The sequence below is a fragment of the Dyadobacter sp. CY356 genome (assembly GCF_021440195.1).
In the GTDB taxonomy this organism is placed as follows: domain Bacteria; phylum Bacteroidota; class Bacteroidia; order Cytophagales; family Spirosomataceae; genus Dyadobacter.
Window position 1 is genome coordinate 115,344 of sequence record NZ_JAJTSZ010000008.1, and the last position, 57,671, is coordinate 173,014.

General features: G+C 40.3%; 48 protein-coding genes (2 of these 48 cut by a window edge). 37 read left to right on the plus strand and 11 right to left on the minus strand.

Features of this window, described 5'->3' with window-relative positions; all coding sequences use genetic code 11:
- The 12 genes from LXL81_RS22775 to LXL81_RS22830 form a co-directional block, all read left to right on the plus strand.
- Positions 1 to 378, plus strand: partial view of a TldD/PmbA family protein gene (locus LXL81_RS22775; protein ID WP_234649181.1) — the final stretch only. The gene continues 1,266 nt to the left of window position 1, outside the view; 378 of the gene's 1,644 nt are visible here — the last part of the coding sequence; its start codon lies off the left edge, out of view; it ends in the stop codon at positions 376 to 378.
- 100 nt (positions 379 to 478) lie between these two features.
- A complete protein-coding gene (locus LXL81_RS22780; protein WP_234649183.1) occupies positions 479 to 1,831 on the plus strand; it encodes a TldD/PmbA family protein in 1,353 nt (450 codons plus the stop codon).
- Between the two features lie 63 nt (positions 1,832 to 1,894).
- Positions 1,895 to 3,535 (plus strand): TldD/PmbA family protein, encoded by a 1,641-nt coding sequence (locus tag LXL81_RS22785; RefSeq protein ID WP_234649185.1) that lies wholly within the window; start codon positions 1,895 to 1,897, stop codon positions 3,533 to 3,535.
- Positions 3,536 to 3,544: 9 nt separating this feature from the next.
- Positions 3,545 to 4,882 carry a TldD/PmbA family protein gene (locus tag LXL81_RS22790; RefSeq protein WP_234649187.1) on the plus strand — a complete coding sequence of 446 codons (1,338 nt, stop codon included), beginning with the start codon at positions 3,545 to 3,547 and terminating at the stop codon, positions 4,880 to 4,882.
- Between the two features lie 52 nt (positions 4,883 to 4,934).
- A complete protein-coding gene (locus LXL81_RS22795; protein ID WP_234649189.1) occupies positions 4,935 to 5,552 on the plus strand; it encodes a DUF4159 domain-containing protein in 618 nt (205 codons plus the stop codon).
- 3 nt (positions 5,553 to 5,555) lie between these two features.
- Positions 5,556 to 6,539 carry a MoxR family ATPase gene (locus tag LXL81_RS22800; protein WP_234649191.1) on the plus strand — a complete coding sequence of 328 codons (984 nt, stop codon included), beginning with the start codon at positions 5,556 to 5,558 and terminating at the stop codon, positions 6,537 to 6,539.
- Positions 6,540 to 6,624: 85 nt separating this feature from the next.
- A complete protein-coding gene (locus tag LXL81_RS22805) occupies positions 6,625 to 7,533 on the plus strand; it encodes a DUF58 domain-containing protein (RefSeq protein ID WP_234649193.1) in 909 nt (302 codons plus the stop codon).
- Positions 7,533 to 8,753 (plus strand): BatA domain-containing protein, encoded by a 1,221-nt coding sequence (locus LXL81_RS22810; protein WP_234649195.1) that lies wholly within the window; start codon positions 7,533 to 7,535, stop codon positions 8,751 to 8,753. The genes LXL81_RS22805 and LXL81_RS22810 overlap by 1 nt, the downstream gene beginning before the upstream one ends.
- Positions 8,746 to 10,962 (plus strand): DUF4175 family protein, encoded by a 2,217-nt coding sequence (locus tag LXL81_RS22815; RefSeq protein WP_234649197.1) that lies wholly within the window; start codon positions 8,746 to 8,748, stop codon positions 10,960 to 10,962. Before LXL81_RS22810 ends, LXL81_RS22815 begins: the two co-directional genes overlap by 8 nt.
- 29 nt (positions 10,963 to 10,991) lie before the next feature.
- Positions 10,992 to 12,665, plus strand: a complete 1,674-nt coding sequence (locus tag LXL81_RS22820; protein ID WP_234649199.1) for a hypothetical protein — start codon at positions 10,992 to 10,994, stop codon at positions 12,663 to 12,665.
- Positions 12,666 to 12,993: 328 nt separating this feature from the next.
- Positions 12,994 to 13,791: a HipA family kinase gene (locus LXL81_RS22825; protein ID WP_234649200.1), complete on the plus strand. Its 798-nt coding sequence runs from the start codon at positions 12,994 to 12,996 to the stop codon at positions 13,789 to 13,791.
- Complete coding sequence (locus LXL81_RS22830) at positions 13,769 to 14,152, plus strand: DUF3037 domain-containing protein (RefSeq protein ID WP_234649202.1); 384 nt, start codon at positions 13,769 to 13,771, stop codon at positions 14,150 to 14,152. Before LXL81_RS22825 ends, LXL81_RS22830 begins: the two co-directional genes overlap by 23 nt.
- A 95-nt stretch (positions 14,153 to 14,247) precedes the next feature.
- Here the strand turns inward: LXL81_RS22830 and LXL81_RS22835 are convergent, their stop codons facing one another.
- Positions 14,248 to 14,733: a thioredoxin fold domain-containing protein gene (locus LXL81_RS22835; protein ID WP_234649204.1), complete on the minus strand. Its 486-nt coding sequence runs from the start codon at positions 14,731 to 14,733 to the stop codon at positions 14,248 to 14,250.
- Positions 14,734 to 14,942: 209 nt separating this feature from the next.
- Between LXL81_RS22835 and LXL81_RS22840 the strand changes: the two genes are divergently transcribed.
- The 3 genes from LXL81_RS22840 to LXL81_RS22850 are packed head-to-tail and all read left to right on the plus strand — an operon-like array spanning position 14,943 to position 16,763.
- On the plus strand, positions 14,943 to 15,350 hold the full coding sequence (locus LXL81_RS22840; protein ID WP_234649205.1) for a hypothetical protein: 408 nt from the start codon (positions 14,943 to 14,945) through the stop codon (positions 15,348 to 15,350).
- 17 nt (positions 15,351 to 15,367) lie between these two features.
- Complete coding sequence (locus LXL81_RS22845) at positions 15,368 to 15,826, plus strand: hypothetical protein (protein WP_234649208.1); 459 nt, start codon at positions 15,368 to 15,370, stop codon at positions 15,824 to 15,826.
- Between the two features lie 40 nt (positions 15,827 to 15,866).
- On the plus strand, positions 15,867 to 16,763 hold the full coding sequence (locus LXL81_RS22850; RefSeq protein ID WP_234649210.1) for a helix-turn-helix domain-containing protein: 897 nt from the start codon (positions 15,867 to 15,869) through the stop codon (positions 16,761 to 16,763).
- A 70-nt stretch (positions 16,764 to 16,833) separates the two neighbouring features.
- On the opposite strand, the gene LXL81_RS22855 is transcribed toward LXL81_RS22850, so the two are convergent.
- Together LXL81_RS22855 and LXL81_RS22860 are read right to left on the minus strand one after the other, a co-directional pair.
- Entirely contained in the window at positions 16,834 to 18,549 is a 1,716-nt protein-coding gene (locus tag LXL81_RS22855) for a GMC oxidoreductase (RefSeq protein ID WP_234649212.1), read from the minus strand.
- Between the two features lie 11 nt (positions 18,550 to 18,560).
- A complete protein-coding gene (locus LXL81_RS22860) occupies positions 18,561 to 19,169 on the minus strand; it encodes a gluconate 2-dehydrogenase subunit 3 family protein (protein ID WP_234649214.1) in 609 nt (202 codons plus the stop codon).
- Positions 19,170 to 19,488: 319 nt separating this feature from the next.
- Between LXL81_RS22860 and ytxJ the strand changes: the two genes are divergently transcribed.
- Complete coding sequence (ytxJ, locus tag LXL81_RS22865; protein WP_234649216.1) at positions 19,489 to 19,839, plus strand: bacillithiol system redox-active protein YtxJ; 351 nt, start codon at positions 19,489 to 19,491, stop codon at positions 19,837 to 19,839.
- Between the two features lie 37 nt (positions 19,840 to 19,876).
- Positions 19,877 to 20,440, plus strand: coding sequence for a DUF4468 domain-containing protein (locus LXL81_RS22870; protein ID WP_234649218.1), 564 nt, complete (start codon positions 19,877 to 19,879; stop codon positions 20,438 to 20,440).
- Positions 20,441 to 20,467: 27 nt separating this feature from the next.
- On the opposite strand, the gene LXL81_RS22875 is transcribed toward LXL81_RS22870, so the two are convergent.
- Entirely contained in the window at positions 20,468 to 22,825 is a 2,358-nt protein-coding gene (locus LXL81_RS22875; protein ID WP_234649220.1) for a mechanosensitive ion channel family protein, read from the minus strand.
- A gap of 127 nt (positions 22,826 to 22,952) precedes the next feature.
- Complete coding sequence (locus LXL81_RS22880; RefSeq protein WP_234649224.1) at positions 22,953 to 25,373, minus strand: ABC transporter permease; 2,421 nt, start codon at positions 25,371 to 25,373, stop codon at positions 22,953 to 22,955.
- Positions 25,374 to 25,591: 218 nt separating this feature from the next.
- Between LXL81_RS22880 and LXL81_RS22885 the strand changes: the two genes are divergently transcribed.
- Positions 25,592 to 27,127 (plus strand): SulP family inorganic anion transporter, encoded by a 1,536-nt coding sequence (locus tag LXL81_RS22885; RefSeq protein WP_234649225.1) that lies wholly within the window; start codon positions 25,592 to 25,594, stop codon positions 27,125 to 27,127.
- 302 nt (positions 27,128 to 27,429) lie between these two features.
- The gene (locus LXL81_RS22890) at positions 27,430 to 28,461 is read left to right on the plus strand and encodes an aldo/keto reductase (protein WP_234649227.1); all 1,032 of its coding nucleotides are present in this window, start codon (positions 27,430 to 27,432) and stop codon (positions 28,459 to 28,461) included.
- 55 nt (positions 28,462 to 28,516) lie between these two features.
- Here LXL81_RS22890 and LXL81_RS22895 read toward each other — a convergent pair whose 3' ends face one another.
- Positions 28,517 to 29,548: a glycoside hydrolase family 43 protein gene (locus LXL81_RS22895; RefSeq protein WP_234649229.1), complete on the minus strand. Its 1,032-nt coding sequence runs from the start codon at positions 29,546 to 29,548 to the stop codon at positions 28,517 to 28,519.
- A 198-nt stretch (positions 29,549 to 29,746) separates the two neighbouring features.
- Here LXL81_RS22895 and LXL81_RS22900 point away from each other — a divergent pair, with 198 nt between their 5' ends.
- The 9 genes from LXL81_RS22900 to LXL81_RS22940 all read left to right on the plus strand — a co-directional run bounded on the left by LXL81_RS22900 (position 29,747) and on the right by LXL81_RS22940 (position 38,978).
- On the plus strand, positions 29,747 to 30,313 hold the full coding sequence (locus LXL81_RS22900) for a TetR/AcrR family transcriptional regulator (protein ID WP_234649231.1): 567 nt from the start codon (positions 29,747 to 29,749) through the stop codon (positions 30,311 to 30,313).
- A gap of 80 nt (positions 30,314 to 30,393) precedes the next feature.
- A complete protein-coding gene (locus tag LXL81_RS22905) occupies positions 30,394 to 31,146 on the plus strand; it encodes an SDR family oxidoreductase (protein WP_234649233.1) in 753 nt (250 codons plus the stop codon).
- Positions 31,147 to 31,344: 198 nt separating this feature from the next.
- On the plus strand, positions 31,345 to 32,079 hold the full coding sequence (locus LXL81_RS22910; protein ID WP_234649234.1) for a TlpA disulfide reductase family protein: 735 nt from the start codon (positions 31,345 to 31,347) through the stop codon (positions 32,077 to 32,079).
- Between the two features lie 87 nt (positions 32,080 to 32,166).
- Complete coding sequence (locus tag LXL81_RS22915; RefSeq protein ID WP_234649237.1) at positions 32,167 to 33,036, plus strand: AraC family transcriptional regulator; 870 nt, start codon at positions 32,167 to 32,169, stop codon at positions 33,034 to 33,036.
- 90 nt (positions 33,037 to 33,126) lie between these two features.
- Positions 33,127 to 34,134, plus strand: a complete 1,008-nt coding sequence (locus LXL81_RS22920) for an aldo/keto reductase (RefSeq protein ID WP_234649239.1) — start codon at positions 33,127 to 33,129, stop codon at positions 34,132 to 34,134.
- A gap of 146 nt (positions 34,135 to 34,280) precedes the next feature.
- On the plus strand, positions 34,281 to 35,441 hold the full coding sequence (locus tag LXL81_RS22925; RefSeq protein WP_234649241.1) for a DUF3095 family protein: 1,161 nt from the start codon (positions 34,281 to 34,283) through the stop codon (positions 35,439 to 35,441).
- Positions 35,442 to 35,592: 151 nt separating this feature from the next.
- A complete protein-coding gene (locus tag LXL81_RS22930) occupies positions 35,593 to 36,054 on the plus strand; it encodes a (2Fe-2S)-binding protein (protein WP_234649243.1) in 462 nt (153 codons plus the stop codon).
- 2 nt (positions 36,055 to 36,056) lie between these two features.
- Entirely contained in the window at positions 36,057 to 38,201 is a 2,145-nt protein-coding gene (locus LXL81_RS22935; protein WP_234649245.1) for a xanthine dehydrogenase family protein molybdopterin-binding subunit, read from the plus strand.
- A gap of 174 nt (positions 38,202 to 38,375) precedes the next feature.
- A complete protein-coding gene (locus tag LXL81_RS22940; RefSeq protein WP_234649247.1) occupies positions 38,376 to 38,978 on the plus strand; it encodes an NTP transferase domain-containing protein in 603 nt (200 codons plus the stop codon).
- 31 nt (positions 38,979 to 39,009) lie between these two features.
- Here LXL81_RS22940 and LXL81_RS22945 read toward each other — a convergent pair whose 3' ends face one another.
- Positions 39,010 to 40,239 (minus strand): XdhC family protein, encoded by a 1,230-nt coding sequence (locus LXL81_RS22945; protein ID WP_234649249.1) that lies wholly within the window; start codon positions 40,237 to 40,239, stop codon positions 39,010 to 39,012.
- Positions 40,240 to 40,259: 20 nt separating this feature from the next.
- On the minus strand, positions 40,260 to 41,417 hold the full coding sequence (locus LXL81_RS22950; RefSeq protein ID WP_234649251.1) for a cysteine desulfurase family protein: 1,158 nt from the start codon (positions 41,415 to 41,417) through the stop codon (positions 40,260 to 40,262).
- Between the two features lie 223 nt (positions 41,418 to 41,640).
- Between LXL81_RS22950 and LXL81_RS22955 the strand changes: the two genes are divergently transcribed.
- The gene (locus LXL81_RS22955) at positions 41,641 to 42,621 is read left to right on the plus strand and encodes a hypothetical protein (RefSeq protein ID WP_234649253.1); all 981 of its coding nucleotides are present in this window, start codon (positions 41,641 to 41,643) and stop codon (positions 42,619 to 42,621) included.
- Between the two features lie 19 nt (positions 42,622 to 42,640).
- Positions 42,641 to 43,282: a bifunctional 4-hydroxy-2-oxoglutarate aldolase/2-dehydro-3-deoxy-phosphogluconate aldolase gene (locus tag LXL81_RS22960; RefSeq protein ID WP_234649255.1), complete on the plus strand. Its 642-nt coding sequence runs from the start codon at positions 42,641 to 42,643 to the stop codon at positions 43,280 to 43,282.
- A 358-nt stretch (positions 43,283 to 43,640) separates the two neighbouring features.
- On the opposite strand, the gene LXL81_RS22965 is transcribed toward LXL81_RS22960, so the two are convergent.
- Entirely contained in the window at positions 43,641 to 44,597 is a 957-nt protein-coding gene (locus LXL81_RS22965; RefSeq protein ID WP_234649257.1) for an EamA family transporter, read from the minus strand.
- Between the two features lie 2 nt (positions 44,598 to 44,599).
- Positions 44,600 to 45,079 carry an Lrp/AsnC family transcriptional regulator gene (locus tag LXL81_RS22970; protein WP_234649259.1) on the minus strand — a complete coding sequence of 160 codons (480 nt, stop codon included), beginning with the start codon at positions 45,077 to 45,079 and terminating at the stop codon, positions 44,600 to 44,602.
- Positions 45,080 to 45,263: 184 nt separating this feature from the next.
- Between LXL81_RS22970 and LXL81_RS22975 the strand changes: the two genes are divergently transcribed.
- The 4 genes from LXL81_RS22975 (at position 45,264) to LXL81_RS22990 (ending at position 52,249) form a co-directional block, all read left to right on the plus strand.
- Entirely contained in the window at positions 45,264 to 46,445 is a 1,182-nt protein-coding gene (locus LXL81_RS22975) for a putative sensor domain DACNV-containing protein (RefSeq protein ID WP_234649261.1), read from the plus strand.
- Between the two features lie 201 nt (positions 46,446 to 46,646).
- The gene (locus LXL81_RS22980) at positions 46,647 to 47,210 is read left to right on the plus strand and encodes an RNA polymerase sigma factor (RefSeq protein WP_234649263.1); all 564 of its coding nucleotides are present in this window, start codon (positions 46,647 to 46,649) and stop codon (positions 47,208 to 47,210) included.
- A gap of 14 nt (positions 47,211 to 47,224) precedes the next feature.
- The gene (locus LXL81_RS22985) at positions 47,225 to 47,557 is read left to right on the plus strand and encodes a hypothetical protein (protein ID WP_234649265.1); all 333 of its coding nucleotides are present in this window, start codon (positions 47,225 to 47,227) and stop codon (positions 47,555 to 47,557) included.
- A 447-nt stretch (positions 47,558 to 48,004) separates the two neighbouring features.
- The gene (locus LXL81_RS22990) at positions 48,005 to 52,249 is read left to right on the plus strand and encodes a PAS domain S-box protein (protein WP_234649267.1); all 4,245 of its coding nucleotides are present in this window, start codon (positions 48,005 to 48,007) and stop codon (positions 52,247 to 52,249) included.
- A gap of 19 nt (positions 52,250 to 52,268) precedes the next feature.
- Here the strand turns inward: LXL81_RS22990 and LXL81_RS22995 are convergent, their stop codons facing one another.
- Positions 52,269 to 53,153: an AraC family transcriptional regulator gene (locus tag LXL81_RS22995; protein WP_234649269.1), complete on the minus strand. Its 885-nt coding sequence runs from the start codon at positions 53,151 to 53,153 to the stop codon at positions 52,269 to 52,271.
- Positions 53,154 to 53,480: 327 nt separating this feature from the next.
- On the opposite strand from LXL81_RS22995, the gene LXL81_RS23000 reads away from it, so the two are divergent.
- The 3 genes from LXL81_RS23000 to LXL81_RS23010 form a co-directional block, all read left to right on the plus strand.
- Positions 53,481 to 54,590, plus strand: coding sequence for a glycoside hydrolase family 26 protein (locus LXL81_RS23000; protein ID WP_234649270.1), 1,110 nt, complete (start codon positions 53,481 to 53,483; stop codon positions 54,588 to 54,590).
- Between the two features lie 92 nt (positions 54,591 to 54,682).
- Entirely contained in the window at positions 54,683 to 55,684 is a 1,002-nt protein-coding gene (locus tag LXL81_RS23005; protein WP_234649272.1) for a GTP-binding protein, read from the plus strand.
- 80 nt (positions 55,685 to 55,764) lie between these two features.
- On the plus strand, positions 55,765 to 57,671 hold the 5' portion of the coding sequence (locus tag LXL81_RS23010) for a CocE/NonD family hydrolase (protein ID WP_234649274.1). 40 nt of this gene lie beyond the right edge of the window; only the first 1,907 of its 1,947 coding nucleotides appear in the window; the start codon lies at positions 55,765 to 55,767; its stop codon lies off the right edge, out of view.

Genomic DNA, 57,671 nt, shown 5'->3' on the forward strand with positions numbered 1-57,671 from the left:
AACATTTCACTTCGTCCCGGAACTGAAAAACGCAGCGTTCTAGATATGATCAAGGGCGTTGAAAAAGGAATTTATATTATTGGAGCCGGTTCGTATTCGATTGATCAACAGCGATATAACTTCCAGTTTGGCGGACAGGTTTTCTATGAGATAAAGAAAGGTGAGATCGTGGGCATGCTGGATGATGTTGCCTATCAATCTAATACACAGGAATTCTGGAATTCCTGCTCACAAATTTGTGATAAAGATGACTACCGTACATTCGGTTCTTTTTTCGATGGAAAAGGACAGCCATCTCAAATCAGTGCTGTGGCTCATGGAAGTGCAACAACCCGGTTTGATGGTGTAAATGTGATTAATACGGGGAGAAAAATATGACCTTGATTTTCTGGATTTGAGGATTAGCTTGATTTTGAGTACTAGTTTTTTAAAGAGATTCCTGCCTAACTGACTGTTTATAAATTAAATTTTTTCTAACATGGCTGTCTTATCAAAAGAAGAAGCAAAACAAATAATTGACAAGGTGTTGGCTTTTTCGAAAGCTGACGAAACGAGTGCCAATTTGAATGGCAGCCGTACCGGAAATATTCGTTATGCCAGAAATTCGGTATCAACAAGCGGTGAAACAACCAATCTTTCGCTTTCTGTTACATCGGTTTTTGGTAAAAAATCCGGAACGGCTACGATCAATGAATTTGACGACAAGTCGTTAGAAAAAACGGTCAGGAGAGCAGAGGAAATTGCTCATCTGGCTCCTGACAATCCTGAGTATGTGGGTATGCTTGGACCGCAGAACTATTTGGATATAAAATCCTTCGCCGCCAGTACTGATGCAATCAATCCTGATTTCAGAGCGGAAGCAGCTTTCAAAAGTATTGACCCATGTGCGAAAAAAGATCTGACAGCAGCAGGATACTGGGAAGATAGCACCGGTTTCGCTGCGTTGGGAAACACCAAAGGTTTGTTCGGATATAACGCAGCTACCTCCGTTGACTTTTCTATCACTGTTAGAACCAATGATGGACTGGGCTCAGGTTACGCAGTTCGTGATGTAAATGATGTTTCCAAACTGGATGTTGCGCTGGCAACCGAAGTGGCTATTCAAAAGGCTCAGGCTTCTTCAAAAGCAAAGGCTCTGGAGCCTGGAAAATATACGGTTATTCTGGAACCGACGGCCGCTGTTGATCTGCTTCAAAATATGATGGGCAGTATGGACGCGCGAAATGCAGATGAGGGGAGAAGTTTTCTTGGAAAAAAAGGTGGTGGGACGCGTTTGGGTGAAAAACTTTTTGACGAACGTGTCAACATATATTCTGATCCGCAAAATCTGGAAATTCCGGGTTCTCCATTTGGGGGCGGTGGCGGACGTTTCGCTTTTGGTGGTGGCGGCAGTGATGGCCGCGCTCAGGAAAAGGTGGTTTGGGTTGAAAACGGTGTTGTTAAAAACATGTATTATTCCCGCTATTGGGCTGAGAAAAAAGGTGTGAAAGCAATTCCCCCTCCATCAGGATTTATTTTTGCCGGTGGAAATGAGTCACTGGCTGATCTAATCAAAGGGACCGAAAAGGGAATATTGGTAACGCGTCTCTGGTATATACGTGCGGTGGATCCTCAAACTTTGCTCTACACCGGACTGACACGTGACGGTACTTTTTATATCGAAAATGGTGTCATTAAATACCCTGTGAAAAACTTCCGTTTCAACGAAAGTCCGGTGATCATGCTGAACAATCTTGAAGCAGCAGGTAAGCCAATGCGCCAGGGTGGAAATCTTGTTCCGCCATTGAAAATCCGTGACTTTACTTTTACAAGCTTGTCCGACGCCGTTTAAAATAACGGAGGATTATAGTTTATTTATACAATCATTTATTGACCTAAAAAGGAGGGACTTAACTTGAACCGACGCGATTTTATTCAGATAGCCGGACTTAGCACCGGTGCTTTTATGTTACCAGGTTTTGCAGCCAATGTAAGAACGGTATCTCCCGAAGCTTTGATGGAACCTGGCCTTGACGTTGCCGTTAAAAAAAGATTGGCGGATGCAGCACTTAACGCTGCAAAATCAAAGGGTGCCACTTACGCCGATGTGCGTATTGGTCGGTATCTAAACCAGTTTGTAATTACCAGAGAAGACAAAGTTCAAAATATAGTTAATACAGAATCCTACGGTGTAGGTATTCGTGTGATTGCCAACGGGTGCTGGGGATTTGCCGCCGTTGCCGATGCAAAAAGTGATGCACAGATTGCCAAAGCGGCGGAAGATGCAGTTGCCATCGCAAAAGCGAATTCAAAATTAATGAAGCAGCCGGTAGAACTGGCTCCTCAAAAAGGTTTTGGTGAAGTAAGCTGGAAGGCACCTATCAAGAAAAACGCATTTGAAGTTCCTGTAAAAGAAAAGGTTGATCTATTGCTTGACGTAAACGCTGCGGCGATGAAAAACGGCGCGAATTACGTCAATTCAATCCTTTTTATGGTGAACGAACAGAAGTATTTCGCTTCGACAGACGGTTCTTATATTGATCAGGATATTCACCGTATATGGCCAAATTTTACTGTAACAGCCATCGATCCTGCATCCGGGAAATTTCAGACACGTAATTCGTTAAGTTCACCAATGGGCATGGGATATGACTATTTACAGGTCAATCCAAAAGATAAAGTGACAGGTGTGACAACCCGTTACAACATGGGTTATGATATGCTTGAAGATATCACGGCTGGTGCGCAGCAGGCAAAAATGAAACTGAGCGCCAAGTCTGTGGAAGCAGGAAAATACGATCTGATCCTTGATCCGTCACACCTTTGGCTGACGATTCACGAGTCGGTTGGTCACCCGCTTGAACTGGATCGTGTTCTTGGTTATGAGGCCAATTTTGCAGGGACATCTTTTGCGACACTGGACAAATGGCAATCGAAAAATTTCAAATATGGCAGCGATAAAGTTACGCTGATTGCTGACAAAACGCAGGTTGGTTCCCTGGGTGCTGTGGGTTGGGATGATGAAGGGGTTAATACCAAAAAGTGGGATCTGGTTAAGGATGGCGTTTTGGTAAATTACCAGGCAATCCGCGATCAGGCTAAAATTATCGGGGAAAAAGAATCACATGGCTGCTGTTATGCAGACAGCTGGAGTTCGGTTCAGTTTCAGCGTATGGCCAATGTTTCGCTGGCTTCCGGAAAAACACCATTGTCAGTTGAAGACATGATCAAAGATGTTAAAAAAGGAATTTATATTATCGGTGACGGATCATTCTCGATTGACCAGCAACGCTATAACTTCCAGTTTGGCGGTCAATTATTCTATGAAATCAAAGACGGGAAAATCGTTGGTATGCTGAAAGATGTGGCGTATCAATCTAATACACAGGAATTCTGGAATTCATGTGTTCAGGTTTGTGACGAACGCGACTATCGTTTGGGAGGCTCTTTCTTTGATGGAAAAGGTCAGCCATCTCAATCGAGCGCGGTTTCTCACGGAAGTTCAACGGCACGTTTTGCAGGTGTCAATGTTATCAATACAGCCAGAAAAATTTAATACTGAAATATGTCAGTGATATTAACAGAAGCAGAAGCGAAAGCACTGTTAGAGAAGGTTTTGAAATATTCAAAGGCAGATGAATGCGAGATTAATATTTCGGGTGAAAAAAGAGGGAATTTGCGGTATGCTCGTAACGAGGTTTCAACGAGCGGATCGCAAATCACGCAAAATCTGATTGTGCAATCCGCTTTTGGCAAAAAAGTTGGGGTGGCTACAACGAATGAGTTTAGCGATGATGCATTTGAAAAAGTAGTTCGCCAATCAGAAGAGCTCGCGAAACTTGCCCCGGAGAACCCGGAATATGTTGGTGTGTTAACGCCCCAGCAATATAAAAAATCATCCGGTTTTTTTGATAGCACCGCTGGTATTACGCCGGATTTTCGTGCTGATGCTGTGGCCAAAAGTCTGGAATTATCCCGGGCGCAAAACCTGGCAGCGGCTGGTTTTTGGGAAGATACGCATGGTTATTCAGCGATGCTGAATTCAAAAAAGCTTTTTGCCTATTACCCAAGTACAGATGTCAACTTTTCGCTGACAGTCAGAACGCCTGACGGGACAGGTTCTGGTTATGTGGCCAAAGGTTTCAGTGACGTATCCAAACTGGATACCGAAGCGGCGACAAAAATTGCTATTCAAAAATCAACAGGATCGGTTGGCGCAAAAGCCCTGGAACCAGGAAAATATACGGTAATTCTCGAACCTACGGCGGCGGCGGTTTTATTGGAAAATATCTTTTTCAATATGGATGCCCGCAGTGCTGATGAGGGTCGTTCTTTTTTGAGCAAACAAGGCGGTAAAACCAAACTCGGCGACAAAATTGTGGACGAAAGGGTCAACATTTATTCGGATCCTGCGCATCCTGAACTGCCATCGGCTCCCTGGGCCGGCGACGGTCAACCGATGGAACGGGTAAACTGGATCGAAAAAGGTGTGGTGAAAAACATGGCTTATTCGCGTTATTGGGCTCAAAAGAAAGGTGTCAAAGCCGTTCCTTTTCCAAATAATATGATTGTGGCAGGCGGTACCGCAACTTTGGAAGAAATGATCGCTTCTACAAAACAAGGTATTCTTGTTACAAAATTATGGTATATCCGTGAAGTGGATCCGCAGACATTGTTGCTTACGGGACTAACACGCGACGGTACTTTTTATATTGAAAACGGCAAAATCAAGCATCCGGTTAAAAACTTCCGTTTCAACGAAAGTCCTGTGATCATGCTCAACAACCTTGAAACATTAGGAAAACCTGAGCGTGTTGTGAGTACGGAATCAAACCAGAACTATATGATGCCGCCGATGAAAATCCGCGAATTTACATTTTCGTCATTATCTGACGCAGTATAAATTTTATTTTCTGCGGAAAATTTTTCCGCAGAAAATACCTTTTACCTAACCTATGAAACCTTTTTTCTTCACCCGTCTTCAATATACCTCAGGAAACTGGGATACCGATCAGCGCATGCCGTCAAACCTACTGCATTCGCTGGTGGAGTATACCACCATCCCTATTGATGAGAAGGAAAAGGTGGTGTTGCTGAGCAGTAACGATATTTTCAAAAGTCCGTTTTGTTATCTGAGCGGTCACAAACTGGTAGAGTTTTCGGCGCAGGAAAGAGATCATTTTAAACGTTATGTTCAGAATGGAGGATTTGTTTTTGTTGACGACTGTAACCACGATATAGATGGGTTATTTGCCAAGTCCTTTGAGCAGGAAATGTCCAGAACGTTCGGTCCCAAGGCCTTACAAAAGATACCCAACAATCATCCGATTTACAACAGCTTTTTTCATTTTGAAGATGGCCCGCCAACCACAGCCTTTGAATTAAATGGCTGGGGGGATGATCTTGTTCACGATTATCTGAAAGCAGTAACGATCAACGGACGCATTGGTGTGCTTTACAGCAATAAGGATTATGGCTGTGAGTGGGATTATGATTTTAGAAATAAACGTTTTTTGGCCGTCGATAATACCAGGTTCGGGGTCAATATTGTCATGTATGCTTTAACCGCTTAACGATTGGAAACTCAGGAACTAACCCATTATAAAGCCTTGGTGGCAAAACTGCCGCTTCTTAAAAAAGAGATTGGTAAAGTCATTGTAGGACAGGAAGATGCAATAAACGAAATCCTGATTTCTCTGCTTGCAGGAGGCCATTGTTTGCTGGAAGGTGTGCCGGGACTGGCAAAAACGCTGATGGTGAAAACGATGTCGGAAGCACTGCATATGAGTTTCAAGCGTGTACAGTTTACGCCGGATTTGATGCCGGGCGATATTGTAGGTACTGAAATACTGGAAGAGGATCATGATACCGGGAAGAAGTTTTTTAAATTCAATCAGGGGCCGATTTTTGCCAATGTTGTCCTGGCCGATGAAATAAACCGGACGCCGCCAAAAACACAGGCAGCACTTTTGGAGGCAATGCAGGAAAAAAGTGTGACCTATGCCGGGACGAATTATGCACTGCCAAATCCGTTTCTGATCATCGCCACACAAAATCCGATTGAACAATCGGGTACCTACCCATTGCCGGAAGCCCAGCTTGACCGTTTTCTTTTGTATATCAAACTGAGCTACCCAAGCGAACAGGAAGAACTTGATGTTTTGAAAAACACCACCGGATCAAAAGGTGTAGTGATCGACCGGGTGTTAAGTGATATGGACATTATTGAACTTCAAAAATTGACACGACAAGTTCATATCAGTGAAGATCAGATTGCTTTTATAAACCGGTTGGTTCGTGCTACAAGGCCAGACGGAAGTCCGTCTGATTTTGTTAAACAATGGTGCGACTGGGGTGCCGGGCCGCGTGCCGGACAAGCGCTCGTGCTTTGTGCAAAGGCCCGAGCTGTTTTGAACGAGCGATTTGCCGTAATTCCGGAGGATATTCACACACTGGCATTTCCAATTCTACGTCACCGGATCTCAATGAATTTCCGGGCAGAAGCGGAAAATATTACGTCAGATAATGTCATTGCAGATCTAATTAAAACATTGAAATAGGCTTTCGGCCCATCGGCTATCAGCAATCGGCATGTTATGTGCCGGAATTGAAAGCCGAAAGCCGACCGCCGAAAGCCGAAAAACTATGTCCCAAAAGCGCACCGGGCTTCTTGCTTCGGATCTGATCAAACTTGGAAATCTTCAGCTGGTTGGAAAACTGGTGAGTGAAGAACTGATGCTGGGTGTTCATGCCAGTAAACGTTCGGGAATGGGGACGGAGTTTGAGCAATACCGCCACTACGAACCCGGCGATGATCCGAAACGGATTGACTGGAAATTATTTGCCAGAACGGATAAACATCTTGTAAAAGAATCATCTGCTGAAAGTAACAGGCAAATCCGCTTTTTGGTGGATCTTTCCGGATCCATGAATTACGCTGAAAATGGTATGAGCCGGCTTGAATATGCAAAGTTGCTAATCGCTTCTCTGGCTTATCTGGGATACATACAGAATGATCAAATGAGTCTTTATTCGTTGCAAAATGGAAAAGTTAACAGTATCGCGAGTGGTGCTTCAAGTTCAGGAAAACAGGCTTTTAATAAGATATTATTCGGATTACAAAAAACGACAGCCTCAGGTGAATGGACATCAGATTTTGCTGCGAACGGAAAATTGCAGTTTCCTGAATTTGCGACTAAAAGTCAGGAGCAATTGATTTTTGTAACAGATTTTCTTCAGGTGGGTCAGGAGTGGCTTACATTAATAAAATCCATAGCCAGTCCGCGTCGTGAAATCGTTATTTTCCAGATTTTGGGAGATAATGAAGTGGATTTTAACCTGTCCGGTTTTTATCGTTTCAAGGATCTGGAAACCGGAAAAGAGATTGAATTACAGGCTGAGGCTGTGAGAGATAAGTTTAGAGAATCTTCCAAAGCGTATTTTGATATGCTCGAAGAAGAATTACGGATTCCGTATGTGAATCTGGTTCAGGCCAGATTGAGCGATCCGTTGGGAATGGTTTTGAAAGAATTTTTAACAAGGAGGAAAGGCTAATGAATTTTTTACAACCTTTCATGTTTTGGGGTGCACTGGCCATAGCCATACCGATCTTTATCCATTTCTGGCATCAGAAAAAAGGTAAAGAGCTGGATTGGGCAGCTATGCAATGGTTAATCGATAAAAGTCAGCAGCAAAGTCGCGGTTTCCGTTTGGACGACTTGCCGCTGTTAATCGTTCGCTGTTTGCTTATTCTGCTTTTGACCGTGTTATTAAGTCAGCCGGTAATAAAATGGTTTAAACAAATCGAACATGCTGAAAGAATCCACTTGGTTCAGCCATCTGCCAGTCTTGTCAATAACTATCGTTTTGAAATTGAAAGTGCTATAAAAAAAGGAGAAAAAGTATTCTGGATAAATCCAGAAAGTGAAGAAATCAAGGATCTGTCTTCCATTTCAAATCAGCAGAATAATGGTATTTTATATCTTCAGGATGTAATTAACAAAGTGAGTAAAACAGGAGTGAAGCTGGATCTTTATTTCCTTAGTGATCTGAAATTGCTAGACCTGCCAAAAATCTACATTCCTGAATCGTATACATTACATACTTTAACAGACTCATCTCAAAACTATCCGCACAAATATCTTGACTTAGAAGATGGTAAAAAGCTGTTTGTCAATAAAGGTCAGCTAACCGTTTCGGGTCCGGGCGTATCGGATAATTTGCCAAAACTTGAATCATCGCCAGTGCATACCGGTAAATTAAACATACTGGTTGACTACAAAAATAAAGCGGAACAACAAACCGTCGAGGCGGCGTTGGGTTCTTTATCCACGGTATATTCTCTGCCGATTAGTATAGACCTTAAAAGTGTCAGTGAAAAAAAATATGATCTTATATTAACCGATCAGATTGTTTCCAAAATCAATCCTGAAATACTTTATGTTTTGTCAGGAAAGTCAATGACAGGTAACCAAAACTTACTTTCAAACGTTATTCAATTGCAGGATTCACTTCGGATACAGACATCTGAAATGGTTAATTCAGGACAATTACCGGAATTTCTTGGCGAGTTGCTTATCTCACACTATAAATTGAATGAATCTCCAAAGCTGGTTAGTCCCAGACAATTGAATGCACAATTTGTGCAAACCAAGCCTTTGAAGGTAAATCAGGAAGGTAGTTTACGGCCATGGCTTTTAATTCTTTTTATAGCATTACTCATTCTTGAACGCTGGATGGCTTTAAAGAAAACGATACAGAAAAGTTATGTATGAGCTAAAAAAATTAATCAATTCAGTTACGACCCAACTTTACGCGAATGCATTTATTCGTTGTTTGTTGCTGGCGGTTTCAGCTTTTGTTCTAACCTCGGTGTTTAAACAGTCTTCTGTAATTGCTCCCGTTTTGGCTGCCCTTGCTGGCTTGGGAATTGGCGCATATATCACAAAATTATATCAAAATAAAAAACCACAGGCCATCAGTTTGATCCACAAAACGGTTGGTGAATCGGAGTACAGTTTGCATTTACTGGAAAAGGAAGAGCTGAATATTGCAGAACAATTGCAGCTGGACAGGCTAAGTCAAAATGTTTCAGCCAGTCATTTTCATTACCGGAATCTGTATGACGGAACGATGATGTACGGACTGATCTTTCTTTTGTCGCTGGTTTTTTATAATCTGTATCCGCACCTGAATTTCTCAACCGGAAGTCCAATCACGCTTTTAAATTCCACTAAAAATGTCGAAAAAGCGAATGTTCTCATTGCTCCGAGCTTTGAAACGGCTAATGTAACTATCAACCCGCCTGCATACACGAACTTACCATCCAAAAAATCTGCTGATTTGAATGTTAGTGCAATCATCGGTTCTGCCTTGAATTGGGATGTTACTTTTAGTCATCAGGATAATCTGTCGGTACGGCTGGCAAATAACCGTGGAGATGAGCTTTTGTTCAAAAAGGCAAATGGTATTTTTCAGTATAAAGATAAACTGACAGGTTCCGGACTATATTCAATCAAAGCCTATTGGAAAGATTCGCTCGTTTATCAATCTGATTTTTACAAACTGGAAGCACAACCGGATCTTACCCCAAAAATTGAACCGGATTCAAAAGAACTGTATCAATATCATTATTTGAAAGACAATAAAATGATCCAGGTTTCGGCGAAAATGTCAGATGATTTTAAAGTAAAAACGGCTTTTATCGTGGCTACTTTGGCACGCGGTTCAGGTGAAAATGTCAAGTTCAGAGAAATGAAATTTCCATTATCTCCGGGTAATTTTAAGGAAGCAAAACTTAGCCAATCCATTGATCTGAAAGCCTTGAATTTTACACCAGGTGATGAGCTTTATTATTACTGGGCAGCAATTGATAATAAGGAACCCGAAGCTAATTTCACCAAATCAGATACCTATTTCGTAGTTTACAAAGACACGGCAAAAGTGGAAGAATCAGAACTTTCCACGATGTCTGTCAATACGGTTCCGGAATATTTCCGTAGTCAGCGCCAGATTATTATTGATACTGAGAAACTGATTGCCAAGCGTAAAAAGATTAAAAAGGAAGAATTCAATAGTACTTCCAATGAAATAGGTTTTGATCAAAAAGTGCTTCGGTTACGTTACGGACAGTTTTTAGGCGAAGAATTTGAACAAAATATTGGTGGAGGCGGCGGTGCGCCGCATGAAGAAAGTGGTAGTGGAAATATTCTGGATGCTTTTACACACAAGTCTGATTCGGAAGGCGAAGCGGCAGAAAACCGCAAATCACAGCCGGAAGAATCACATCACGACCATGGCGGAGGTAATCAGGAAAGCGGTTCCAAAGATGCGATGGCGGAATTGATTGAGCAATACGGACATGCACACGACGATGCTGATATCAATACTTTCCATGAGCAGTCTACCAAAAGTTTATTGAAAATGGCTTTGGAGCAAATGTGGCAATCGGAACTGCATTTGCGTATGTATGAACCTGAAAAAGCGATTCCTTTTGAAACCAAAGCACTTGAATTTTTAAAACAGGCGCAGCATAAGGCACGCGCCTTTGTCAAGAAAAGCAGCTATGATCCGCCTCCGATCAAGGAAAAAGAAAAACGGCTAACCGGCGAATTGACTGACATCAGCAAGAATTTCAGCCAGGAAAAAATGATCAGCCTGACGCGGACTGAACAACTGGCGTCTGAAGTTTTGGGTTATCTGGAATATGACAAGTTAAGTGCTTTGCAACTAGCCAGGTTTCAGCTTGTGGGAACACAATTATCTGACCGGTTAATGAACAGCGGACCGTTCAATGGCGGATTGCAAAACTGGGCGGTACTTGGATCATTGCAAAAACTGATCAGCGGAAAACAAATTTCGGCGACGGAAAAACAGCAACTGAAAACGGAATTATACAAAAGGGCAGGAGCGAACGTACAAAGTGGTCGTTCCTATGTTAGTGAGAAAAAGCTGGAAAACATTTTTTGGAAAAAACTTAAATAAGACCGGCTCAATATAACCGGAACTAGTGTATGATTGCATTTGATTTCAACTGGTCGGAGCCACTAAATCTGGTTTTGATTTTATTTCTAATACTTCTCGGTGCTGCGCAGATATGGCTTTTGCTACGAAGTTCAGGCCCCGATCTTTCGAGGCAGAAAACTGGAATCAAAATTGTTTTAAACTTTTTGTTATGGTTGATCGTTGTCGGTTTCGTTCTTCAACCCATACTTCGGAGTACGGCTTTATCAGGTAAAATTCTGGTCGCAGGAAAGGACGTCCCTTCCCAGGAAGTGAAAAGAATTCAGGATAGCTTACGTTTTTGTGACGTGTTTTCTGAAAGTAATTTAAAAGGCAAATCTTTTGATACACTGACGCTCGTTGGCCAGGATTTCAGCCCCACATTTTTTTCAGATCTTAGTCAAAAAATAAGACATTCTGTTCTTGTAAACCGGATTGCGTATTTTTCCGGGAATGCAATCCAGTCAATTTCATGGAAGGGGATTATTAGAAAAGGACAAATTCAGCGCGTAACCGGATCGGTAAATTCTTTGGAGGCGCAATGGGTGAAAATTAAGTTTGGCAGCCAGACTCTGGACAGTGTCAAACTTGAAAAAGGCATTCAGGATTTTAATTTATCATTTCCAGTTTTCACGGAAAAAAGAACAAAAGTTGATCTGTTTTTAGGGGATGATCAACATAAATCAATCCAGTTTTTTGCCCGTCCACTTCCGCCGTTAAACTTCCAAATCTTACTTGATAATCCTGATTTTGAAAGCAGAAGCCTTGCAACATGGCTTGGAAACCGGGGCAATTCGGTTGAGATCTCTACCAATTTATCAAAAGATATAAGGAGCAAACTAACGCTAAATAAGACAGGATCGCCGGATGTGATCATTACAGATCCTAAAAATGCTTCCAACGCACAGGTGAAAAAAGCACTGGCAACTGGTAAGAGCATTTTATTTATCAACCTTACCAACGGATCCTCTGATATTGCTTCGATCAATACTGCCTTAGGTACCAGGTTTATAGTTAAAAAACTGTCGAATGATGAAACGTTACCCTTAAGCGGAGAATTTACAAAACTTCCTTATGATTTTGGTAAATCAAATGCTTATGTAACCATTCCGGAATATCCGGTAGCTGTTGAGAAAACAAATGGTAAAGTGGCGGTGAGCTTTGTAAACGAGACATTTCCAATTTTACTTAACGGCGATAGTATTTCTTACAGCAACATCTGGACCTCTGTCATCGCGGCGATACATCCGTCATATGAGTCAAATGTTGAAGTGCAAGCTCCGATTTATAAAGGATTTAAAAGCGATCCCAAATTTAATAATCTCGTTAATAATCCGGCTTCAATGATTATAGGGGCTGATACTGTGAATCTGGTTTATTCCGCAATCAACAAGCAGAGTGCAGATGCGAGTTACATTCCTTCCCAGTCTTCCTGGATTGCATTATCGGGTGATTCGGAAATTAATGTAACAGACAGCCTGGACTTTGATGATTATTATAAAAGTAAAGTCGTGGATCAGTTCGTAAAATCCAGGATGTTATTACAATCAGGATTAAATGATACGGTCAGGGTTTCAGGTAAGTCATCTCAACCATTGAATGAAAGCAGAGTTCCTGATTGGATCTGGTTTTTGATGTTTATTTTGTGTTTTTCGGCACTATGGTTGGAGCCGAAATTTAATTAATTATTTGGACCATTGCGGTGCGCTGCACCTCGATAAAAAAGTGGTTTGAATTATAATTTTCTACAAATATTCAGGTGCCCGGCACCATAAAGGAAAAAGGTGATAGCACCTCAATACTTGTAGAAACATCAAAAATTCGCTTATTTCAAAAGGTGCGGAGCACCGGAATAATTGAATTTAATCACTCTAAAACATCTTCCAATATTAAAATTGTATTCTGTTAATTTCCCAAAATTTTAACCGGAATCAACTACTTTTATGCCCCAAAGAAATCTGAATTCAATGGCCTTACGCCTTTGCAAAACTGGATTATTACAAAACAAGATTTATGAATAAAAACGGACTTCAGCTCAGAACCGTTAATGTGATCCGTTATGTGACGCCTTTACGCGAAGGCGGATCATTACCAGCGATCGCAGAAGCGGATGATGATTTTTTATATGTATTGAAATTCAGAGGTGCCGGCCAGGGTGTTAAAGCACTTATCGCTGAGTTAATTGGCGGCGAAATTGCGCGTGCATTAGGTTTTAGAATGCCGGAGATTGTTTTTGCGAATCTGGATGAAATGTTCGGAATGACAGAGCCTGATGAAGAAATCCAGGATTTGTTGAAAGCCAGTACCGGTTTGAATCTCGCTATGCATTATTTGTCCGGTGCTATTACTTTTGATCCTCAGGTAACAACCGTTGACCCGATACTTGCATCCCAAATTGTTTGGCTGGATTGCCTTTTGACAAACGTTGACCGCACAGCAAGGAACACCAATATGCTGATATGGCATAAAGAATTATGGCTCATTGACCACGGCGCGTCTTTATATTTTCACCACTCCTGGACAAATTGGGAGGAGCAGGCAAAACGTCCTTTTGTTCAAATAAAAGATCATGTTTTATTACCCCAGGCCACAGAACTTGACGCAGTTAACGAGTCGTTCCGGAATATCCTTACCGACGATTTAATCAATTCCATTGTGTCCATCATCCCGGACGATTGGTTGCTCCATGATGCACCGTTTGAAACAGCAGATGAACATCGTCAGGCTTATGCCAAATTTTTAATTTCAAGAATCTCAGTATCAGAAGTATTTGTAAAAGAAGCGCAGAATGCAAGAACATCACTTATTTGAGTACGCCGTAATCCGCGTCGTACCCAGAGTCGAGCGAGAGGAATTTTTGAACGTTGGAGTCATTCTCTATTGCCCAAAGCAGGGTTTTTTACAAAGTAAAATAAATCTGGATATTGAACGGCTGAAAGCTTTTGCAGGAAAAGTAGATGTCTCTGAACTGGAAGAATATTTGGGTGCTTTGAGCCGGATCTGCATCGGTGGAAAAACGGCCGGTCCTATTGGGAAATTACCTATTGCATCCCGTTTTCGCTGGTTAACCGCCACCCGGAGTACTGTGGTTCAAACGTCAAAAGTCCATCCGGGATTTTGTACAGATGCCGGTTTGACTTTGGAAAGGTTATTTAATCAGATGGTTTTGTAGATAACAAGCCTGAAAGGGTTATATATAAAATCAAAAATGCTTCGTCCACATAATCAGACGAAGCATTTTTTGTTTGTGCTCACTTCAAAGTTGTATTAAAACGATTTCAAAGTTTTAAAAATTTCGGTATACGGTTGTTCACCTTCATAAATCTTCACCAGCTTTCCGGTTTTGTCATACATCGCCAGGTAAGGAAATGACCGTATCTGGTAATATTTCTGAACCAGATAACTTGTTCCTTCTGTACCGAGTTTAATGTTTGGATAAGCTGCAAGGTTATAATCCTTTTCAAACTTTTTAATCATTTCCATGGATTGAAAAGTGATCATCACCAATTGCTTATTTGTCATTACTGTGTAATTTTTTAATAAAGCCTTCGTGAAATTCTGGCAATGATCGCAGTCGGGTGAAAAATACATCAATACCACAGGACCTGGACCGAGCTGTGAAGCATTATAAGGTTTTCCATTGGTGAGGGTTATTTGAAATGGAGCTATTTTTTTTAAGCCAATGGCAGATTGGGCGAATGCAGTACCCGCAATCAGCACAAACAGAAGTAGTGGGATTATTTTTTTAGACATCAGAATTTTAGTTTTATCAAGGCTGCAAGATATCATTCTTTTCAATAGGGACGAATTTTTGATGGCTTCCTTTCCTTGAAAAAGTAAGAAATCTATCTTTTACATTTCGTTGACAATCTTTTACAAACGATTCGCATTCAACATAATTCTTACCAATACATTTGATCCAGGCCTTTACCTGGTTTAATCTTCACTTAAATAACAGGATCATGAAAAATGTATTGCATCTCCCTTACCTATTTTTATTAGCCATTGTTAACCCATTATCAGCCCAAAACAAGTTCTCAAACTGTTCCGCTGCTTTTTTAAATGACAAGAGGATCGTGACTGAATACAGTACCAAAGGTAAAAGTACAGTCAATGAAAAGGCTACCGGACAACTTACCGTATGCACTGCCGAACTTGGACCGACTGCCAATAAACCAGTTGAGAAAATCGTATTCAGGATTGCCATCCGCGACAAAGATTCTAAAACGTTGGTTATGTTTTCCGACCAGGCTTTCAAACAGATCGCTATCCAGAATATTCTAAAAAAATGTAAAAAAGGAGACGCGATTGTCTTAATGACTTCGGACAATCAATATGCTCTGCCACACAATGAAATTATTGTTCTATAATTAAAAAATCTGTTACCATGAAAAATCAAATTACAAGAATCTCATTGATTCTGCTATACACTTTTACAATTTCGATTTCGGAGGCTTTACCTAAAAATAATGCGGATAGTTATTTTTCATTGCATCTGAATGGAAAATTAACAGAGCCAAAAGAGTTTATTCACGTAACAAATGGACGTTTGACGTTGGTCGACCATAATCCAAAATCCGGCCCTGAAACCGAAGTGCAATTTTTTGCTTATCTCAAACGAGCAGGAAAGATCGTTGATGTTAATGCCTACGCGCATAATTTTTCAGTACGTAGTATCGAGTTAGGTGAAATTTTGAAATCTGCGCAAGTAGGGGATGATATCATTATTGAACCCGTTAAGAAAACTGATGTTTCGGCCAGGAAAATAATATATGTCAAATATTCTATGTTGTTCCCGGTATTTAACTGGTTTCCATTTTTGAATAAAAGCAGGGGTGGATGTTAATTCCCGCCGTTTTGGTAAGTTTACAATAAAATTTGACAAGATGAATTTCAGAGATGGCAGGATGAAAACAACCGCAAGAATCACTTTGTTGGTGATGATTTTTCTGATATTTTCTGCGCCTGAAAAAGTGACGGGAAACAATGATTCTGTCAGGTTTTCAGAGAAGGCAAATCTTGCTTTGCGACGTACCGCCCATCTTTTACTGGTTGAAAATGGAGATACAACTTCCGTGATCACTCCGGTTCAGCAGCCGGATGCAAATACCTTCATCGTTCAGATTGACAAACTTTTTGATTATGATAAGCTGCCTGATTTGCTAAAGAAATCTTTGGAAATTCATGGAATAGATCGCGGTTATGATGTTTCGGTTTTACGCTGTGAGAATAGTACCATTGCGCTGGGATACAATTTTCAGGATTTAAACCGAAAAGAAGGCGTTCCATGCAGTGGCAGGAAAATGGAAGCGGGTTGTTATATTCTGAAAGTTAACTTTTATCCGGAAACAAAAACTGCTTCTGCAAGCAGGAATTGGTGGATTTTGCCGATTGGAAGTTTGCTTGCAGGTTTAGGTTTCATTGTTTGGAAAAAAAACCGGAAAGATATCAAAACAGATCATTCACAATCGGTCGGTTATGTCGATAATAAAATAAATTTCGGCAATTCTGCGCTTGATATGACAAATCTGATTTTGACGTCAGAACGAAAAAGTTATAATCTTACCTATCGGGAAGCTAAATTGCTCCATCTTTTTACAAACAATCAGAACACAGTTTTGGAAAGAGATTTTATTTTAAAATCGGTTTGGGAAGATGAAGGAATTGTTGTTGGTAGAAGCGTTGATGTATTTGTTTCCAGATTGAGAAAAATGCTGGCAGAAGATCTGCGTGTAAAAATCAGTGCTGTGCATGGTGTAGGATACCGGCTGGAAGTATCCTGAAAGGTTGAAAGAAATTTTAAAGCAGAAGTCAGGAATAAATTATTTCACTGACTTCTGCTCTAAAACTCTTCTATAAATTCTGTTTTTTTAGTTCCTCCACGGCGTGGTTAGCGGCCCTCGCAGTCAGTGCCATGTAAGTAATAGAAGGATTTACACAGGATGATGATGCCATCGCCGCACCGTCCGTAACAAAAACATTTTTAGCCGCGTGGACCTGATTGAATTTATTAAGGACAGAAGTTTTTGGGTCTTTTCCCATCCGAGCTGTGCCCATATCATGAATTCCTAATCCCAAATGTGTATCCTGACGATTGAATCCGGTGACATTTTTGAAACCTGCAACTTCAAGCATTTCCACAGCCGCATTCATCATATCTTTCCGCATGGCAATTTCATTCGGACCGAAGGCAGCATCAAAAACGATCATTGGAATGCCGTAAGGATCTTTTTTGTCTTTGTCCAGATACATACGGTTTTCAGGGTTTGGCAAAACTTCTCCAAATCCGCCAAAACCCATTACCCAGCTTCCAGGTTTTGTCATATCTTCTTTAAACGTCGCGCCAAATCCATCCGCAGTAACACCACGTTTCCAGTCACTTCTGCTGGCACCGCCCTGATAACCAAAACCGCGTAAATAATCCCGCTTATCTGTTCCCCAGTTCCTGAACTTTGGAATGTAAAGTGCATTCGGTCGTTGTCCGAAAATATAGTCATCCTCAAAACCTTCAATCGTTGCATTCGCACCAACGCCAAGATGATGATCCATAATATTACGTCCAACCTGATCGCTGTCATTTCCAAAACCTGTCGGAAAACGGTTTGATTTAGAATTAAGCAGAAGCGCCGCCGAATTCATAGAACCTGCATTCAGGAAAATAATCTTAGCAAAATATTCTTCAACCGCCAGTGTTTTCTGGTTGACAACCCTGACACCGGTTGCCTTTTGCGTTTTTTCGTCATAAATGATTTCGCTGGCAATGGTATCATGAAGGACGGTCAGTTTATCCGTTTTCTTTGCAGCCGGAATTGAGCCGGAAAGGGAGCTGTAATATGCGCCATAGGGGCAACCCCGGGCACATTTGCTGCGATACTGGCAGGATGCTCTTCCTAGTTCAGTATGCCACGGCTGCGGCTTTGAAAGATTGGCAACGCGCCCGATGGTGATAGGCCGGTTCAGCTTTTTCATCATTTGTTCTTTAAAATAAAGCTCTGGCGCGCTCATGGGCATAGGCGGCAAAAAATATCCGTCTGGCAAAACTTCCAGGTTTTCTTTTTGTCCGCTGATACCTACAAATTTTTCTACGTGCGTATACCAGGGTTCCAGATCTTCATACCGGATCGGCCAGTCCACGCCGATACCTTCTTTGGCATTGGCTTCGAAATCATTTTTGTTGAAACGATATGATTGTCGGCCCCAATGCATTGATTTTCCACCGGTATGATAAGCCCGGATCCAGTCAAACGGACGTTTTTCTATGTATGGATTTTTCTTATCATCTGTAAAAAACTCACCGGTTTCCTCATTCGCCAGATTCCCAAAGCGGCTGTTTGCCCAGTATTCTTCTGCTGAATGAATAGAAATTTTACCACGATGCTGAAATTCCCAGGGACCCTTCATCGCCGTATCATAATCTTCAATATGTTTCACCTCACGGCCGCGTTCAATCATCAAAACCTGCAATCCTCTTTCTGTGAGTTCTTTTGCGGCCATTCCGCCCGTCATTCCTGAGCCCACAACTATGGCATCATAGCGGTGGGTTTTATCTACTTTTAAGTTTAAGTTCATGGTGATCTGGCTCAGTAAGCAAATGATTTTTGATTCGGTTTCAGTTTTATCATTTCCAGCTTTCCGGGAATGGGCACATAGTTAAATGAGGATTTTAAACCTTCGTCTGATGTGTAATAACCAAGCAAAGTCAGCTCTTTCATCAACCTCCAGAAGGGCAGACCTTTTGCCTGTTCTTTCATTTGCTCCCGATCGTCATTGTCGCCCATTTTGGTTTGCTGGACCTGGTAAACTTTCATTTGTTCCACAGCATTTAGCTCAATATTTTTAAGCATCTCTGTTTTTTGCATTGGATTTAGCGATAGAAATTTTTTGCTTTCAAGATCAGCCAAACCTTCTGCAAAACTAAGATGTTCTGGTGTACGGTAACAATCCTGAATCATCATCACGACAAAAGCAGGAACGCCGGTATCCTTTGCACCTGGCGTGTTTGTTTTTGGAATGATGATTTCCGCAACTTCTTCAATAATCAATTTTTGATTATCTGAAAGTGTAAAGTTGCCGGGCGAGGCTTTTACAGATATATTGTTTTCCCGGTAATTCATCGCCATCAATGTTGGCGCAGAAAATGCTCCCCCCATCAGCAGAGCAACATTCCTAATGGCATTTCTTCTGTTCATTATTTTGATATTTATATTGACAGTAAGCAGATTAAGTCAAAAAATAAGTAGGAGCCTAAGCGTACTTTGATAAAAGATGATGGGTTGAAAAAAATACTTTGCTGTTGTAGAACCAGGTAAGAAGGAAGGTTTCACGCAAAGGCGCAAAGTTGAAAACGCCAAGGCCGAAAAATTCAAATTTTTGCGTTCTCTGCTTATTTTACTTATCTGCTCTGCGAGAAACCCACCAAAAAAATATTTATTTTGACAAATTTTAAACTGCTAAGCCAACTTCTTTGTTTATTACAAATCAGATTATTGATTACTTGACTTTATAAGCATGAATTGGATAACATTAACATCAGAAAAAGAAGTAGAAGAACTTGCAAACTCGGGAGAGTTATCCCTGATTTACAAACATAGTCCACGTTGTATGACCAGCCTGATGGCGTTCAGGAATATGAAATCAGGATCGGAAGCAGATTATGCCGTTCCTTTTTATATTGTGGATGTGATTCAAAACCGTGATATTTCCCGTTTTGTAGCTGAAAAATTTAATATCAGACATGAGTCGCCACAGGTTTTAATTGTAAAAGACGGCAAATGTGTTTTCGACACTTCGCATGAATCGATTGTTTTAAAAAATATCTCGGCTAAGATCAGCAGCCTGGACAAGGAGTTAAGCAATTAATTTGTCTTCTATCGTTTCTTAACTCAAAATTCTCCTTGTGAAAAAAGTACAACTTTTGTTATTGATATTAAGTCTTGTGAGCTTTCGTAGTTTTGGCCAGGACGGTTATTTGCCGGTGGATAACCAGAAAAAAGTAGTTTACACAGATGTGGCAAGTTTGGAAAAAACGAAAGACGTACTGTATCAAAATGCACAAAAATGGGTTGTAAAAACCTTTGGGAATTACCAGAATGTTGTTGTTTCAGAGAATAAGCAATCTGGAAAACTGGTTTTGAACAGTTATACGCCTGTATCAACACCGTCATTTGAATATCTGCGTTATACGTTGATTGTTGATTGTGAGGATAATAAATACCACGTAACGATTAATGAAGTGGAAGGAATCTCAAAAAGTCAGACTGTAACTTCAATAGGGAAAAAGCAGAATGACGAGATACTGGAAAAGGAAATTCTTTTAAAAACCGAATCTGGCCGAAAGAAAAAATCGATAGCAGAGGAGGCACTTAAACAGGCAAAAGTTGACAATGATCAGATTAATCAGGCCATGTATGGTTTGCTTGCTTCCCTGAAATTAGCTATGTCTGCGGATGGAGATTTGTAAGTATTATATTAACAGACGTTTCATAAGTTACATTACTTTGATATTATTCTCTTTGAATTTTTTGAGTAATTGTTCCAGAACAAAACTTTTGAACGTAGCTTCAACATAAACACTGCTTACCCAAACCAAAACTTTAAGCTCAACGCTGTCAACTGTGATGGCGTTGAACAAAATTTGTCTTGGTGCGTTTTTGATAATATCATCAGCCTGATCAACTACTTCGTTGATTAGGCTTTTTACAAGTTCGAGATCCGTTTCAATGTTTACCTTGAACATCAATTCGCTTTTCAGACTAGAATTTTTTTGAGTATAGTTAACGAGCCGGCCTGATAATAAATCGCCATTTGGAATAATAACCCGCGATCCTTGCGGCGTCAGCATTTTACTGGAACGGATACCTATATCCAGTACTTTTCCCTTCTTATCCGCAAGTTCAATGTAATCACCAATATTGAAAGGTTTTTCGAAAATCAGAATAATGCCGGACACAAAGTTGTTGATCACATTTTGAAGCCCCAGCCCGATACCGACGCCCAGCGCTCCAATCAAAACCGTTATTTTGTCAAGCGGAACACCTGAGACGGTAATGGCAAAAAGGAAACCTAATACGATTATAATTAAGCGTATTAATGCGAGTTTAGAGTTTTTTTCTACGGCACTGCTTCCGAAACTGGTGTCTTTTTCTCCGAAAAGTATTCCAATATTCTTTTGTAACTGATTGGAAATAAATATAATGACAATGAAAAATAAAATATTTCCGAAGGTGAAAGTGATACTGCCGAAAGTGCGTGGTTTTATTAAAAGTTGTTGAGACAAGTCGACAAAAGTATCTATGATGTTAAGGTTGATAGCAAAAACCAGCAGCCAAAGCACGACCGATAAAAACGCTAACATTCTGTTAAATGTAGTCCTTACCTTTGTGATATTAAGTCTTGAAAATAATCCTCCCGAACAGGAACTTACCTTAATTTGCAATTCCATCGCTTCCAAAACAACCTGAATAAAAACGGCCAGACTTATCACCTGGATTAACCCGTTTATAGCAGTAAGATTAAATGATTTTGACAAACTGATTCGTCCGAAAATATTCAGCAAAACAGAAAGAATATTCAAAATCACATAAATTACCACGACAGGTTTAATGAATTTTTTCTCAAAATTGGCTTCTTTCATTTTTCTGTAAAGCCAGATGCCAAAATAAATGGAAAGTCCGTTTAAACCTATATACAGTATGCGAAGAACAAAACTTTCATTGACAAAGGCATTGCTGAAAATTACCAGTACGTACAAGCCAATAATCTCAAACCAGACACGAAGCTGATTTTTTGGAAGTCGGCGGTATAAAAAGATTGTAAGTGTGATCAGGAGAAAAAACTGATTTAACTCAATATAAATGGCCGGAGAATCAGGTTCAAATAGCGGGGTTATGTTGAATAAGACGACCAGCGTGGATAAGATTGGAATGCGGCCGACATAATTAAACTTTAATTCACCTATGGTTTTAGATAATTCCGGTTTTCCGGCAAGTCTGAAATTGATGTATACCCACCAGAAAAATCCAGCGCAGACGAGCAGCAGTAATATTCGGTTGTCCCAGGTTGAATTGAAAAAATAGCGTAAAATTTTATCCTGGCCAAAATACGAAACCTTGACAAGCTTACTGATTTTATCGGTACTGTCAAGCTTTGTCGCATTCCATAAATAACTGTATTCTTTGTTTAAAACATTTTTGCCGGATTCTCTGAGATAATCATCAACAACCGATTGCAGGTCAGTTGTTTTGAAATAAACGGTTGAAACTTCGGCTAATAAACGGCTGACTGTATCTAGGTTGGCCACGGTTATCTTACCGGTTTCCTGTAAACGAATTCTGACATCTGCAATTTGCTGAGCATAAAACTGGCGTTGCGTTGTGTCCTTATTATCAACCATTAACAACGAATCTCTACCAAACTGGATAACCTGTTCGGACATACGTTGCAGTTCAGAGTTATATTTTGACAGGGATTTTCGCCACGAACCGGTTTTGAGCTGTGCATCGGTCAGCATTAGCCGATAATTCAAAAGATTTTTTGAATCCGGAATCGTTTTATCAACCTGCATCGCAGAGTCGATCTGGGCAACATTGACCTTGATACGTTGAAGAAAAAGCCTGATTTTCTCTCCGTCATATCCTTTTTTATTAGCGGCATTTATATCATTAATCGCTGCCTGATATTTTTCAAGACGAAATAATAAAGTGTCTGGTATAACAACACTGGAATCGATCGCTATTTTTTTATTTTGGGCAAAAGTGGAAAATCCCTGGACCAGAAGGACTGCCAGAAAAATTAATTTAAAACGCATATTGAATTGAAACAGACTTGCTGCAATGAATTTTCTCATTTCAGATTATTAAATGATCGCATGAAAATCGACTGCAAATAACATGCCTGATAGCGAAAATAAAAAGCCAGCAATGATATAACCGAATGGTTACACGATTGCTGGCTGACTATTTTTATAAAATGGCTTATTCCATGCGGATCGATGTAACTGGATTAATGAGCGCCGTTTTGATACTCTGATAACTAACGGTGAGCAATGCAATCGCAATGGCAAACAGACCGGAGATTGCAAACACCCACCATTCAATTGAAATTCTGTATTCAAAATCCTGCAACCATTGGGTCATTATGTACCAGGCAACCGGTATTGCGAGTACCAATGCCACAAGGACAAGTTTGATGAATTCACCAGATAGCAATGTTACAATGCTGCCAATGGATGCGCCCAAAACTTTTCTTACGCCAATTTCTTTGGTACGTTGCTGCGCCGTAAAAGTAGCTAATCCAAAGAGTCCAAGTGATGCCACAAAAATGGTCAGGCCTGCAAATATCCCCAAAATTGAACCAGTCTTTTGTTCGGCCTGGTAAGTATTGTTATATCTTTCATCCAGAAACGAGAATGAAAATGGCTGTTCTGATTTATATGCCTTGTACTTATCTTCCATGTTTGCAAGCAGATTTTTCATTTCTTTGGTCTTTACTTTGACAAGAAAATTGCCGGCATCTTTACCAAGAATCATAACAAGTGGTGTAATTTTTTCATGCAAGGATTTGAAATGGAAATCTTTAACCACGCCAATTACACGGTATGTTCCTTTTCCGCCCTCATTATTTGTATTGGTTATAGTCCGGTCAATCGCGTCCTTCTTAAATCCAAGCATGGCTGCGGCTGTTTCATTAATAATAACACCAGAGGAATCATTTCCAAACTCCTTTGAAAAATTGCGTCCGGCAGCCATTTCCATACCCAGGGTTGGGATATAACTTGCATCAACATCATATCGGAGGGTTTTCACCAGCTGTGTATTTTTGTCATCCGGATACACCATATAATTATTATTGTAGGAAGGACCGGCCGGAATGTAGCTCGATGAACTGACATGGCTCACACGTGGGTCGCGAAGCAGCTCTTCTTTAAACATTTCCTTATTCGTTTCACCTAACGACCAGGTGTCGATGACCAGCACCTGATCTTTGCTGTATCCCAGCTTTTTATTTTGGATAAAACGTAGTTGCTGATACACCACTGTCGTTCCGACGATTAGTGTTATGGAAATAAAAAACTGAACAACTACCAGGCCACTTCGTAAACTGATACTTTTTCTCTCCCTGACCATTCTTCCTTTCAGCACTAAAATCGGTTTAAACGAAGAAAGAAAAAATGCAGGATAACTACCAGCCAATATGCCGACCACAAGACCAAAAAGAACGAGGCTTGGTAAAAGTGACGGGATAGCAGTAAATTGAAGTGTCAGATTTTTACCTGACAAACTATTAAAAAGTGGTAAAGCCAGATAACCAAAAATGACGGCCAGAATCATGGCGATGGATGTTAGTAATATGGATTCCAGCAAAAATTGATATACCAGTTCTTTCCTTTCCGAACCCATCACTTTTCTCACCCCAACTTCACGGGCACGTTTTGAAGCACCGGCCGTAGAAAGGTTCATGAAATTGATACAGGCAATGACAAGCATAATAATGGCAACCGCTCCAAAAATGTAGACGTATTTGATATCGCCATTATTGCCAAGATCATAACCAAAATCAGAATGCAGGTGGATGTCCGTCAGGGGCTGTAAATATAGACCAAGATTATTGCCGCTTTTACGGAATTCATCCATCGTTACGCCCATGGCTACCTTCAATTGTGGTGCCATGTATTTTTCTACTGTTTGTGGAAGTTTGGCTTCAAGCTTTTTGTAATCATATCCCTTCGGTAATACCAGATAAGTAAAATATTCCGACGTCATCCAGGACGATGACCTGGAATCGGGATAACCAGCCATGGAAGCAAATATATCAAAATGAAAATGTGAATTTTCCGGTACTTTTTCAATTACGCCAGTTACCTTATAAGCTGTATTTTCTCCTTTGAAATTAATAACCCGGCCAATAGGGTCCGAATTGCCAAAGTACTTATCGGCCAGTTTTTGAGTAATGACCAGCGAATTTGGTTCCATTAAGGCAGTTTTGGCGTCGCCTTTCAGAAGAGGAAGTGTAAAAACCTGGAAAAAGTTAGAATCTGCAAAAGCCAGATTATCTCCTGAATATTGTTTTTCTCCCAGCACAACCTTTGGGGAACCTCCGTGCCGTAAACGAGTAGCGGAAAGTACCTCCGGATAATCTGCTTTAAGTGCCTGAGCCGTCGGCGGCATCACATGCGCCTCATTCAATTTTCCACCCTGCATCGTGCCTTTTAAAATCACACGGACAATCTGACCGGCTTTTTCATTATATCTGTCAAAGCTCAGCTCATCAAGCACATACAGACTGATTAGCATACAGGATGCGAGACCGATCGCCAGACCGATAATATTGATGGCAGAAAACGCACGGTTCCGGACAAGACTCCGCCAGGCGATTTTAAAATAGTTTTGCAGCATGATATAAAGATAGTTAGCCTTCCTGCTATTTACTCCAATTTTATGCCATTAAAATAGAGTTCTCATATTCAATCAGATAGCTATTTTATCAAGAATAATTTCGTTCACCAGCGTACTTGAAGTGTTCGTTATCGGACACGTCAGGCCATAATGAAATGTGTTTTTTAGACTACAAACGGTAGTAAAGCCCTATTTTTGCAATCATATTAACTTGACTAATGACGGGATATCTCAATTTATTTGACTTTAAACAAAAAGTAGACTACAAAAACGAAATATTAGCCGGACTTACCGTTGCGATGACGATGATGCCGGAGTCACTTTCCTTTGCAATTCTGGCCGGATTTCCACCTTTGGCCGGATTGTATGCTGCCTTTATTATGGGGCTGGTAACGGCGGTTTTTGGCGGACGGCCTGGAATGGTTTCGGGTGGAGCAGGGGCAACGGTGATTGTATTGATCGCTTTGATGCAATCACATGGCCTTGAGTACGTTTTTGCGGCGGTAGTTCTGGCTGGTGTCTTTCAGATTCTAGTCGGGATTTTCAGACTTGGCAAATTTATTCGTCTGGTTCCGCAGCCGGTCATGTATGGATTTGTTAACGGTCTTGCCGTTATTATTTTCACTTCACAATTCGAGCAGTTCAAAACTATCTCTGGCGGACAACAGGTTTGGCTCTCGGGAAAACCGTTCTGGATTATGACCGGTTTGGTCGCTTTAACGGTTGCGATTGTACTTATTGTGCCAAAACTGACAAAAGCAATTCCGGCATCCCTTGTTGCCATCATCGTAGTTTTTGCCCTGGTACTTGGTTTTGGAATTGATACAAAAACAGTAAAAGATATCGCTTCCGTAAGTGGCGGATTTCCCCCGTTTCACTTTCCGTCTGTTCCTTTAAATCTGGAAATGTTACAAGTCATTTTTCCCTATGCATTAATCATGGCCGGTGTCGGCTTAACAGAAAGTTTATTGACGCTAAACCTGGTCGATGAAATTATCGGTAATCGTGGAAATGGAAACCGGGAATGTGTGGCTCAGGGAAGCGCGAATATCCTGAATGGTTTTTTCTTTGGTATGGGTGGTTGCGCAATGATAGCCCAGACATTTGTAAATATTTCGGCAGGAGCAAGAGCAAGGTTATCTGGTATCATTGCCGCCTGCACAATTCTGGTGGTCATATTATTTGGCGCACCTGTTATTGAAAAAATACCCATGGCCGCATTAACGGGGGTTATGATCATGGTGGCGATCGGGACTTTTGAATGGGGAAGCTTCAGGATCATAAACAAGATGCCGAAACAGGATATTTTTGTTGGCATACTTGTGGCAGTTATTACAATCTGGCTGCGTAATCTTGCACTGGCTGTACTGATTGGCGTCATTATTTCGGCACTGGTATTTGCCTGGGAAAGTGCTAAACGCATCCGGGCAAAAAAATATGTTGATCAAAATGGAGTAAAACACTACGAAATTTATGGACCGCTATTTTTCGGATCGGTCATGGCATTTACAGAAAAGTTTGATGTTTCCAACGATCCAAAAGAGGTGATAATCGACTTTAAAGAAAGCCGTATTGCAGATATGAGCGGAATTGATGCACTTAACAAACTAACGGAGCGATATAAAAAAGCAGATAAGAAGTTACTGCTTCGTCACCTCAGTGAGGACTGCCGGTTGCTGCTTAAAAATGCAGATTCCGTAATTGAAGTAAATGTAATTGAAGATCCAACTTATAAACTTCCTGTTGAAGGCTGATTGTAAAAGTGCTAGGATATTCGTTGAATCGCCTTATACAAGTTATGCGTGGATTATTTTAATAAAGTAAATTTTCCTAACAGTGATAAGTTGATATTAAATCGGCAATTCAAACTGAAATAATCTTTATTTGGAAATTATTAAAATTTTACGGCACAATCTGGTATCCGAAATTATCCTGGCATCATTTGTGTTAAAATTATTAAATATTGAGATACAAATTATCCCTGGTTAAACCAGTTTAACCAAAATAAGATAGTAGATTGAAATTCAATTATTAATTAATGTAATTTCTGATATTTATGGAATACAGACAATTGGGTGCTTCCGGGATTAAAGTGCCGGTTTTAAGTTTTGGTACTGCAACCTTCGGTGGAGGAAACGAGTTTTTTAAAGCCTGGGGTGAAACAAAGGTTGAAGAAGCTAAAACGTTGATTAACATATGCCTGGAAGAAGGCGTTAATTTGTTTGATACCGCAAATGTTTATTCGAGAGGATTATCAGAAGAAATTCTTGGTAAGGCCCTGGGAGGTTTGAGAAATCAGGTATTGATCTCAACAAAAGCCACGTTTCCCATGGGAGATGGTGGCAATGATTATGGATCCTCGCGGGCGCATTTGATTCAGGCTTGTGAAGATAGCTTACGCCGTCTGAATACTGATCATATAGATATTTATCATATGCACGGTTTTGACGGAAATACGCCGGTTGAGGAAACCTTACGTACGCTGGACGATCTGGTAAGCAGCGGAAAAGTGCGATACATTGCTTGTTCAAATTTCTCCGGGTGGCACTTGATGAAATCTTTGTCAGCTTCTGAAAAACATGGCTGGTCCCGGTATGCAGGGCATCAGGCATATTATTCGCTGCTTAACAGAGAATTTGAATGGGAACTGATGCCTTTGGGAATCGATCAAAATGTTGGTACCATTGTGTGGAGTCCCTTATCAGCCGGACTTTTAAGTGGTAAATTCAAAAGAAATCAGCCGAATCCGGAGAGCAGCCGTTTAAGTCAGGGCGGTTCTCAGGGACCGGAAACCAATTTTGAATTGCTCTATAATATTGTAGATATACTGGAAGAAGTGGCTGAGGAAACTGGCAAGTCGGTTGCTCAGGTTTCACTAAACTGGCTGTTGCAGCGTCCAACGGTTGTAAATATTGTTATTGGCGCTAGAAATGAAGAACAGCTTAGACAAAATTTGGGTGCAGCCGGGTGGAATCTTACCACTGAACAAGTTAAAAAACTTGACGCCGCCAGTGAGGTACCACCCATTTATCCATATTGGCATCAGAGAGGAAATCAGAAATTAAATCCTGATCCGAAATTTTACTAATTTCGTCATTATCAGTAAAGTGCTGTAATTCAAAGCACTTTACTGATTTTGTATGTTAATCAGGCACCTTTGCCGACCACATGATATTGATAACATCTCCTTTTACTTCCATTGGCAGCCACAAATATCTTGAACTTTCAGGATCAGTTTGATTCCATCTGTCTGCCATAAACAGAAACTTGCCGTTTTTCGGGTCAATTGGTAAAACAAAGGTTCCCTGAGATGAAAATGTTGTTTCTGAAAACGGACCAATACACGGATTTCCCATTTCCTTCCAGGCTCCCAGTAGCGTATCTGATACTGCATATGAAGAAGTCCCTGGATTCCATCTTAAAACATTTGAAGTAATCAGATAATACTTTTTTCCATATTTAAATAATACAGGAGCAGAGCGTTGCCTTCCGTCTGAGATTCGGAGATATTGACCGGTAACTGCTAAATAATCATCCGATAACCGGGAAATGAAGACTGTGCTATTGTCTGATGAGGCACTAATCAGGTAACCGCTTCCATCATCATCCCTGAAAAGCGTAACATCGCCAGTATCCAGTCCGTTTGGTTTTATGCTGCCCAGATATTGAAAAGGTCCTTCCGGATTATTACTTACAGCGACCCCTGCGCTGGAAAGGCTGAAATCCTTATTATCCATGTGCATCCACATGACAAACTTCCTGGTTTTTTGATTGTAAATTACTTTTGGCCTTTCAATGACCCGACCAGTATCCAGGTCACTAAGATCATCCGAACTGGTAGTCGTAAGTGCTGTCTTTTCAAATTTCCAGCTTTTCAAGTCTTTTGAAGAATAACAGGAGATTCCAGACGCCTTAACGCGGTAAGAATCCTGTTTTTGACCAGCAAGCAAGATTTTTTGTTTTTTTATTTCACCATACCAATAGTATGTTCCCTGATGATAAAGAATTCCTCCGCCATGGGCATTTATAAAATGGCCATCAGTATCTTTCCATACACCAGCTTGTAACATTTGACTCTCCGGAAATTGTTTTTGAGATAATTTTTGAGAAAGAACGGTTGTATTAATTTGTAAAAGCAGAAAAAATAATAGTAGTGCGTGAATTGAAATTTTCATAAACTTACATACGGTCTGAGTAATGGGAGGGAATATTTTAATTACTTAGACGCAAAAACTGCTGAAAGTAACCATCCAGAATTGATTCATAACGAATTGAAAAAAAAAAAGGATTAAGAGTTAATAAAAATAAAATTGCCAAAAAGTTTTTTTACTTACATATAAGTAAGTATATTTGTCATGTCGAATTTGAATATTATGAAAGCGAGAACGGATACAAAGGAAAAGATAGTTGGATTGGCAACAGATATCATTCTTGCAGGCGGATATCCGTCATTGAGCTATCAACAGATTTCGTCAAAGCTGGGTATTAAAAATGCAGCGATTCATTATCACTATCCCAATAAAGAAGATTTGGGTATTGAGGTAATAAGACAGGAAGTTGAGCGATTTGAAAACTTTATGGCCGCTATTTCCGGGCTGGAACATTGGGAGAAGTTGGAAGCGTTTATGTTTAATTACCGGAAATATCTCGAAAATCAAAACAGGATTTGTATGATTGGTGCCAGCGCATCTGACTACAATGAAATTCCTGCACTGATGCAAACCGCCGCTACTGACTATTTCAAAATTATAAAAAACTGGTTCACGGATTTATTGGAATCGGGCAGGAGAGAAAATGCCTTTTCTTTTAGAGGTGAGGCAAGTCATAAGGCGTCTTTAATAACTTCGGCGATGGCTGGTGGCTTGCAGCATGCGCGACTTATCGGAAACGACCATTACGATGCAATTATCAGCCAGATCAAATTAGAACTACAAGTATAAAAAATTTGCCCATTGTACTTACTTATTAGTAAGTAATTAAAAACTAGTAAACATTCAATTAATCATAAACAAAGAAGGTCATGTCAGAACAAAAAATTGCATTTATCACCGGCGCGAATCGCGGAATCGGATTTGAAACAGCAAAAAAACTAGGTAAGCTGGGTATATTTCCAGTCATAGGATCAAGAAATGAAGATTCCGGAAAAGCGGCCGTTGCAAAGTTAAAGGAGGAAGGAATTGAATCCGATTATATAAAATTTGATGTGTCGGATAAAAATGATTACGCCAGCGCATACGACTATTTTGACAAAAAATTCGGGAAACTGGATATCCTGGTCAACAATGCGGGTTTGAGTTTAGAAGGCGACCCGGTATCGTCTTTCGGAAATGAATTCCCTGTTAGCAAAGTTTCTGAGGAAGTATTACGCGATACAATGGAAGCGAATTTCTTCGCCGTGGTTTTCAGTACGCAGGTGCTTTTACCATTGATCAAAAAATCAGATGCGGGACGAATTGTCAACGTTTCGAGTACACTTGGATCGCTGAATTTGCTTACTGATCCATCTTCATCAGTTTATGGAATTAAAATGTTCGCTTACAGCACTTCAAAAACCGCATTAAATTCATTTACGGTTCATCTTTCCAATGAATTAACTGATACTAACATAAAAGTGAATTCAGTTCATCCTGGATGGATTCATACCGAGCTTGGCGGATCGGCAGCACCGATGTCTCCGGAAGATGGAGCAGAGACAAGTGTACGTTTGGCAACCCTTCCGGCTGATGGCCCGACAGGCGGATACTTTCATATGGACGAAACAATCGCCTGGTAACAGACGCCCCGTTGTGATTAAATACCTGAATTGCAAAGCGCGATTCAGGTATTTTTCGTTTCCAGTTATTTCAATATTTATGGTTGTATTGAAAATAATAACCAGCTTAAAATATTAGACAGGTCAAATCAGTTATATAACCATATTTTTAAATTAGAAAAACCTTCTTTTTTGGTCTTAACAAATTCAAAAACCTTTATGAATTTCAGATTTATCTGGTTTATTCTGATCATTTTTTTTGTGCATAACAGCCGGACATCTTCGGCTCAGGTAGTGAGGAGCAAGGGGAAAATGAATCAGCAGTTTGTAATGAATGATGAAACGGTGATTGTGAATCAGGCAACCGGCCAACGGATCAGCTACCAGGCTTATGACGAATTGTTAAAGAAAAGTCCGGGCAGATATCGTACACAACCGGTTTTTGATAAATACGGAAAAGCCTCTTCGTTTGCATTGATACCTAAAACCAAGTCGGAAGTTGAAACGGGTATCACGCTGACCTTGGATGAAGACGGGATGCCGGAAATTGGAAAACCTATTCCGCCTTTTGTGATGACCGGACTGGATGGAAAAACTTACGATTCAGACAAACTCAGAGGGAAATACGTTCTCCTGGGATTTTGGGTTAAATATGAAAAGCCTCTCTATACTCTCGAAAGCACGAAAATTATTTCTGATTTTATCGAAGAGAATCATGAAAAAGGTATTGAAATCGTTTCACTTGGAACAACCATCAATACCGATGAAGAATGCCGAAAGGCTATCCCCAAACGGAATTGTGGTTTCATTCCTGTACCTAATTCCTACGGATTCAATCATCGTTACAAAGTAACCGAAACACCATTTTTTATCCTGATTGATAAAAAAGGAATTGTCAGAGCTATGGCGCCTCATACGGAGTTTGATAAAATCAAAGAATTGTCGCTTCGATAAGACTGGAATTCAAACGCTCATACCTGAATATTTGTAGGAGAAAGTCGAAGTGCCCTTTGATTTTATTAACTTTGCAGCATGACAAATATGAAAATTGCTGAGTTACTTCCGCCTCCCGTAAATTATCAATTAGATGTTATTCCATTCAAGGCCCAGATTTTTGAGGGTAGTGGAACAACGCCTGTTGTGCCATACAACAGGAGGGATTATTACAAAATCTGGAGTATTAACGGGCCAGCCAAAATTCATTTTGCAGATAAATCAGTTGAGATAAATAAACCTGCATTGATTTTTTCTAATCCCCTCGTCCCATACTCGCTTGAAGTTTTTTCAGATGATCGCTCGGGACGTATGTGCGTTTTTACGGAAGATTTCCTGAAAACAAAAGAACGATTGGATAGTATTCAGGAATCACCTTTATTTAAGGTCGGTAGTAATCAAATATTTTTTCCAGACCCCTCGCAGCTTTCCTTTATTTACACACTTTACGAGAAAATGGTTGCTGAAATGGATTCTGCCTATCTATATAAGTATGATGTGATAAGGAATTACGTCAATCTATTGATTCATGAAGGAATGAAAATGCAGCCGGCTTTGTCGGATGTGCATCATAATAATGCAGCCTCCCGAATCACAAGCCTGTTTCTTGAATTATTGGAGAGACAATTTCCGATAGACTCGCCTCATTTTGTCCTAAAACTGAGAAAAGCCAATGACTTTGCGGAAAATTTGTCCGTTCATGTAAATCATTTGAACAACGCAGTCAGGGAAGTTACCGGGAAAACTACCACTGCCCATATTACAGACAGAATTGTAAACGTAGCAAAAGCGCTTTTAAGACATACCAACTGGAGTATTGCTGACATTGGCTCTTGTCTGGGTTTTGAATATCCGAGCTACTTCAATAATTTCTTTAAGAAAAACGTAGGTGTTACGCCCTTGTCGCTCCGGAAATAATACTTTGATTTTTATAGTTTTTACTTTGAAAACAAGAACTTTGTCCGTCCTGTGAACAATACCTTTGCGCTATCAATAAATAGAAGCAAAATGAAATATAAAGTATTAGGAAACACGGGATTGAAAGTTTCTGAATTATGTCTCGGGACAATGACATTTGGCGGTAAAGGATTTTTTAAAGCCATGGGAAGTCTGGGTCAGGATGCTGTTGATCAATTAGTTAAAAAGTCAGTTGATGCCGGAATCAACTTTATTGATACGGCGAATGTATATTCTGAGGGAATGTCGGAGGAACTGACAGGTCAGGCTATCCGTAATCTTGGATTAAACCGCGATGACCTGATCATTAGTACCAAAGTGCGTGGAGCTATGGGGCAGGGGCCAAATAACCAGGGTCTTACCCGAAAACATATCTTGCAGCAGGTCGAAGCCAGTTTGAAAAGATTACAAACGGACTATATTGATTTATATCAGATCCATAGTTTTGATCCAATAACACCTCTTGAAGAAACAGTGAACGTTCTGGATGATCTGGTCCGAAGCGGAAAGGTTCGGTATATTGGCGCAAGCAACCTTTCTGCCTGGCAACTGATGAAGGCCGTTGGATATTCCAGTTATAATGATAAGGCAAGGTTTATTTCCATGCAATCCTATTATTCGTTGGCAGGAAGGGATATTGAACGTGAACTGATTCCGCTTTTAAATGATCAAAAAATAGGATTGATGGTTTGGAGTCCTTTGGCTGCTGGTTTGTTAAGTGGAAAATACAACCGGAATGGAGAATCTGAAACGGGTGGAAGGCTAACTAATTTTGCTTCTTTCCCGGTTGATAGAGATCGTGCATTTAGTATTATTGAGGCATTGCAGCCCATGGCAGAATCCAAAGGGGCGTCTGTGGCGCAGTTATCGTTATCCTGGCTTTTGCATCAGTCGGCCGTGACCAGCGTTATTATCGGTGCGAATAAAATTGAACAATTAGAAGATAATCTGAAATCAGTTGAAATCTCTTTCTCATCCGAAGAATTACAAATTCTGGATGAAGTCAGTAAACTTCCGGTTGAATATCCAGGCTGGATGCTTGGTAGAAGTAACAGATAGAACAAATTTTTTTTGATAAAGAAATTGAACGCAGTGTAAAAGCATTGCGTTTTTTTTGTGCGTGATAATATTGTATTAAAGTGATGTAAAAGCGGAATCATATCGTTCAAATGAACTAAATTTGAAAAATATGAGCCCTGAAAATAATGCAGACGTTGTCGATAAATGATTTATTCTACTCGGCATTGCCGGTCAACAAAATCTCTCTGAGCGACCTGCTTATTGAAGATCAACTTTTTTACAAACTGCCTGACGACTGGCATGTCGTTGTAACGGATGTCAAAAATTCAACACTTGCAGTTCAAAATGGATTACACGAGGCGGTGAATTTGATTGCAACCGGCTGTATTGTGGCTGTTTTAAATATCGCCCGGAAACATAATCTTAGCGTACCTTTTTTCTTTGGAGGTGATGGTGCTACCTGTATCATTCCGCCCTTGATTCTACATGAAGTGATGCGGTCATTGCAAATTCATAAAGACAATACGTCTCAGAATTTTAATATTGATCTGCGTGTCGGCCGTATTCCGGTATGTCAGGTTTATCAAAATGGCTTTGCACTGAGGATAAGTAAATTTAAAAGTTCAAGCATTTTTTCTATCCCTGTGGTACTTGGAGATGGATTAAGTTATGCCGAAAAATTGATCAAAGGAGAAGACTTTAAACGGGAATTACTGGAATCTGAAAGTCAGTTACTTGATCTTGAAGGTATGCAGTGCCGCTGGGACAGAATCGCCCCTCCTGAAAATCTGGATGAGGTAATCAGCCTGTTAGTTATTGCGAAAGATGAGGCGCAGCAGGGAGTCATATTTAAAGAAGTTGTCGATTTGATAGACAATGTTTATGGTACTCCGCAAAATCGACAACCAATATCTGTGTCCAAGCTAAAATTGAAATCGACCCTGGCAAAAATAAAACTTGAAATGAAGGTCAAATTTGGTCGCCTTCGTTTCCTCTATATGGTTTATAATCGCTTCATACTTTTGTTTGGCCCCTATTATTTTAATACAAAAGAAGGGAAATCGTTTTTAAGCTCAATTGTTGAGCTGGCTGATACTTTGGTGATCGATGGCCGCATAAATACCGTTATTTCGGGCAATACAAAACAACGGTTAATTCTGGAAGATGCTCTTAATAATATGGAAATTGAAGGCAAAATAAAATATGGTCTTTTCGTTAGTAAAGAATCGATTATGTCTTGCTATGTGCCTAATGAAGAAAATGCACACATCCATTTTGTGGACGGTGCAGAAGGCGGGTATACCAGAGCAGCAGGTATTTTGAAACAGAAAAATCGATTGAGCTGATCGCAGATATCCCTTGTAAACTGTTGTCATCACTGATTTTTACAAAATATTTTTTAACTTGTAAAGTCAAAACCGGCAATTATTCATTCCTGAAATTTCGTTCGTTTTTCTTTGATAATATCCGGATTGTTAAAACCAATACAATTTCACCATGGCGTTAATAAAATTACAAATCAACAACCGCAGCTATGAAACAGATGTGGCAGAAGACACTCCGCTTTTATGGGTGCTTCGTGATAATCTGGGACTGGTAGGTACCAAGTTTGGTTGCGGAATTGCCCAATGCGGAGCCTGCACAGTACATGTGGATGGCGAGGCGGTTCGTTCCTGCGTTTTGCCGGTATCGGCTGTTGGAAAGGGGAAAGTAACTACGATCGAAGGTTTGTCAGAAAAAGGCGACCATCCGGTACAAAAGGCCTGGGAAGAAATCGACGTGCCGCAATGCGGATACTGTCAGGCGGGACAGATCATGACGGCGGCTGCTTTTTTGAAGAAAAATCCTAAACCTACCGACGCCCAGATTGTGGAAACAATGAGCGGTAATTTATGCCGCTGCGGTACATACCACCGGATTCGTGAAGCAGTAAAATCGGCAGCCTCCAAAACCAAATAATCATGCAGACATTAGAACAGACTTCAAGACGTAATTTTCTTAAAATTGCGGCAACGGCAAGTGGCGGATTGTTTTTGGGTTTCAGCTGGTCGGGTGCGGCTGCACTTCCCGGCATTGTTAATCCGGAATCTGCCGCGGCAAGTGCCATCAATTTCAATAGTTTTCTTACGATCGGAACGGATAACATTGTCACCATATTCTCTCCAAATCCTGAAATCGGACAGGGTATAAAAACTGCTTTTCCGATGATCGTGGCGGAAGAACTTGATGCCGACTGGAAACAGGTGAAAACGGTTCAGGCCAACCTTGATACGAATAAATATGAGCGCCAGGTTACGGGTGGGAGTGGTGCTGTGCCACATTCGTGGGAACGGTTACGGAAAGCCGGAGCAACGGCGAGATACCTTTTGGTAGAAGCCGCAGCGAAAAGATGGAATGTTGCTTCTTCGGAAATCACTACTGAGAAAGGCAAAGTTTTCCATAAAGCCTCTGGTAAATCAGCCACTTATGGAGAGCTTGCCGGGGACGCCTCGAAGATTTCGATTCCAAAAGAAATTAAATTAAAAGATGAAAAGAATTTCACGCTAATCGGGCAAAGTGTCCGTAATGTTGATAATCAAAATATTATAACGGGCAAACCGCTATTCGGACTGGATTTTTACCGGGAAGGAATGTTATTTGCCTTAATCCAGCGTCCAAAAGCTTTTGGTTTAAAACTGAAATCGGTTGATTCCACAGAAGCAAAAAAAATGCCTGGTATTGTCGATGTCGTAACTTTTGAAAATAGTGTAGCTGTTGTTGGAAAATCTACCTGGCAGGTAAAAAAAGCACGTGAGCTTGTGAAAATCGAATATGAAAAAGAATTCGATCTTGAAAGTTCTGCCGACCATAATCGTATTTTCAAACAATTACTGGACGGCGGAGAAGCAACTGTGAGGAGAAAGAACGGCGATGTTGACTCAGCATTTAAGAATGCAGCTAAAATTGTAACGGCTGAGTATCAGTGTCCGTTTTTACCGCATAGTCCACTGGAACCCATGAACTTTTTCGCACATGTCAGGGAAGATGGCGTTGAACTTGTGGGGCCAACGCAGACGCCGGATCGTGCAAGAACAGAAGCTGCAAAAATCACCGGATTTCCACCTGAGAAAGTTACGGTTGAAATTACCAGACAAGGAGGAGGATTTGGTAGAAGGCTTTCAGCCGATTATGCCATTGAAGCAACTCATGTTTCGAAATTAATGAAGGCACCGGTTAAAGTGGTTTGGACGAGGGAGGATGATATGACGGGCGGAACCTACCGGCCGGCAGTTCGTTATCGTTTTGAAGCGGCTTTGGATAAAACCGGTCAATTGGTTGGATATAAATTGCGTGGTGTTGGCATGAATGCGGGAAATCCGACACGGGAAGATAATTTCCCGTCAGGAGCTGTTGACAATTTGTTAATTGATTCGGTTGATCATAAATCCCCGATAACAACAGGTCCATGGCGTGCGCCGATCACTAATTTCCTTGCTTATGCGGAACAATCTTTCTTAGATGAAGTAGCCGAAGCAGCTGGAAAGGATCCAATTCAATTCCGTTTGGAATTATTGGAAAAAGCAAAAAAAGCGCCGGCAGGAGAAGTAAAGTATGATATTGACCGAATGATTGCCGTAATTAAACTTGCTGCGGAAAAAAGCAACTGGGGTAAGAAAAAAGGTGTTCACCAGGGTTTCAGTGTTTATTTTTCACACCGTTCCTATGTTGCTCAGGTAGGTGAAGTTGTTGTTGAAAAAGGGAAACCGGTTTTAAAAAACATGATTGCCGCAGTGGATTGCGGTATTGTGATCAATAAAAGCGGATCTCTGCAACAAGTTCGCGGCGGAATTGTGGATGGTATTGGTCATGCGATGTATGGTAACCTGACCTTTAAAGACGGGGCACCAGATCAAAATAATTTCAATGGTTTCCGTTTGATCCGAATGAATGAAATACCAGAAGTGGATGTGCATTTTGTCGATAATGGAATTTCTCCAACTGGCTTGGGAGAGCCGGCATTACCGCCAGCGGGTGCAGCTGCCGCGAATGCTTTTTACAAGGCAACTAAAAAAAGATTGCGCAACCAGCCATTTATGGAAGAGGAAGTATTTAAAAATATATCTTAAAAACGACACCCAAACCGGCAGTTCAGCTATATACAACTTTGTATTTGGCTGAACTGTTTTTCTTTTATGAAATATTCGGTTAAATGATTATCCTGAAATTATCTGGCTTAGTATTTGTACTTATTACGATAGTACCTGTTAAGTAATCCGGTAAATAAATTTAATCAATATCATATGGAAACTAGCCCCGCTATCGTAATTCTGGCTGCTGGAAAATCTGCCCGGTTAGGTCAGCCAAAACAGCTTTTACCATTTAAAGGGAAAAGTCTGATATGCCACTGCGTGGAAACTGCCCTGAAAGTGGTTGAAAATGTAATCGTAGTCATCGGGGCTGAAAGGAAGCGTATTGAATCAGAAATAAAAAGCAGTGCGGTTCAAATTGTGTTTAATCCGGAATGGGAAGAAGGTATGGCTTCATCGATTCGAGCTGGTTTGAATTATTTAACAGAAAATAATCCTGCTATTCATGAGGTTATTTTCATGGTTTGTGATCAGCCTTTTGTGAGCGTTGATCTGCTTCAAAAGCTGATTAGTGTAAAACGACTTTCAGCAAAACGCATTGTAGCAAGCCATTATTCAGAAATCGCCGGAACACCTGTGATTTTTGATAGAACTATCTTTCCGGAACTGATGGAATTAAAGGGTGACGTTGGTGCCAGAAAGATTATTTTAAAAAATAATGACCGGATGTCAACCGTAGATTTTCCACTTGGAAATATTGATATGGATACAGCCGACGATTACAGGAAGTTGTTGATGCAGAAAGATTTGATATAGTAAAATTGAATTATTCTATAAATTATCTTCACTAAATCGGTCCGATTCCGCAGGAACCTGAAACTTCTTCATCCGGAAAATCAAGAACATTTTGCATCCTTCTTGTTTCGACAAGCGGCATAATCTGAACGGAACGACTATGAATTACATCCTGCTTGTCCCTCAGAAATGTTCCAGGTTTTTTATTTAAAACGGCTTTTATTTCTGCTAAAATTGATAGTGCTATTTCCTCCGAAGTTTCCGCGCCAATGTCCAATCCTACCGGGCCATACATTCTTGACATTTGTTGATCGGTAATTTCAAAACCGTCGTCTTTCAAGTCGTCAAACATTCTTTCAAGTTTCTTTTTTGGTCCCAGACTTCCAATATAAATTGAATTTTTACTTTTCAAAAATTCACGAAGAACACCAAGATCATAATTGTAATTGTGTGTCATCAGTACAAAAACCGTCTGTGCATCACATGGAATTTGTGAAAGTACCTCGCTCGATTTTGCTACCAATACATTGTGTGCCAATGGAAACCTTTGTGCTGTTGCCTGATTAACGCGGCCATCCACAACGGTAATTGTCCAGCCTAAAAGAGAAGCCATACCAACCAGAGGAATTGCATCATTTCCGGCTCCAACGATCACAAGCGAAACAGGCGGTTTCAAAAATTCAATAAAAGCAGTCAGCTTATTGCCTTCGAAAGAATAAGTATTGAACAAAGATTGTTCAGCATTCAAAGCAGATTTGCTATCCCTGACAATTAGATCAATATAATTCTCAAACTGACTTTCTGCAATAAATTGCTCTTCATCATCAAGCAGAAGCATACCGGTTCCCGGTTGATTTGCCCGATTGGTCATAGAAAAAATTGTAACCAGAATTACATTTATTCTTTCTTGCGTGGCTTTTTCAAGCAAGGCAATGGGATGATTTTCTTTATTGATATTGATTGGTTCAAACAAAATATGAACAATGCCATTGCAACCCAGCTGAATGCCGAATTTGGCATCGTCATCATCGTCCATGGTATCGTAGGTCACCAGCTTGTTGGCTTGCTGCGAAATTGCCAGAAGTGCCTTTCGTAGTGCATCACCTTCCAGACAGCCTCCGCTGATCGCACCTGTCAGCTGTCCATCTTCGGTAACAAGCATCCTCGCCCCCGGCCGCCGATATGACGAACCTTCCACGTGTACAACCGTCGCCAACGCCATGCGCTTATCTTCGGCAATTGCCTTATAATAAGCCTCTATTATATCTGTAATCTCTTTCATCGTCGTTATATAAGAAAAGATCAACGCGTTATACCACGGTGATTTTCTACGATTGTTTTTATTCTCTCTATTGCAACTTCAATATGAGAAAGCGTTGTAAATCTTCCCAGACTGAATCGAAACGAACTTAGCGCAAGATTTTCATCCAGTCCCATTGCCATCAAAACATGACTTGGTTTTGATGTAACTGATGAGCAGGCAGAACCTCGCGATACTGCTATTTCAGCACATAATTTCATTAATACATCCTCACCATTTACATGCGCAAACGAAATATTGCTAATGGCTGGCAAACGGTTTTTCACGCTTCCATTCACCTTAGTTCCGTCGATTTTAAGCAATTCCCGTTCCAGCGAATTTCGAAAAATTTCTATGCTAGTAGTTTCGCTATCCAATGTCAACATGCATAATTCACAAGCCTTTCCAAGGCCAACGATTCCGGGCACATTCAATGTTCCGCTGCGCATATTTTTCTCATGTCCGCCACCATGAATTTGAGATATTAATGTCACTTTTGGATTTTTCCTGCGCACGTACAAAGCTCCGGTTCCTTTTGGTCCATACAACTTATGCCCGCTTAATGAAAGCATATCGATACCATCTTCAATGACATCTATTTGTATTTTACCGACGGCCTGCGTTGCATCTGAGAAAAACAAAACTCCATGTTTTCTGGCTATCTCACTTATTTTTTGAACCGGTTGAATAGTACCTGTTTCATTATTTGCATACATGATAGAAATCAGGACTGTCTCACTGGTAATAGCATTTTCCAGTGCTTTCAGATCAATCATGCCCTCCGGATCTACGGGCAGATAAGTGACTTTACCGCCATTATTTTCGATCCAGTCACAGGTATCCAATACAGCCCGATGTTCCGTTACACACGTGATCATGTGATTTCCTTTTTCTTTATAATTTTCAAAAACACCTTTGATGCCCAGATTTATGGATTCTGTCGCACCAGAAGTGAACACGATTTCAGATGGATGCGCACCGATCAATGCTGCCACCTGCTGTCTGGCGATGTCAACCGCCTCAGCAGCAGTCCATCCGTAAACGTGTGAATTACTCGATGCATTCCCGAAGTTTTCCAGAAAATAAGGGAGCATTTCTTCGAGAACTTTTGGGTCCATCGGAGTCGTTGCCGCATTATCCAGATATATGGGTAGTTTCAATGGTAATTTGATATTAGTAATTAAATCTTATTTCTAATTTGAGGTTTTTGACAAGATTTAGCAAATATTTGATTAATAAACTTTACTTTCTTCCTGGTTTTTAGACATATGACGTATCTATCAGGTGAGTAAAATAGATAGACTCACAAACCGAAAATGGTTGATCCTCATAAGTAAAACTAAAATTTGCACACTTTTATTAGTGAACCAAGATGATGCAGTGATGAAAAAGAAATTTTTAAGCATAGGATTAGTAATCAGTCTGTGCAGCGGTGTTTTCACAGCAACCGAATTTCCGGAAGCAGATATTACAAATGGTATTGTAAATGCAAAATTATATTTGCCCGACGTCAGCAACGGCTATTATCAGGGAACAAGATTTGACTGGTCAGGCGTAATACCAAGTCTGGAATATAAGGGCCATACTTATTTTGGGAAATGGTTCGATAAGTATGATCCGAAAATTCATGACGCGATAAGCGGACCGGTTGAAGAATTTGTGGCACTGGACTTTGCAGATACAAAAGCCGGCTCGGATTTTGTGAAAATTGGCGTAGGGGTTTTGAAAAAGCCGGATGACAAACCGTATTCTTTCGCCACAAATTATGAAGTGGTCAACCATGGCAAACGTTCGGTAAAAAGAAAAAATGACCTTGTCGAATTTACGCATGAGCTAACCGATGAAACGGGCTACGGTTATGTTTACACTAAAATTGTGAAACTGGTGCAAGGCAAACCGGAACTCGTTTTGGAGCACAGTCTGAAAAATATAGGTAAAAAAGTGATTTCGACCAGTGTTTATGACCACAATTTTTTCATGATCGATAACGAGCCAACCGGGCCGGGAATAAAAATTACTTTTCCGTTTGACGTAGCTGCGGATGGCAAAGGTTTTGGAACCATTGCGAATGTGGAAGGAAAGTCCATCATCTATTCCAGACCTTTGGCAAACAAAGAAAATGTGTTTAGTGCCGGATTAAAAGGATTGACATCATCTGCAAAAGATTATAATCTGAAAATTGAAAACGTAAAAACAGGTGCAGGTGTGAAGATCACCAGTGACCAGCCGATCGAAAAACTGGTATACTGGTCGTGCCCGACAACAGCATGTCCTGAACCCTATATTAAGTTGAATGTTGAACCAGGAAAAGAGGTGAAGTGGAAAATTAACTATGAATTTTTCACAACGGCAAACGAGAAATGATAACGCAATAACATAACGTATGAGTAAGGATTTGTTTTCAAACGAGTTATTTGACAAAGCACCAATAGTGGGTATCATCAGAAATCTTTCACTGGACGAGGTGAAACAGATTATTCCGATTTTCCGCGAGGCAGGACTAACGACCCTGGAAATTACCATGAACACGCCTGGTGCAGAAGAGATTATCCGGTATGCCTGTGAATTTGAAAGTGAAGGATTAAACATCGGTGCCGGAACGGTTTGTACAAAAGATGATCTGGAAATTGCTTTAGATGCTGGTGCCCAGTTTATTGTTACGCCGGTAATTAGCAAAAAAGTTATAAAATACTGTGTCAAAAAAGGAATACCGGTTTTCCCGGGTGGGTTTACACCAACCGAACTTTATAACGCCTGGTCATACGGCGCGACTATGGTAAAAATTTATCCGGCCACTTCACTTGGACCTGAATACATCAAGGATTTAAAGGCACCATTGGACAAAATTAAAGTATTACCAACCGGCGGTATCAAGCTTGAAAACATGAGTGAGTTTTTAAAAGCAGGTGCGGATGGTCTTGGTATTGGCGGACAGCTTTTTGACAAAAAATTCATAAAAGACAAAGACTGGACCGGACTTAAACTGCATTTTCAAAAATTCGTTGAAAAGTTGGATAATAGATAATTTGCTTGTTTTTCGGGTCTTCCTGAACTAGAAACAATAGCCAATTAAATTCCGGAATAGGAGGCTCCTACGGACCATGATTATGACAGATTATGACTTTCTATAAACAGGAAGCTCCTAAGGAGCTGGTGAAAATTGTTTAAAACAAATTTCGTTTTACCAGATTGCACGTTCACAACGGCGTAGCAGTTTCATGTTTATAGCAAAGGACAAAGTACCCCTCGTTCCGACTCCATCGGAGTCTCCTGGAATATTGGTCAAATAGTAATCTCCGCATAATTTGATCATTGTCGATCTGAGCAAAAAAAATGGAACTACTGTTTTAGCCATTCCATTTTTGTCATTGCAGAATACATTTCTAAGCCTTCGCAGTTTGTAAAGCCCTTGATTCCTTTCTGTATTTTTCCAGATTAATAAGAAGTACACTGCCGAGAATAATAACCAATCCAAGAATTTGAACAGAGGTAATAGTTTCATTGGCAAAGAAAATTCCTAATAAAACTGCTACTACCGGATTAACGTAAGCATGCGTACTTACTTTGGTGGTGGGTTGAACTTTCAGTAACCAGACGTAAGCGCTGAAACCAATGATCGACCCGAAAATAATAAGATATAACACAGACATCCAGGCGTCAAACGGAATCGTGCTCCATTGGATATCGCTAAATTCGCCGCTTAAAAATCCGGATGGTATAAAAGCAAGACCTGCAATAAGCATTTGCCAGGAAGATTTCACCATAATAGAACCACTGGTAGTTTTATATTTTGAATATAAAGAACCGCCGGCCCAGGACATTGAACCAACGACCAACATAGCCAGACCCAACAATTCTGATTTATCCTGAATACTGGAAAACGCACCCATTACTCTTTCGCTGAAAAGGACTATAACCCCAACAAAACCAATCAATAACCCAATAATGGTTGATCGGCTTCCAAGATTTTCTTTCCATTGAGGTTTGTCCAGGAGTATAAACCACATCGGCGCCGTTGACACCATGATTGCCACCATTGCACTTGGCAAAAATTGCTCAACCCAGATCACGATTCCATTACTGAAAAATAGCAGTAGCAAACCACTCACCGCTGCCACTTTTATCGTGGGAACATCAAATATATTTTCACCCTTTATCAAACACCAGATCATCATCAGCACGCCGGCAGCAACAAAACGCAGCGCCCCCAGCAAAAAAGGATGAAATCCAGTCAGTGCCTTTTGAATAAAAAAATACGTTGAACCCCATACGATGTAAACCGTGGCGTAAGCCAGAATCACCATCAGGGTAGAGGGGTTTTTGTTTTGAACAGATTCCATGATTACTGTTTTTCAGGTATTACTAATTGTTGTTGTTCTTTCACGGTTTCCAGAACGATGGTAGTTCTGGTTGATAAAATGTTAGGAATTTTGCTGAAAGAATTCCGCATCAGAGCCATCAGAGAAGATGAATCGGATGTCCTGACTTTGATCAGATAACAATCTTCTCCGGCAACATGATGCACTTCCTGGACTTCCGGAATCTTGGCCAGCTCTTGTCCGACATTACTGCTCCCTAATCCGTCAGCAGCCTTCATCGCTATGAAAGCGAGCAGCTTTTGTTGCAGCGGTGCAGGATTCAGCCGCGTTGTATATTGCAGAATTACGTTTTTCTGTTCCAGTTTTTTTACCCGTTCCAACACCGCAGAAGGCGCCATTTCGAGCTCTCTTGCCAAATCAGCATTGGAAATACGTGCATTTTCTTGCATCAATCTCAGGATGCTCAAATCCACTTTGTCTAATATGATATCGTTTCCGTTCATTGTTCGGTAAATTTATCAAAAATCAGAATTATATTCAAAAAATTGGATATTTAATTTAGTAATGTTCGATTAGCGGATTTTTGAATGTATTTGCTAATTTTTTGATACTGGAATTTTCTTTGTCCTAGCTTCGTTTTGGTTGTATCAGTCGATAGATTCCATTTACAAGTTTGTCCTAAATTCCATGGATCGTAATTTTAATGAAGCCGTGAAGATGAGTAGCATAGTTTCCACGACGACCTACCAGGCCGCGCAGTCGGTAGCGAAAACCGTGGAGGAGCATTTCATCTTCCATCATGAAAATGCTAAAAGACATAATAAAGATGATTTTGCACCAAAGCCTGATGCTCAGGTTATTGAGTCGATTATAGATATTACTTTTTGGGCAAGTCTGCGCCGGGAAGAAGGACATTCGCCGTCTATTTCCCTGGCGTTTTTACCCCCGGAACTTTCCGGGCAACCTTTGATTTTTGAAAACAGGTTACCTTTTACGCCTGCTATTTTAACAAAACTTGCTCCTGCAGTTGAGCGGTCGGGCATACATCTGGGTATATGGATGGACGGCGACGAACTATATATTTGGGGAACAACGCGTGTGATCCCAAATCTTTGTTTTGTGTTGGAAGTTATTGAACCAGGTATGCTCGTAATCAAACACCGCAGAATTGACGGTTTTGGTAAATTTGTGAATGTGGCCGTATTGAAGGGTGACCAGATAAAAATTGTGGATGACATCAGTGGAAAAATTCCGGATTGTCCGAATCTTGTTACGTCTCTAATCGGGTTCAACTCTTCATCTCTCTGGAACGATTCCCTGAATGTGATGGTACAGCTGGCCGTTTCCATGCGGGATCACAAAAGAGGAGGAATTCTGCTTGTTGTTCCTTCGGGCAGAGAAACGTGGCGTGATTCGATAATTCATCCTATTTCTTATTCTATCACACCCATGTTTTCAGAGCTGGCAGATTTGTATGAGCAGCACGAAAAAGAATCGGAACATCCAATCTGGATCAACAAAATAACAAATGCTGTAAACCATATTGCCGGATTAACAGCTGTGGATGGTGCTACGATTATTAATGACCGTTTTGAATTGCTTGCTTTCGGTGTAAAAATCGGACGTTCCGCCTTCTCATCTCGTGTTGATAAAATTATGGTCACCGAGCCGATTGTAGGTAATGTGGCCTCAATCGTTCCACCTGTTCAAAATGGCGGAACCCGACATTTATCAGCCGCCCAATTTGTTTTTGATCAGCGTGACAGCCTTGCACTTGTTGCATCTCAGGATGGCCGGTTTACAATATTTTCCTGGTCTCCCTGTGATAATATTGTTCAGTCACACCGGGTAGATACTTTGCTATTTTAGAAAGGAAAAGTTTTTGATATTAAAAATCAGTTCAAAGCAAATGATTTATCTTTTGTTTTGAACTGATTTTGTTGTTTGGCAATCAATATATTAGCTATTTCGTATAGCGATGATCGTAGCACTTTTAAATTTTTCAAATTTTATTTAAAGAATTTAAAGTAATCTTAAAAGTTGTGCGTCTCCCTTAAAAAAAGTGAGGAAATGTTAAGCCAGGGAATGACAACAGATACCGGAAATACCATTGCCAGTACGATCAAGGAATACGGGAAACGTCTCTTTGGTTTTATTCGCAACAAGGTGCGGTCTGAGCAGGATGCTGAGGATATCTTACAGGATGTCTGGTATCAGCTGAGCAATGTCATCAATATTGAGGAAATTGATCAGATGAGCGGCTGGCTGCATCAGGTGGCGCGCAATAAAATCATTGACAAATACAGAAAAAAAACACCTGAGCTGCTGGACGATTTCACTTATGAAAATGAGGAAGACAGCTTCAGCATCAGTGATATACTGCTTGCCGATAATTACACACCGGAAACCGAATATATCCGCGAAGTTTTTTGGAAAGAATTGTTTATTGCTTTGGAAGAATTACCTGAAAATCAACGCCAGGTTTTTGTCTGGAACGAATTGGAAGATGTTACTTTACAGGACATTGCAACAAATACAAATGAAAATCTGAAAACAATTATTTCGAGAAAAGGATATGCGGTGAAACATTTACGAAAGCGCATGAAAACGGTATATGACGAATTTTTTAATTAAAGAAACTTATTGATATGAATATGGAACCCAAGGATTTTAGAAGAAACAAAGCCAAATTTTTTCTATTCGTTCCGCTTATAATTGCGTTGGTCAGTACTGTTGTAATGTTGTTGTGGAATGCGATTTTGCCTGATTTGTTAGGCACAAAACATATCAATTTCTGGCAATCGGCAGGTCTTTTGTTATTATGTAAGATACTTTTTGGTGGATTTGGTTTTGGAAGAGGCCAAAGTGGAAGAGGAATGGATTTTAAGGAGAGATGGATGAATAAGATGGGCACGGAAGATAAACAGAAAATGAGGGAGGAATGGATAAAACGCTGTCGTCAGTGGAAAAAGGAGGACTGATTTTAGTATTTAAAACAGTTTTAGTTGGGATTGGTTTGATTTTTAAGAATAGATGATAGTAATACCGAGGTGAAGAATTTCTTACAATAAAAAATTAGGAATTCGAATTGTTGAAACAGAAATCATGTGGCAAAAGCAATCCTTCTAACGGGATTGCTTTTTTGGTTTTAAATATTCCCGTAAGTTGTCAGGCTCTTAAAAAAATAAATACGTTGTTACTATTAAACATATAATCGTAATCGGAATAAATATTATTTAATTTTGGTTATATTATCTTAAAATTTGTTTGAAAGCTGGTATAAGGCAAGAGGGACAGATGAGCAAAGGAACCGGTTGTTGTAGGATGATGAAGATTAGTATACTACAATAAAGTTTGGGAAGTTGAAAGTGTAGAAAAAGAAAGTGCCATTCAAATCGACAGAAAGTAAAAGTAAGGTAAACTCAACGATGGACTTTTTTAAAGACGAATTCTACAAATTACTTAGCGGTCAGGAAGATATATTTGATTTTATTCAGGAATTTGCACTGGATGGTTTTTGGTTTTGCGAAGTTGGTAAGCCTGAAAACCAGTGGGTAAATCCAAAATTCTGGAATGGATTAGGCTATAATGCTCAGGATATTTCCAGGTTTGGAAATGGAATCCAAAGTGTTGCTTTTCAGGAAGATATTGAAGAACTATACAATTCATCATTAAATCATTTCCAATTTTCTGAGTCCGTTTTTAACCAGACGGTACGTTTTATTGAAAAAAGCCAGCAGGCGGTTTTGATGACTTGTCATGTCAAAATTGTTCGTGGTGCAGATGGAAAACCAGCCCGGATTTTATGTGGTTTGGTGAAAAATCAGCATGAATCAGATGGTGAGGATAATAACAAAGAATCAAAGTTCTACAACTCTGTTTTAAACAGTCAGGCCATATACATCACAAGAATAGATTCTTTTGGTATCTATACTTATGTGAACGACTATTATTGTAAAGCTTTTGGTTACGAAAAAGAGGAAATAATCGGTAAAAGTTCGCTGACAACCATTGTTGAGGAAGACCATTCGAAGTGTTTTGAAATTGGGAGAAAATGTATAGAAAATCCAGGTATTCCTTTCAAAATCGTTTTACACAAACGTGATAAAGCACAAAACATTAAAGCAAGTGAATGGGAGTTCACGGGTATGAGCAATGAAGATGGAAGTTTTAGCGAGGTACTTTGTGTCGGCTTTGACGTAACCGGTAAAGTAAAAATAGAAAGGGATTATTCCGCGCTGGTCGCCAACATGACTGATGTCCTTTTCATAATAAATAAAAACGGCGTTTTTGATTATGTAACACCAAGCTGGACAAAACTCTATGGCTATGAATCCATTGAAACCATTGGTCACGTCTTCACTGAATTTGTTCACCCTGACGATGTGGAAATTTGTTTTCAGGCACTCTCTGCCACATATGAGTCAGGAATTTCACCGCCGGCCGTGGAGCACAGGATCAGACATAAGGATGGTTCCTGGCATTGGAGCAGTACCCGGGCCAGCATAGATCCGCTGAACGGAGAAATGGTTTTAACCAGTCATGATATTACAAAAAGGAAACTTGATGAGGAAAAGGTAAAAGAACTGGCTCTGGTAGCGGCGAATACTACCGATATGATTATTACAACCGACTCTGATGGCATCATCACCTGGACGAATGAAGCTTTTCGAAAACGTTCGGGTTATACGATGGATGAGGTGGTTGGGAAAAAACCTTCGGAACTTGTTCAAGGCCCGGAAACAAGTCTTGAAACGAAAAACCGGCTTCGGAAGGGTCTGAAAGAGCGGAGCTCCATGAGTGAAATCATTCTGAATTATACCAAATCCGGAGAGCAATACTGGATCGATCTCAACATCAATCCGATCATTGATGAACATGGAATTTGCACGCATTTTATTGCGGTGATTCGGGATATTTCAGTTGCAAAATATGCGCATGAGGAGTTGAGGCGGACGAAGGAATTACTGGAACAAACCAGCGAAGTTGCCAGAATTGGCGGATGGGAATTTTATTTGGAAGAAAAGATTTTAACCTGGTCAGACCTGACAAAAGAAATTCATGGACTACCAACTGACTTTGTGCCGGATGTAGCCAGTGTTATGAAATTTTATAGTTTGGCCGACTTAAAGAAGCTCGAAAATGCTTTTACAAATTGCATAAGTTCCGGAGTAGCAATCAGTGAAGAGATTCAGGTTAAGACACCTCCCGGTACAGAACTTTGGGTTAGAGTTGTTGGTAAGGCAGATTATCAGGATGGCGTTTGCACCCGGATTTTTGGGATTTTTCAGGATATTGATGTTTTAAAAAGGGCGGAGGAATTGAGCCTTAAAAACTCTGAAATGTTAAGGAAAATGTCGGAGCGGGTTTCAGGGACTTTATATCAGTTTCAGATTTTCGATGATGGCAGAATAAAATTTCCATACATGTCGAAGGAACTGATACATACCTTACATTTCCATCCGGATGGTAAATTTATTGACCCTCCGTCATTAATCGCCGTAGTGCATCAGCAGGATAAGGAGAAATTTGTCGATTCGATAAAGTTATCAAAAGAAACGCTTGGCAAATGGGACCTGGATTATAGAATTATTCATCCAATTCTTGGTGAGCGTTGGCTGCGCGGTGAGTCTATTCCTGAAAGGCTGGAAGACAGCGTTTTATGGCACGGCTACTTGCAGGACATCACGGTTAGAAAACAGGAAGAACAGGAGATTTTACAGTCTGAAATAAAATACAGGACTTTGTACAATTCCACGAGCGATGCTGTGATGCTGCTCAATGGAGACGGCTTTTTTGATTGTAATGCCTCTGCCTTAAAAATGTACGAGATTGATACATTTGAGGAATTCTACGCTTTGAACCCAATGGATCTTTCCGATCCATATCAGTCAGACGGGAGAGATTCTGCCAAAACAATTCTCGAATATAGCGCAATGGCGTTCAAAAATGGAAGCTGCCGTTTTGAATGGGAGCAGAAACGTATGAAATCCGGCGAGACATTTTCAGTAGAAATTTTACTAAATGCCATCGAATTAAACGGATCTCAAATTCTGCAATCCGTAGTTCGTGACATCACAGAAAGGAAGTTTGCAGAACAGGAAATCCGTCTGGCACGGCAGCAGGCAGAAGCAGCAAGTCAATCTAAATCTGAATTTCTTACTAATATGAGTCATGAAATCCGGACGCCTTTGAATGGGGTCATCGGTTTCACTGACCTGCTCATGAAAACGGATCTTAATGCCACGCAACATCAGTATATTTCGATGGTGTTTCAGTCGGCAAATTCTTTACTGGATATAATAAATGACATTCTTGATTTCTCAAAAATAGAGGCTGGCAAGCTGGAACTGGCATTAGAGAAAATTGATCTGCTTGAAATCTGCGGACAGGTTGCAGATATGATCACGTATCAGGCGCATCAGCATGACCTGGAAGTTTTGCTCAATATTGCTTCGAACGTACCAAGATATATCTGTGTAGATCCTGTTCGCCTGCGTCAGATTTTGATAAACTTATTGGGAAATGCCGTCAAGTTTACAGAAAAGGGGGAGATTGAACTCAAAGTGGATGTGCTTAGCGAATCCGGCGATGACACTACTTTCAGGTTTTCGGTGCGGGATACGGGTATTGGAATTAATTCTAAAAATCTTAAAAAGATTTTCGAGGCCTTTGCACAGGAAGACGCATCAACTACCAAAAGATTTGGTGGCACGGGTCTGGGATTACCAATCTCAAATAAACTTCTGGCGCTGATGAACAGCGAATTGCAGCTCAGCAGCGTTCCCGGGAAAGGCAGCACTTTTTACTTTGACGTTACATTTCAATCTTTTCATGGGTCACTTCCGGATTGGACTAATATTGCATCAGTTAAAAAGGTTTTAATTGCAGATAGCAATCATGCCAATGGTATTATTCTTGGAAATGTACTGGCCAACCGTCAAATTGACTCAGAAATTGTTGAAACCGGTCATGCTGTTGTTGATAAACTTACAGCTGGAAATCAGTATGATGTGATTTTGATAGACTATCATTTGTCTGATATCAATGGAATTGCTGTAAGTCGGAAGATCAGAGAAATGGAAGGCCGGGCAGGTACCGAGCAGGATATTTTGCTGATGAACCGCCCATCGGATGACAAGGAAATAGCCGATTCGGCAGAAGAATTAAATATTATTCAGCTTAACAAACCGGTGAAAATTCAGAAACTATTCAATGCACTTTTAAAAATTGACGGACAAGACGAGGAATTATTTGTGCGTGATGCTATTCATGAATTAGAAGAAATTCAGGTAAAACCCAAAGAGTTAACCATTCTCATTGCGGAGGATAATAAGATCAATATGATTTTGGTCAAAACATTTTTGAGCAAAATCCTGACAAATGCAAGATTGGTAGAAGCGGCCAACGGAAAAGAAGCAGTCAAACTTTATGAGTCCGAAAAACCGGACCTTGTGTTAATGGACGTGCAGATGCCCGAGATGAACGGATATGAGGCAGCAACGGAAATCAGAAAACGCGAAAATGGCAAAAGAATACCGATACTGGCATTAACCGCGGGAACGCTGAAGGGAGAAAAAGACCGTTGTGTGGAAGCTGGAATGGACGATTATCTCACAAAGCCTATCCTGAAAGATACTTTGGAATATGTTCTGGACCAGTGGCTTAGCTGATTGATATGGACATTCGTAACTAAACGAATGTCCGTGTCCCTGCATAATTTTCCCTGAATTCTTTGGGCGTACAACCGTTTTTGTTTTTAAAGATCCGGTTGAAATATGACAGATTATTAAATCCGCATTTGTAGGCGATTTCGGAAATGGTATTTGTGGTATCGATCAGTGAGCGGGATGTGTGTCCCAGCCTGATTTCATTCAGACTTTCAATAAATGTTTTTCCTGTTCTTTTTTTGATAAACCGGCTAAAAGAAACTTCCGTCATTCCGGCAAGTTTTGCTACACCTTCAAGAGTGATTTCCTTATCGTAATGATCACGCATATAGGCAAAAACTTTTTCAATCCTCCGGCTGTTGAAATTGATATTTTCATCCGTAAAAGTGCTGTTGGACAATACCTTCATATTTCTTGAAACGGATAAATCGTGTAAAATCGACATCAGTTCCAACATCGAATCAAAGCCGCTTTTTTGGGTTAAAGCCATAAGCCGCGGCATAATTCTGTCTATGGTTTCTTTCGAAAAAGAAATCCCCCTCACAGATTTGTCCAGCAGTGATCGCATAAAAAAAAGCTGGTTTCTGCGAAGCAACTTGTCATCAAACAAATCCCGATGAAATTGTAAGGTTATTTCCAGAACTTCCGGCATTCCTTCTTCCCATTTATACTGATTTGTAAACCAGCCATGTGGAAGATTATTTCCAACCAGCACCAATTCTGCATCATCAATAATTTCTGTATGATCCCCGACAATGCGTTTTACTCCCTTTCCTCCGAGGATCAGGTTTAACTCAAATTCGTCGTGATTATGTAGGGGGAAGTCAAAGGTTTTCTTTTTTCTGGTAAAAATTGTAAAGCAGTCGTATTGCGTTAAAGGAGTAATTTCGCGGTAAACTTCAATCATTTCAAATTGTTTTGATGTCAGGCAAGTTCAAATATAGAGATTTACAGTGATTATTTGTACCATATTGCGGTAGATAAACTTTATTCTAATATAACTAATAATTATACGTAAATTATTATTAAGCAAGCACTACTTATTTTTTAGGGTTAATATTTATGGATATAATCACAAATGGCATGTCAAACAGTTTTTATTTATGAAGTGATTGATAAAATAGTACTATGTTCGAGATGGGAATTGTATATAATTTTATGGACTTATTTATGAAATAAATTTATGTCAGTATTAAAGTCTGTTTGCAACAATTTCAATTCTTTTTCAACTGTTATGCTTAAAACCTTACTATTTGCCGGTGCTGTGTTACTGGTAAGTCATTCCGGATTTTCACAGATTGACACCAAAGCCACCAGAGAAACCAAGGCATTATATCGCAATCTTGGTGAAATATCAAAGAATAACATTTTGTTTGGCCACCAGGCCGCTACCGAATATGGCCACGGATGGTCAGGAGATGAAAATCGCTCGGATGTGAAATCGGTTACAGGCTCGCACCCTGCTATTGTTGGTGCTGATTTCAGTGGATTATCCGGTTATTCAAAAGAGAAAATTGAAAAAAATGCGGAGGCGCTCAGGAAAAATGTTGTGGATACTTACAACAGGGGAGGTGTCACAACCATGGCCTGGCATTTTAATAATCCGGCTTCTGAGGGTGGTTTTTATTGGAAAGATTCCGTTTCGGCTAAAGCCATTGCGCTGATCAAGCCTGGCGGATCCCATCATGAAAAGTACAAGGAAATCCTGAAAACAATTGCTGATTTTGCCCATTCTGTAAAAGGTAAGGACGGCACGCTGGCGCCTATGATTTTCCGTCCATACCATGAGCTTGATGGTGACTGGTTTTGGTGGGGTAAAGGTCATTGCTCGCGCGAGGATTTAATTCAAGTCTGGCAATTTACTGTCTCTTACCTGCGCGATGAGCTGGGTGTTCATAACTTTATTTATGCTTTTTCACCCGACTGCAAGTTCACAACGGAGCAGGAATATCTGGAAAGATATCCGGGCGATAAGTGGGTGGATTTGGTCGGGTTTGATGATTATGCAGATTTTGGCCGTGACGGGAAATACAATCTGAAAGCAGGCGTTCAGAAGCTGAAAATTGTTTCGGACTATGCTAAAAAGGCAAACAAATTAGCTGCCTTCACCGAATCGGGGCTTGAATCCATTCCAGACAAAAACTGGTGGACAGAATCTCTTCTGAAATCCCTGAAAGCAGAAAAGGTAAATCTTGCCTATGTTTTAGTCTGGCGTAATGATTCCAGAAGTCCGACACATTTTTATGCACCTTTTCCGGGACAAGTGAGCGTACCAGATTTTATGACTTTTTACAACGATCCTTATACGCTGTTTGAAAAAGATCTGAAAAATATCTATCGTTAAACCAAACGACGAATTCTGTTTTTTTACCAGAATCCCAATCAAAAACTTTACATTTGCAACATAGATGCAGATGTAAATTTTTTTTTTCAATTATGGAAAATCAAAGAGCAATAAATGTATACCTGATTACAGGATTTTTAGGAGCTGGCAAAACTACATTGCTCAATAATCTGCTGAAAAGTCTGGAAGGAAGCAGAAATGTTGTGATTGAAAATGAGTTCGGAAAAGCATCAATAGACGGGACGCTGATTGCCAGTCAATATAGTCAGTTGTATGAATTAAGCAATGGTTGCATCTGTTGCTCGCTGGATGAGGAATTATACGACGTTTTGAATGTGCTGGCTTTTGGTGAAGAACGGCCAGAAAATTTGTTTATAGAAACTACCGGTATCGCGGATGCAGGAACAGTTGCTGAGATTTTTAAACGAGAAGATGTCAGTAAGGTTTTTAAACTGAAAAAAGTAATCTGTGTCACCGATGCAGAAACAGTTGAAGATTATCTGAATGAAACTGAGGAAACCATCCGTCAGATCGTCGTTTCTGATTTAATCATTATAAACAAAACCAATTTTGTCTCAGCGGACTATCTGGTTAAACTGGAAAGTCTGATGACTTCATTAAATCCTTTTGCCGAAATATTTCTATCTGCGGACGGACAAATTCCAGTAGCGATACTTGAAAATGTAAGAAATATACAATTTGATATCAGTGAAAAACCCGATGCTCTTTTTACCCACAAAAACGGTCATAAAATAAAAACATTAACCTTTAAAACCGAGAATGAATTTTATAAAGATTATCTGATACATACGCTTAATGTGTCATTGATGTTACATTACAAACAGATTTATCGCATCAAAGGATTTATAAAACTCGAAGGAAGTAACGAAAAAATACTAGTGCAATCCACGGGAAAAAGATTAACGCTGGAAACTTATGGTGTCTGGAACGAAAATGAAGTACCTGTTTCTGAGCTTGTATTTATCGGCCTGGGTTTGGAGCTATCATCAATCCAGAGAATTTTGCGCCCGGCGATAAAAAAAATAGCTGTCGAAAAGTTGAAATCTATGAAATTGTCAATTTTAAAAGGATAATTGAGTAAAATGCATACTTCGCTTTTTCTAAACAGCGATAATTGCTAAATTGGCTTATCTCTACTCAAAGCCCGTTAATTTTGAAAACTTCTACCTTCTCATCAGTTCAGCGCGGTTATAGGCCGGCTAAAAATTACAAGTTTATAAATTCTGTTTTCCTGTTGTTTATTCTTCTGTCAATAAGCCCTTTCGGTTATTCGCAAAAGGGGAGGATCAATGAAGATTCAGTTTACATCAGGGAACATTATACTAAAATCGAAAGGATGATCCCGATGCGTGACGGGATTAAACTGTTTACCGCTATTTACATTCCAAAAGATATTTCTGCCAGTCAAAAATATCCGATTTTGTTGAACCGGACGCCTTACAACAGCGCGCCTTATGGCGAAACGGTTTTTAAGACCTCCCTGGGTCCGTCCATGAGTTTTGCTAAAGACGGCTACATTATTGCCTATCAGGATGTTCGGGGAAAATATATGTCGGAGGGTGACTTTGAAGCTTATCGTCCGTTTATCGCCAATAAAAAAAGCCCGAAAGACATTGACGAAAGCTCTGATACTTTTGACACGATTGAATGGCTCCTTAAAAATATTCCGGACAATAATGGCCGTGTAGGCTCCTGGGGCATTTCTGCACCTGGCTATTATGCTACGATGACGGCCGTTGATGCACATCCTGCTTTGAAAGTGGCATCTCCTCAGGCACCGGTTACAGATTGGTATATGGGTGACGACCGCCATCATAATGGTGCGTTTTTCCTGATGGGTACTTTCTCATTTATTTCCTCCTATGGTGCGCCGCGTCCGGTTCCCACGCCGAAAGGTACGCCACCATTTTCAGCTTATGGAACACCGGATTCTTATGAATTTTACAAAAAACTGGGGCCGTTGAAAAATGTGAATGAAAAGATTTTCAAAAACGAAAACCGGATATGGAACCAGTTGATGGAGCACGAAACATACGACGATTTCTGGAAAGCGAGGACTCCGGTGCCATACCTAAAAGATATAAAACCAGCCATGCTGGTCGTTGGCGGATGGTTTGATCAGGAAGATTTATACGGACCGCTCAAAACTTATAGCGGAATCGAAAGTAATAAACCAAAATCTCCAAACCTGCTTGTCATGGGGCCGTGGATTCACGGAGGCTGGTCTCGCGGTACCGGAGAATCTCTGGGAAATATTCGATTCGGATCCAAAACAAGCTCTTTTTACCAAACCTCAATTGAGCTTCCGTTTTTTAATCATTACCTGAAAGACAAACAGGACCCTTCTTTGCCGAAAGCATACATATTTGAAACGGGTTCCAATGAATGGAAAAAGTATGATCAATGGCCACCAAAAAATACTGTTGAAAAGAAACTTTTTCTTCACCCAAATGGCAAACTTTCTTTCGACGTGCCAACTGAGAAAACGACGTTATTCGATGAGTATGTCAGCGATCCCGCCAAGCCTGTGCCCTACACTTCGGAGATCAGGATTATTCGTGGAAGCGATTATATGTATGAAGATCAGCGGTTTGCTGCAAGCCGGCCGGATGTTCTTGTTTACGAATCTGATGTTTTGAAAGAAGATGTTACCATTTCTGGTAATGTGTTTGCCAATCTGTTTGTATCAACAACGGGCACAGATGCGGACTTTGTTGTTAAATTGATTGATGTATATCCAGGTGACGCGCCGAATAATTCTCCGGTTAATCCTAACATGAAAATGGGTGGATTTCAATTACTGATTCGTGGCGAAGTGATGCGTGCAAAATTCAGAAATAGTTTTTCCAAACCCGAAGCCATGGTTCCTAATAAGGTGGAACATGTAAAATTTGATATGCAGGATGCGGCGCACAGTTTTAAAAAGGGGCATAAAATTATGATCCAGGTTCAAAGTTCATGGTTCCCGCTGGTTGATCGTAACCCGCAAAAATTTGTTAATATTTACAAGGCTTCGGAAGCGGATTTTCAGTCTGCAAAACATAGAATTTATACAACTGG

Excerpts from the sequence above, each read along its gene's own strand:
- LXL81_RS22780 (WP_234649183.1), top strand. The coding sequence starts at position 479 with ATGGCTGTCTTATCAAAAGAAGAAGCAAAACAAATAATTGACAAGGTG.
- LXL81_RS22790 (WP_234649187.1), top strand. The coding sequence starts at position 3,545 with ATGTCAGTGATATTAACAGAAGCAGAAGCGAAAGCACTGTTAGAGAAG.
- LXL81_RS22795 (WP_234649189.1), top strand. The coding sequence starts at position 4,935 with ATGAAACCTTTTTTCTTCACCCGTCTTCAATATACCTCAGGAAACTGG.
- LXL81_RS22805 (WP_234649193.1), top strand. The coding sequence starts at position 6,625 with ATGTCCCAAAAGCGCACCGGGCTTCTTGCTTCGGATCTGATCAAACTT.
- LXL81_RS22810 (WP_234649195.1), top strand. The coding sequence starts at position 7,533 with ATGAATTTTTTACAACCTTTCATGTTTTGGGGTGCACTGGCCATAGCC.
- LXL81_RS22815 (WP_234649197.1), top strand. The coding sequence starts at position 8,746 with ATGTATGAGCTAAAAAAATTAATCAATTCAGTTACGACCCAACTTTAC.
- LXL81_RS22820 (WP_234649199.1), top strand. The coding sequence starts at position 10,992 with ATGATTGCATTTGATTTCAACTGGTCGGAGCCACTAAATCTGGTTTTG.
- LXL81_RS22825 (WP_234649200.1), top strand. The coding sequence starts at position 12,994 with ATGAATAAAAACGGACTTCAGCTCAGAACCGTTAATGTGATCCGTTAT.
- LXL81_RS22830 (WP_234649202.1), top strand. The coding sequence starts at position 13,769 with ATGCAAGAACATCACTTATTTGAGTACGCCGTAATCCGCGTCGTACCC.
- LXL81_RS22835 (WP_234649204.1), bottom strand. The coding sequence starts at position 14,733 with ATGTCTAAAAAAATAATCCCACTACTTCTGTTTGTGCTGATTGCGGGT.
- LXL81_RS22840 (WP_234649205.1), top strand. The coding sequence starts at position 14,943 with ATGAAAAATGTATTGCATCTCCCTTACCTATTTTTATTAGCCATTGTT.
- LXL81_RS22845 (WP_234649208.1), top strand. The coding sequence starts at position 15,368 with ATGAAAAATCAAATTACAAGAATCTCATTGATTCTGCTATACACTTTT.
- LXL81_RS22850 (WP_234649210.1), top strand. The coding sequence starts at position 15,867 with ATGAATTTCAGAGATGGCAGGATGAAAACAACCGCAAGAATCACTTTG.
- LXL81_RS22855 (WP_234649212.1), bottom strand. The coding sequence starts at position 18,549 with ATGAACTTAAACTTAAAAGTAGATAAAACCCACCGCTATGATGCCATA.
- LXL81_RS22860 (WP_234649214.1), bottom strand. The coding sequence starts at position 19,169 with ATGAACAGAAGAAATGCCATTAGGAATGTTGCTCTGCTGATGGGGGGA.
- ytxJ (WP_234649216.1), top strand. The coding sequence starts at position 19,489 with ATGAATTGGATAACATTAACATCAGAAAAAGAAGTAGAAGAACTTGCA.
- LXL81_RS22875 (WP_234649220.1), bottom strand. The coding sequence starts at position 22,825 with ATGAGAAAATTCATTGCAGCAAGTCTGTTTCAATTCAATATGCGTTTT.
- LXL81_RS22880 (WP_234649224.1), bottom strand. The coding sequence starts at position 25,373 with ATGCTGCAAAACTATTTTAAAATCGCCTGGCGGAGTCTTGTCCGGAAC.
- LXL81_RS22885 (WP_234649225.1), top strand. The coding sequence starts at position 25,592 with ATGACGGGATATCTCAATTTATTTGACTTTAAACAAAAAGTAGACTAC.
- LXL81_RS22890 (WP_234649227.1), top strand. The coding sequence starts at position 27,430 with ATGGAATACAGACAATTGGGTGCTTCCGGGATTAAAGTGCCGGTTTTA.
- LXL81_RS22895 (WP_234649229.1), bottom strand. The coding sequence starts at position 29,548 with ATGAAAATTTCAATTCACGCACTACTATTATTTTTTCTGCTTTTACAA.
- LXL81_RS22900 (WP_234649231.1), top strand. The coding sequence starts at position 29,747 with ATGAAAGCGAGAACGGATACAAAGGAAAAGATAGTTGGATTGGCAACA.
- LXL81_RS22905 (WP_234649233.1), top strand. The coding sequence starts at position 30,394 with ATGTCAGAACAAAAAATTGCATTTATCACCGGCGCGAATCGCGGAATC.
- LXL81_RS22910 (WP_234649234.1), top strand. The coding sequence starts at position 31,345 with ATGAATTTCAGATTTATCTGGTTTATTCTGATCATTTTTTTTGTGCAT.
- LXL81_RS22915 (WP_234649237.1), top strand. The coding sequence starts at position 32,167 with ATGAAAATTGCTGAGTTACTTCCGCCTCCCGTAAATTATCAATTAGAT.
- LXL81_RS22920 (WP_234649239.1), top strand. The coding sequence starts at position 33,127 with ATGAAATATAAAGTATTAGGAAACACGGGATTGAAAGTTTCTGAATTA.
- LXL81_RS22925 (WP_234649241.1), top strand. The coding sequence starts at position 34,281 with ATGCAGACGTTGTCGATAAATGATTTATTCTACTCGGCATTGCCGGTC.
- LXL81_RS22930 (WP_234649243.1), top strand. The coding sequence starts at position 35,593 with ATGGCGTTAATAAAATTACAAATCAACAACCGCAGCTATGAAACAGAT.
- LXL81_RS22935 (WP_234649245.1), top strand. The coding sequence starts at position 36,057 with ATGCAGACATTAGAACAGACTTCAAGACGTAATTTTCTTAAAATTGCG.
- LXL81_RS22940 (WP_234649247.1), top strand. The coding sequence starts at position 38,376 with ATGGAAACTAGCCCCGCTATCGTAATTCTGGCTGCTGGAAAATCTGCC.
- LXL81_RS22945 (WP_234649249.1), bottom strand. The coding sequence starts at position 40,239 with ATGAAAGAGATTACAGATATAATAGAGGCTTATTATAAGGCAATTGCC.
- LXL81_RS22955 (WP_234649253.1), top strand. The coding sequence starts at position 41,641 with ATGAAAAAGAAATTTTTAAGCATAGGATTAGTAATCAGTCTGTGCAGC.
- LXL81_RS22960 (WP_234649255.1), top strand. The coding sequence starts at position 42,641 with ATGAGTAAGGATTTGTTTTCAAACGAGTTATTTGACAAAGCACCAATA.
- LXL81_RS22965 (WP_234649257.1), bottom strand. The coding sequence starts at position 44,597 with ATGGAATCTGTTCAAAACAAAAACCCCTCTACCCTGATGGTGATTCTG.
- LXL81_RS22970 (WP_234649259.1), bottom strand. The coding sequence starts at position 45,079 with ATGAACGGAAACGATATCATATTAGACAAAGTGGATTTGAGCATCCTG.
- LXL81_RS22975 (WP_234649261.1), top strand. The coding sequence starts at position 45,264 with ATGGATCGTAATTTTAATGAAGCCGTGAAGATGAGTAGCATAGTTTCC.
- LXL81_RS22980 (WP_234649263.1), top strand. The coding sequence starts at position 46,647 with ATGTTAAGCCAGGGAATGACAACAGATACCGGAAATACCATTGCCAGT.
- LXL81_RS22985 (WP_234649265.1), top strand. The coding sequence starts at position 47,225 with ATGAATATGGAACCCAAGGATTTTAGAAGAAACAAAGCCAAATTTTTT.
- LXL81_RS22990 (WP_234649267.1), top strand. The coding sequence starts at position 48,005 with ATGGACTTTTTTAAAGACGAATTCTACAAATTACTTAGCGGTCAGGAA.
- LXL81_RS22995 (WP_234649269.1), bottom strand. The coding sequence starts at position 53,153 with ATGATTGAAGTTTACCGCGAAATTACTCCTTTAACGCAATACGACTGC.
- LXL81_RS23000 (WP_234649270.1), top strand. The coding sequence starts at position 53,481 with ATGCTTAAAACCTTACTATTTGCCGGTGCTGTGTTACTGGTAAGTCAT.
- LXL81_RS23005 (WP_234649272.1), top strand. The coding sequence starts at position 54,683 with ATGGAAAATCAAAGAGCAATAAATGTATACCTGATTACAGGATTTTTA.